Below are 55,084 nucleotides of genomic sequence, written 5' to 3' on the forward strand. Positions count from 1 at the left end.
CTACCCCTTTACGATTATTGTCAAGAACAGAGAATTAGAAAATTCAGTTACACATCAACATCGAGTAAAAATTGACCCAGGCAGTCGCACTACAGGGATGACTCTACTACAAGAAAATACCGCCAGATGTGTATTTGCTTGTGAGATAAGTCATCGTGGGTTTCAAATCAGAGAAGCACTTTTATCAAGAAGGCAATTAAGAAGTTCAAGGCGATCGCGTAAAACACGTTACCGCAAAGCGCGATTTCTCAATAGAACTCGTCCCAATGGTTGGCTACCACCATCATTACAATCTCGAATTGAAAATGTTTTGACTTGGGTAAATAGGCTACGTCGTATTTGTCCAATCACTGCCATTTCTCAAGAGTTGGTTAAATTTGACTTACAAAAACTAGAACAACCAGAAATTCAAGGTGTGGATTATCAACGTGGTGAGCTATTTGGTTTTGAAGTTAAACAATATCTGTTAGTCAAGTGGCAACATCAATGTGTTTATTGTGGTGTCAAAGATGTCCCACTACAAATCGAACATATTGTTGCTAAATCCTGCGGTGGTACTAATCGTGTGAGCAATTTGACATTAGCTTGTCCTAAATGTAATCAAGCTAAAGGTAATCAACCAATTGAATCATTTCTCAGCAAAAAACCTGATTTGTTAAATCGTATCCTGGCTCAAGCTAAAAAACCTTTAGTTGATGCCACTGCGGTTAATGCAACTCGTTGGAAATTATACCGTAGATTACAACAAACTAATTTACCTGTAGAAGTTGGCAGTGGTGGACGAACCAAGTGGAATCGGGTCAACAGAGGAATTGATAAGTCTCACTGGGCTGATTCTTTATGTATAGGAGCGAGTACACCAGAAAAACTAATTATCAAAAATATTAGACCTTTGTTGATTAATGCCAAAGGTCACGGTATTCGTCAACGCTGTCGCCCAGATAAGTTTGGCTTTCCTAAAGCTCATGCACATAGAGCTAAATCCTTTCAAGGTTTTACCACTGGTGATATTGTCAAAGCTCGTATCCCTACTGGTAAATTCGCTGGAAGATATACAGGCAGAATTGCCATTAGATTCCGCCCTAACTTTGTTTTACACACTTTAGATAAAAAGTTTGATGTTCATCCTAAATACCTAAAAATCATACACAAAGCTGACGGTTATGAATACAAACAATGATGTCCATCAGGACAATGTTTATGTTGGCAGAAATTCCCATCCCGCTAAACAAATTCCTTATAGCGGCAGTCCCCTTTCCGCATCTGGGATGGATTAACAACCAAGATTCTTCGCCCCCAATGCGATAGATTTTCACCAATTTGTCAATCAATCGCTTTCCTAATTCGGCATCCCGGACTACCTGCTGGAGTTCCTGATCTAGAAACTCGAAACCTCTACTCCAATCAATTTCAGCATGAGCTTGAGGAAAGAAGAATTGCATGAAGTCTTCAAAATACAACTGCAACATCTGCTTCCACGGAGAATCATATTCAGTTTGGGGTGTTTTATTACTCATAAAAAAAGCCAAAACTTGCTGCTATTTAACAAAATAATTCATCCAAAACATTTCCTTCTCACAAACCAAACAGAGGAATTATGACTAACGATATCTTGAGCGATAACAGAAGAAAACGCCACATTTACATGGATAGTAAATTAGATGATTTACCTCTAACAATTGAAAAATTGAAGACCATTGCATACTCGTCATCAGAAAAAACTATATATTTGCACTGCAATTGCCTTGTAATTGCTATAAATATACCCCATATTTATAGTACAATTGTACTATAAAGCAATTAGCTAGCCTTGACAATTATTACAAACTTCGGAGTGCCACATGACAGAACGATATATGCTTTCGATTACTTTATCAGAAAAAGCTTATGAAGAATATCGCCTCGTGGCTGCATGGAAAAAGATTCGTGTTAGCACATTAATCAGACAGATTTTAGAACGAGAACATGAAAGCCTTGGTTTTGGGGAGTTAGTCAAACGGGCTACAGCCGAATGGCACACAATTAAAGATGAAACTTCTTCTGGGCAGAGTGTTGGGGGGAACTCTTGTGAGGGGTAAAGGTAATAAGTATTCAAGCCCACTCCTATGAAATAGAGGTTAGTTATGCTCCCAGAGATCAATATGATTTTATCAGAAGAAATACTTCAACATTATCGTTCAAATCAAGGATATGTCTACCTGATTCATGCAGAAGGAACAAACCGCTATAAGATTGGGCGGAGCGTGAATCCTGTCACACGTCTTGAACAGCTTAAAGCTCAATCTCCTTATCCATTACGAATAATTGATTCATTTTGGACACCAGACGCAATTAATGATGAAAAATATTTTCACGAACAGTATAAAGAATATCGAAGATTTGGGGAATGGTTTGAATTTTCTGATTCCAGTCTGCCTGACTGGAATCATTCACATTCTGATTCGCAAGAACAATTGCTAGAAAAATACTCTCAAAGTCTTGATTATGTTAAGGATAGCTTTTATTTATTCAGAAAAGAAGCACAAAATATTTCTGACAATATAGCTTTTGAAGTAACTAAAAACTTAATTAATAACAATGAGTTCCAAAGTTTTGTGATTTCAATTCCTCCGAATTTTAATTTCTCTGTAAAACTATTATTGAAAGTAAAGTTTAAAACGATTTTCTATGAAAACATTCTTCAGATTAATACTTTAAAATCTCTCCAATATATTTGCGATTTTGGGATAAAACATTGGGCTAACTGCGTTATGACAACTTTTGAAAAATCCAAGATTTTTCAGAAGGAAATAACATTGGATGAACTTGAGATATCTATTAGAAGCACTATTGCTGGATTTTCTGCGTGCTTAAGTGGAGGTGTAATCGTATGAATCAAGACTTATACACAGGTGTTTTAACAGGACACAGAGTAGTTGATGCCATCGCTCACATTAAATTCGAGGGTGACATTACACCAAAAAGCTGGTACAAACATATTTGTTATCAAACTAAGTCTGGTGAGAAAAAGGCAGATCGGCTAGCAATTGATATTCTGGCAGACATTGTTTACTGGTATCGTCCATACCTACAAAGGGATGAGTTGACAGGTGAAGAAGTCGGCTGGAAGAAAAAGTTCAAGGAAGATGTGTTGCGCCGTAATCCTGATGCCTTCGCTGAATCTCTCAATGCTTCACCACGATGTGTCAGAGAATCAATGCGCCTTTTAGAACGGATGGGTTTAATTAAAGTCATTCTTCAACCCATTGAAACCGCTTATGGTGTTCTCCCCAATGTTATGCACATCGATATCTATCCTGAAGCTCTCGCTGCGATTACTTATCGAACTAATAAGACCCACAACCCTCAAACCCTTGAAAAATCCTTGTTGACGAAATGGGTAACAACCTCTGACGAAACGAGTAACAAGGAATTACGAAATCTGCAACAAGGAGCTACGAAATGCGTAACAAGCAGCGACGAAATCAGTAACTTATCTATATATAGAGATTTCATAGAGACTTCTCAAGAGACTTCTTCTCTCTCCCTAAATCCCTCTCTCACGCCCCAAAATTTAGCAAAAGAGAGAGAAGAAAAAAAAGCGAAACTTGGATTTGAAATTCTAGAATCACCCGACCCTAGACCCTCCGCTTCGTTGTCAAATAATTCCGAAACTTTGCAACTAACGAACCAGACCATCATCAAGGCCAATGTTCCGCCGCCTGACCCATTTTTATCTGGACAACGGAAAAAACCGCAGGAAATTGTTTGGGACTGGCTGCCTGATGGACCTTGGCGAAATGAGGATGGCAAATTAGACAGCGAATTTCAAACCGCGATCGCCAATCGTTGGCTCAAGGAATACGGGGGTGACTTACACGCCAATAAAGCCAAAGTCCTCAAACATTTTCGCAACGACCCCACCAACTTGCCTATTGAATGGGAATGGTATCAGTCCACTTTCATTCATCGCGTTGTTAACATCCAGACGCGGCGACAGCATGGACTCGATACTTTATCTGACGAGCAAGCGGTCAGTAAACAAGCACGCGCCACCTTACCTTTGCCCCAACAAATGCGAGTCACTGAGCTACAAACTCCGACCGAAGTTGTCGAACAAGTTGCTGGTTATGCTCTACCCAACTTACAGCAAAATGTGGTGTCCATTGCATCTGTTCAACACTCCTTTCAGGAGTTACCCCAACCAGAAACATTACCACCACCAAAAGATGAGTTTGGCGCGGTTAATGACCCCAATGTTTACTTAGTTAAATCTGCTAGACCTGAAGAAGTTGAGTTTTGGGCTAATTGCAAACCTAATGTCGTACCCTTAGCTAAAAAATTAGGCTCTCCCAGAGTAGTTATGCTAGAATAGCATGAATAAATCCAGTATAATTCAATAGAATTAGCAGTGATTAGTGGCGATAATCCAAGCTGGGAAGGAGTTATACAAGCAATTAAGACTATAAATAAGCAAGAAAGGTTGAGAATAAAATTAGCATTTTAATAAATATGCCTTCTAATCCCCTACTTCATTTTATTACTAAAGTTATTAATATTGAAGATATTAAGGTTGTGAATTACAATTTTATCACCGATGATGAAATCGTAATTGAAATCCAAAGTCAGTCAAAAGTTGCTCAGTGTCCTCGCTGTGGAAAGACAACTGATAAAACTCATCAAAATCATTGGTATATGGTCAGAGATATACCCATGAGTGGCTATCAAGTAATTTTAAAAGTAAATCGTCGTCAATTGAAATGTACAGAATGTCAGAAAGTATTCAGCGAAAAACTGTCTTTTGTAAAAAGTAGAAGAACTTACACAACAAGACTAGGGATGAAAGTAATCAAGGAAGTATTAGAGACGGATGTGGAGAGTGCAGCTAGAAGAAATAGAATGACACCATCTGAGATAGAAACAATATTAAAAGAGTTAGAAGCAGATTTGCTAAAAGAAAAACCTCGTCAGATAAAAAAGCTAGGAATAGATGAAATCACACAATTAAAAGGGGGAAAGAATTATGCAGCAGTATTAGTAGATTTAGAGACAAGAAGACCCATAGCTTTGTTAGAAAAAAGAAATAAAGCAGTTATAGCAGAATACTTATCCAGTCTAGGTTCAGAGGTACTGAATCAAATAGAAGAAGTCAGCATAGACTTATGGATACCCTATAAAAGTTTAATCCAAGAAATGCTACCGAATGCTCAAGTGGTGGCAGATAGATTCCATGTCATGAAACAAATAAACCAGGAGTTAGACGCAAGAAGAAAACAGGAAAAAAGAGCAGCAGAGAAAATTAAAAATCGCCAAGAAAGAGAAAAGAAATTAGCTGGCTTAACTCACAGTAAATACCCTTTGCTAAAGAAAAAAGAAAGCCTGAGTGATGAAGAAAAGGCGAAGATAGCTTCACTCCAAAAAGTTGCTCCAGAGTTAGGAGAAATGTATCGGAATAAAGAAGCAATTAGAGATATATTTGAAAGTCCGATAACCAGTGATGAAGCCTTAGATAAATTCCTGGAATGGACTCAAGCAGCTTATAAATTATTCCCCAAAAGTTGTCGAACCATCTGTAGATGGATAGATGAAATTCTTGCTTATTTTGATCACCGAACTACTCAAGGTATCGTAGAAGGAATTAATCAGAAGATTAAGCTCATTAAACGCAGAGCTTATGGCTTAACTAACTTTAATAGTTTTAGAAGAAGGGTTTTACTAAATTGGTATTTCTGTTGTTAATTTAACATATCTAGTCTGGGAGAGCCAAAAATTACCCGTCTCTCATGAAGAAATGGCAGTAGCTCATGCTGCTATTGAAGTATTAAAAGCGAAGAAAGCCGAAGAAAACAAAACTAAAAAGCTAACACCCATTACCGAGATAGTTTCGCCACTTATTCAAGATGAAGAAGCCGTATTGCAAGACATGAGAAAATATTTGCACTCTGGTAGTGATGTTCTTCGACAAAAAGCTATTGATTGGGCTTGTGACCCTATCAATCAATGTCAATTAGTGAAGAGAAATGGACAGGTTGTTGATATTAACTGGGTAGATTTTTGAAGTGAGGAGACAGAAGCGATCACACTTATGCTATTAGGACGTGGGCCTTCTGGCGAGAAACCATCAGATTTTCCTGATTTAGTTAGAGACTCCAAAGGAGTAGTAGCCAATTATTTAATCTCATGTTCTGACAGAACCAGTACAACGAGTTCTTCTACAAGACCCACTAACCAAAAACTTATGACTACCACAATTATCAAAGCCATCAGCCTTCACCAACCCTGGGCATCCCTCATCACAATGGGACTAAAAAAGTACGAAACACGCTCTTGGGCTACCAACTACAGAGGCCCATTGTTAATCTGCGCTGCAAAAAAAACTAGCAGAGAACAAAAGCTGTATCATCAATATTTTCTCAACAAGTATCAACAAATACTCACCAACACTGACAACTATATCGAGTGGGAAGACTTACCTTTTGGAAGTGCGATCGCTCAGGTCAACCTAACCGACTGCATACGCATGACCCCAGCATTCATCAGCGAACAGCCCCAAACCGAGCTTGATACCGGCGACTGGCAAGTAGGTAGATTTGCTTGGCGGTTGGACAATATCAGGCGGATTGTACCTGCAATTCCTATTACTGGTAAACAGGGGTTGTTTAATGCTGAAGTCGAGCTAACAAGTTTGACTTTGGAGGCAGTCTCATGATGTACATCCTCTCTCTTTTCTCCGGCATCGACGGACTTTGCCACCACGGTATCTCTGCGGCGGGTTTATTCCACAAGCCCACCGTGGAAAGCCGTCTTGCCTGGGTTACTGACTACGATCTAGTGGGGGTATAGTATGATTTTTACCTCATATTACGCCGGCGAAATCAAAGGAGAACCAGTCTCCATCTCCCTCTATCTCCCCAAAGGCTGGAAAGGCAAGCACCTTCCCCTATTTGCCCCTACTCCCGAACTGTTGCATTGGTGGAAATTCTCCGCAAAAGATACCGCCGCACAACAGGAATACAAACGACAGTTCCGCGAGATTCTGGACTCTCGGCTTTCTCTGATACAGCTTTGGGTAGCCAAGCAGAAGGACAACCCTGTGGATATAACGCTGTGCTGCTTCGAGAAAACTGGGGATTTCTGCCATCGGTATCAGGTTGGAGAAGAAGTAGTACAAAAATACTTACCTGAGCTTTGGGGCGGAGAAATCGGCACTGTTGACCGCAAGAGGCAGGGAGCAAGGGGGACAAGGGAGACAAGAGACAAGAGACAAGGGGAAAACTTCTCCCCTATTCTCCCCACACCCTGCCACAAACCAGTTTTCTCTGCCACTTATCCACAACGAGTTTTGAGTCTCATCGAACAGTGCCACTCGTCCGGTTATCCTGTACAGTGCGATCGCCTAGCTTGCGGGTACTATCGGGTTTCTCTGCATGGCGAAGATTTGGGCGATTGGTCAGAGTTGGGGGTGCTGGGGGTTCTGTCGGGGTTGCAGCATGAGTTTTACCGTGGTCGGTTGTTTCCGTCGTTGGCTATTGCAACTCCTCAAGTTCCAGATGTACCACAGCCTGTTGCCGCACAACCCGAATCCCCCAGCTTGATTACACGGCTGGACAAGCTAGAAGGGGAGGAATTAGCCCAGATTCAAAACTGGTGCAAGTCCATCAAAAAACAGATGTTCCCCTCAGTCTCTCAGTATGCCGATGGTCGTCTGGAGTTGCACCTGCGGCGGTTCGTTAGTTTGGCTAGTGCTAAATCTGGTAAAAAAGCTGAGGTAAAATTGATTGCGTCGGGGCATTATGCTGGTGCAGATGTGATTGAGGCTTTGGGCGAGAAGCTGCTGCCGGACTTTCACCAAGCACTTGTACTGTTTTATCCATCTGGGACGCAAATTAAAGTACATCGGGATTCTCCAGCCTATGCTTCGGGGGCAGCGCAAATCAACATTATGGGTCGGGCGAAGTTCTCAATCTCCGGTTGCCAAGATCCTCGGCGGATGGAATCATATTGGTTGGAAGATGGCGATTGCATTGCTTTTGACAACAAGCAGCCGCATGGGATTGAACGGGTGGTAGGTGACAGGTGGTGTGTGTGTTTCTTCAGGCTCAAGGCGGAGTGTTTGGAGCAGGAGTACGGGAGGCAGTTGAGCTTGGTTTAATGGGAGAGTTGCCACCAAGTTAAGCCTCGGCGGATACCCTAGTTAATTTCCAAGCAGAACACCATCCAGCCTGATAAGCATCATCTGTGACATCATCAATAACTATCAACCCATCTAATCCGATGTAGTAAGGTAAAGGACTACCAGTAATCCAGCCATATGCTATTGCTTCAGAGTCTCGTTCTTCAACGGTAAAAATATCTAAACTTTCTTCTAAAACATGGTATGGCAAATAACAACAAGGATACTCTCTAGTGGTAATTCGTTCTACAGAATATCTTTCCCACTTAAATTCAAATCCCTGTACTTGTCGATAATTATTGTCTAGCCAGTTATAAAGTCTTTTGCCGATTTCAAAAGCTTGAGATTCGCTGACACAGGCAAGCTTTGGAGTAAACATCTCACCATTAAAATGAACTGTAATATCCCAAAGTTCTTCCTCTTCAGTAAAATCTATATCCTCATCAACCTCAATAATCCCAGCTTTATATAATTCAGCAGGCACGACTCTTTTCTCCTATAACGCTATCTTTAGACGCAACAAAAGGCGATCGCAAAATGCTACGCCAGTGTTCCATCAGTACAAACGAAAAATGCTTGACTATCTACCGAGAGTGGATCACATCTGCCAATAACTCAATCCCTTTGCTGTGCAATATAGTTCTTTACAGCTTCAGTTGAAATGTTGCCAGCAGTTCAACCCCTAACCGCTATCTTAATGGAGCAAGAGGACTCCGTGCGACCTAAAATGGTCAATTGAAACTACCACAATCTACGTTACCTGTCTCACCTACACCCAACCCGCAACCAGCTAAATTTAATCTCATGTCTCAACTTCAGCAGACCAATTTAAGAAAGCTTTTTTACTTTTGACCCGTTGGGGAAAATAGGGGGAGGTTACAGCGTTTATTTGATAAGGTGATCGTCTTTTTCCCTAAAAAATTGCAGTTAACAGCCTGAGCGATGGCGTTCCGCCCACCAGAGGTGATCGCCGTTCTAATGTAATAATCAGTAGTCAGATATCTGAGTATCCGCATACTCGCAAAATGGCTGATGCCTAACGTCAAGGCTAATACGCTTGCTTTGTGATGTAACTTAAATCCACCAGGGAGGTACTGCCCCTCCTGTTGCCGCGTTATCAGCACGGTGCTTCACTTTTTAGCCTCTGGTGGAAGGCGGAAGATGGAGGAATCGAACCCCCAGGTGTGACCCTGCTCTAGTTTTCAAGACTAGTTACCCTCCCTTGAGTAGCATCTTCCATATAGAACCCATTTGGGATCTATGAAGTAGCTAATCTTCGGAGCATAAGTCTGACAAAACAGAGATGAATTTTAGTCGTCGCATTCTCCAAAGTTCTTTCAAAATTTTTGACCAAGCTTTTACAGCGTTCCATCCAAGCATTACTTCTTTCAATGACCCATCTGGCTTTAACTGGTACAAAACCAGACTTTCCTTTCTGGACTTTTTCCGACTGGGATGGCTTGGGAGACAATTGAAATTGAATTTTACTCATGATTTGAGGATAAATTTTGACTAACTCTGCTTCGAGAAAGTCAGGATGATAACCGTTGTCTAAAAGGATTGTCGTTTTAGGTAGTTCCACAGGTTTGAATTTGAAGAAGTCGATATGAATTGTCAACATCTCAATCAGCCCTTGGTCATCAGAAATATTCGCCTGAGTACAGTGAGTAAAAAAGGGAAAGCCGAGAATATCTACTGCAAGATGCCTTTTTATACCGTTAGTGGACTTGTAAAAACAAAACCCCTTGGTTTCGATACTAGCGTTACAAGTATTTTTGACTGCTTGGGAATCGATCATGATCAAGGTAGTCCAAAGTGGCTTTCTTCCTTGTTTTTCTCGGACTCTGTGATGTAAAATCTCCATGATATCCTCAATCAATCCATCACTTCGCCACTGCTTGTAATGCCAAAAAACTGTGGAATAGGGCGGCAAATCCTTCGGTAAGTCAGCCCAATTGCAACCATTTTTCAGTTGATAAAAGATGCCATCTAAAATTTGTCTTTTACTCCATGTAGGTGGACGAGTCAGCTTCTTTTTAGGTAATAATGGTTCAATAATTAACCACTCTTCATCTGTTAAACTGCTTAAATACATAAGTGATAAAAAATACTGCTATAATAACAGTATACTAGATCCCAAATGGGTTCTATATTCCGTTGCTAATTGGGATTTCAAGGCTTCTCCACTGAGACTAGACAGAATAGGTGTAGACGATACAGGGAGATTAACAACAGATGATACTTTTGGCAATTGGAACTGAGCTAAAACTGGATCATGGTCACTTAAAGGTTTTGGTTTATTAACATTGACGTGAACGATATCAAATTTTACAGATGTATTATTGGACAAATTCTGGCTGACTAAAATATAGTCAAGCTGTTGAAGACGATTACGGAATTTATAGGTATATCGGTCATTCTCCTCTAGTAAATCAGAAAGATTTTTCAAGCCAGACTTTTGCAGAGCCTTGATAGTTTCTGAATCGTTTAAATCATTTAAATCCCCTGCTACAATTACATTTGCATTGTTATCTTCAGCCAATATTTTCCGAGTAAAGTCACCTACAATATTTGCTTGGTTTAATCTTTGTGTATCATTATCATCTCGTTGGGAAACAAAGTGATTACCAACAACAAAGAGAGAGTTGTTGTTGAATATAAACTCAGCAGCGAGGGGTTTACGACTACGCTTAAATGCCGAATTTGTTGGATCTATTCGAGCTGGATTGAGAGACAATTTAGGTCCATCTAACACGGAAACAGTATCTATAGCTGTTCCAACTGTCCCTGCTGCTAGGCTTACTCGTTGTGGTTGATATAAGTAACCTACTCGAATATTTCCGCCTGGTTCACCGCCATCAGCGTTTCTTTCAGGCGCAATATCAAAGGCAATATATTCGGGGCCACCTACACTTTTAATGGCATTGATTAATTTATTGTAAGTTTCTGTAGCTTCTACGATTTGTGAGTTTTGAGAACCGTCATTGTCTTGAATTTCTGTAAGAACTATGATATCTGGAGCAGCTAAATTCTTAACAATTAATTCACTTAAGGGTACGAAGCGTTCTGTATCTCCTGGATCTAGATTTTCTACATTGAAACCTGCTACTGTCAATAAATCTTCTCCAGATTTTAAAGCTGTATTTTCACGATTGTCTTGAGGTTCAGGTACTAATTCTTCTGGTTGTGGTCTTGTCGGTTGAGAGGAAATCACTCGGCTGATATATTTCTCTACAATCCATCTTTCTTGACCATCTGGTAGTTGAATTTCTACCCAATTCCCATTTTTAGCAGTTGTTACTACTTTAGCAACTGTTCCATCTAAGGCACGTCCGATTAAACTGGATGAGGAGGTTTGATGAAGAGGTACACCAAGATTTGATGTAGCTTTCAACTCTACTTGCTCACCGGATACAACATCTATCGCCCAAGCCGGAGTCGCAATTAGGACTACTGATAGCAGTAAGCCAACCAAAAAACTAATTATTTTTTTCACTGTCATAAATCGAGCCGAATCCACTTGTACAATTTACTTCTTTAAAATTCCCTCTCAACAGTATTGATTCCTGATTTAGTGAGAAAAAGAGAACAGAAGCGTTCAATTACAAGAGAGTGAAAAAGGAATAGATACTTACTGCTGCTGTGCTGTGCTTATTGGAACAACAATCCGAGGAATTGCTGCTCTGGGTATCTTGACAACAACATTGGTGAATGCGATCGCTGTAGTTCACTGCACCAAGTAACGGAATTGCTACAATCGAATCAATTGAAACTGCAAACTATTTTTAGCAGGTATGTCCAGTTTTTGGTTTTGGGAAAAAGATTCGGTTGAATACGAAATTTTCAAGAAATATGAACGGGCATTAGTTAGCATTGGAGTAAACTTTTCCCTTGAGCAAGTCCAAGAAGCATTGGAAGTTTGCACTTATGGGCTAGAAGATGCCTTTAGAAGCACAATCGACTATGTGCTTTGGTTGCAAAAGAATGAAAAACAGGTTTTCCCTAATGCCATTTTGATTAGTGCGCTGCAAGAACAATGGAAGCCAAAGGCATGGAAAGATGACTATCTGGAACTGCCCCTGTTGGAGTCACCGGGACAAAAGTGGTGGAATGCCGCAGCCAAAATGTGGGGGTATGATGTACGTAATCGCCTTGTTGCTAATGTTTTTTATGACAACGGTACAGAGTTCATCAAATTCACCAACGGCAAAGAAATTACTGTAGATACTGCGTGGCGTTGGGAGTGGGAACGGGTGCTGAAATATGCCACTAATCAATAGCTCCGGCTAATCATCCCTGCACCGGAAACCGCCGCATCATCTCTGCCAACTCGACAGCCGCACCATCCGCCGTATACACAACCTCACCCGACATCGCAATCACAATCCTGTTTTTCCTCGCCCATTCAAACCAATCCTTCACAGCAGATTTGACCTGCGCTGACTCCGGTTTCCTGCCTTCCTTACAGGCAGCCACAAACACAGCTTCCGGTGACTTAATCCCTTTCCAAGTCCGTAAGGCTTCTTTGAGATAGGCGATCGCACCCGGTACATTTTCCCAGTACCGCCTGACTGTACGCTGAATTTCTGAATTGAGGCGAAATCTTTTTTTACGTACAAACACTAAACCTTTAGTATAAAAAATAATTTATACTAAATAAGCAGTAAATAAGTATTTAAATTTTCCAACTTAAACAACACTAGAAAGGATTATTCGTAATCGTGAAAAAATAAATGAAGTTTGGAAATAGTTAAATAATTAATAATTACGAGCAAAGTAGTTAAACCTATCTAATAATATCCTACTTATTAATTTTATGGGATGGTACTATGATGGCAGAGGAAACCCTTCGCCCTCTATAAAAGCAAGCCAAAGAGCAGCGCGTCGGGCTGCTCGTGAAGCTGCAAAAGCTCGTCGTAATCTAGAACGATTCCAACGTAAAAGAGAAGCAGAACAACGGCATAAACAACGCCAGTCTGCTCTCCTTATGAGAGAACTGGCAAAGGAATCAAAACTTAGAGCAAAAATGCAAGAATTAGAACTTGCTAAATATGAAGTGCAAGTTTATGAAAACCGTATAGATTGCCTTCTATCAGTACATAAAGAATGCAGTGAAGAATGGGATTGGGTTCTAATTCGCAATTCTCAGCCACCCATTAAACCTGAAAAGCAAAATACGCATGAAATTGCTGCTCAACTTAAATTATCTCAATATAAGCCTACACTTTGTGATAAGTTATTTAGACGTGTTAAAGGTAAGCAAACCATCTTAGCAAATGATGTAGATGAAGGAAGAAAAACAGACATCTTAAATTATAATACTGCAATTTCAGAATATAAAGAAGATTATGAAAATTGGCAAAATCTAGTTGAGTTATCAAAACAGATTATTACAGGCGATATTGAAGCCTATATGGATGTAATTGATATGGAAAAACCCTTCGACGATATTTGTGAGTTAGGCTCTATGATTGAATTTGACATCATTGATAGCTCAACCTTGGGTGTTACAGTTTATGTAAATAGTGAAACTTCTATTCCTTCTGAAATCAAAAGTTTAACGAAAACGGGTAGACTTTCAACAAAAAAAATGCCAAAAGCGAGATTTTATGAAATATACCAGGACTATATTTGTGGTTGTGTATTACGAATAGCTAGAGAAATGTTCGCTTTGTTGCCGATTGAAACAATTTTAATTACAAGCATTGGTGAACTATTTAATTCTCAAACAGGCCATACTCAAAAACAATCAATTCTATCTGTAGCTATTCCTAAAAACATTTTTGTAAAACTTAATTTTGATAGTCTTGATCCATCAGATTCAATGTCTAACTTCTTGCATAGAATGAAATTTCAAAAAACAAAAGGTTTTATGCCGATTGAGGCACTCAGCATATCAGAATTGAAGAGTCAATAATTATTAGCTATTTTAAGCATTGCTACTCATCCCACTTCACCAACACCCCATCCACCGCAACCAATCCCCACTGTGGACACTTCGCCACCAGTTTCTTGATCACAATCCTCAAAGCAGAGTCATCCGCCCAACACTCCATCAAAAACTCATCCCCTGGATTTTCGAGCATTTGTTCCGCCATCTTGAGTTTCTGCATCTGCCCTGGCTACATCTTTGACTTTACTGCGATCGCTCCTCAGTTTTGCTATCACTCCCCCACCGGACACCGCCGCATCATCTCCTGCAAGCTCACCGCCTCCCCCTCTGCCGTATACACAACCTCACCCGACATCGCAATCACAATCCTTTACCGCCTCGCCCACTCAAACCAATCTTTCACAGCAGATTTAACCTGCGCGGATTCAGGTTTCCGTCCCTCCTTACACGCAGCCACAAACACAGCCTCCGGTGACTTGATACCCTTCCAAGTCCGCACTGCCTCCTTCAAATACGCGATTACACCCGGTACATTCGCTTAATACTGCTTGATTGTACGCTGAATCTCTCCGTTTAACCTAAACTGCGGGGTACAGGGCATATCCCGCAACTGCTGCAAAACTTCCTGAACCTCCTGCTGACTCGGCTGTACTGATTTTTCTTGTGGCTCAGGCAGCGATCGCTTTCGGTCTTGCCACCCTGCTTTACTCTCGCTCCCATTGCATCAACTCGTCATCCACAACCACATAACCCCACTGCGGACACTTCTGTACCAATCCCTTAATCACAATTTGCAAAGCAGGGTCATCCGCCCAACACTCCAGCAGAAACTCAAAATCAGGTTTCTCCCTCAGCACCCCCGCCATTTTGAGTTTCTCCATCCGCCAAGAACGCGCTTTTAATCGTGCAGCAATGGACTCGCTTGACCATTTATCAGGCTGTAGCGGTGCAGAACTTTGGTCAACATAATCAGCTTTGTCCTCATCACCTGAAGTTTCATCACTGGAGGCAACAGGCGCGGCGGAACAGAGTCCTTCACGACAATTTCCAGCCTCACCACCCAAATCCTCATTTTCTCCCACCAACGTAGCGGATTGACTCTGTACAGCATCCACAAGCGTCAGCGTTGTGCAGTCCGTTACCGTAGGTAACTCTTCTTCCTTCTCTTCCACGCCTTCCAAGGACTGAGGCGACGCATCCCCCAAGGATGCGTTGCTTGCCGCCGAAGGCATCGCCGCCTCATCATCATGCGAAAATTCGTTTGGCGTGGAAGAACTAACTACCTTACCAACAACCTTAGTTGGTTGTTGGTAGGTAGTTAAAGAGTTGTTAGAAACGTTGTTAGGTTTTTGAAAGCCTTGCAAATCCTGACTTTTTTGACCATTCTTTTGGAATTGTTCCAAATCAGGCTGTAATTGTTCCACGTCGGAATGGTTTTGATTCGCTTCAGCGTGGTTAATTTCCTCCTCAGCTTGGACAGCTTTCTCGCCACAAGAATTGTTTTCCTCAGATGTGGACGATTCCCAATAGAAGCGATTGTAATAACCGTGCAGATTACGTACCCGATAACCAATCAGCCCAGGTCTACCAGATGGCAAACGGCCAAACACTTCCTCATACTGGAACAAACCCTGAGCCGTCAACGCTGCACCCGCTTTCTGGAATGACTTGTAGGTGAGGTTGGTGTCCAACTTGTGAGCCGCCCCACCAAATTGTTCTGCTGCAACTGAATCTAACCACAACTGCTGCACACAAGGGGGTTGCTGCCTCACCCAGTTGATATCCTCAATCGAGATTTTACAGTGGGGTCTAACTGATTTTTCCTCTGAAGACTTGCGATCGCCTTGCTGGTGTCCACCTCTGATTGCCTTTAATGCTGTAGCCATAGTATTCCTCTAATTTTGAGCATGACAATATGGGCGGTACTGCGTTCAGTCCGCGCGTTTTTTGTTTGTTCTAACTAAGCGTTATTAATCGCGTAAAAGCCGTAACTCATCCTTGAAATATCGGTCTGTTTTCTTGGGCTTATCTTGCCAATGCTCCCAAGCCACCCACACCTCATCCCCCAAGTCTTCGATGACTTCACCTTTGGCGTTATACAAAGCACAGTAGGGATCAGCATGGGCAACGATAGATCCAAGCCCGATAGTGGGAGGTTGTGCAGATTTTTCCAACGTAGTGATTAAGTCAACTTCTTGCGGTGTCAATTCCGCCAGATAGTCTGCTTTAATGACCTCATACTCAGTAGCCACTTCCAGATAATCCCACCAGCTACACCCAGGTTTAGCCAGTACACGCCGAATATCATTGACTGCTTGGGGAATGAGTTGCAATTGTTCGGCACGAAATGCGATCGCACTTTGTGTTGGTTCACTGCCCAAAAGCAAAGCCGCAGCTTCCAACGCTTTGGTGTTGTTCATAGCACTGGCCAGATTACCCAAAGCTATACCCATCAACCGTAAGCATTCTTGGGGATTTTCTTTGGGTGGCTCTTGTGCAAGCGATCGCAAATCAATGGTTTTTTCTAGAGCTTGCTTAACTTGCTTGTTCAAAACTTTGGTCGCCTGTTGCGTCATGGTATTCCCCCACTGTTGCGAGGGACGTTCTTGTACAGCGTTCTCTAACTCCTGAATCCGTTGTTGTAGTCGCTGGTTTTCCAGTTCTAGCTGCCTCAGTCCCTCCATCTCATCCAGCCGTTGTTGTAACTGAATATTTTGCTCCTTCTGCTGTTGAAACAGTTTCTGCACAGAGGAAAGTTGTTCTTGTACCTGTTGTTCGGCTTTAGCAGCAGCTTCCGCCTGTAAACCAATCCTCAAGTCTTGCTCCAGCCGTTCCAATTCTTGCTGATGTTGCTGCTTGAGTTGTGCGATCACCTCAGAATATTCTTTGGGGTATGTGCGCTCACTAGTAAATGACACAATTGCGTCATTACTCAAAGGGGTCAAATCAGCATTATTGACCAACAGCTTCTCACCATCAGCAAATGTGACAATCTGCTGAGTCGGGTTAGGCGGGTCTGCCTCAATTACTCCCCCTTCTCCACATCTAGGGTGAGATTGTGATGAAACCTTGACCGAATGACACAATTGCGTTTGATTGTTCTCATTTTCTGTAAGCCGTTTAGCGATTGGTGCAACTTGTTGAACTGCTTTGGCAAAGTCTGCGGCAGTAGGGAAGGGTTTTTCTTTAGCTGCGATCGCAACGGCTTCGTGTAACTTGTCGGGAGTTTTGACCAGTTTTAGTAAGGGTCGAGTTTGGGAGGGTTTGGTAATTTTGTCCTTGAGTTCGTCGGGGAGAGTATCAACAACTTTCTTGGCTGCTAGTAAATCTTTGACCCTGCGGTATCCCCCGTATTTGGTCAATTCTTGGTCACAGTAAGTATCAAAGCTTTTATACCCAGCCTCTTTGTAATAGGAGTTATCGAGCATCAGCCGTAATTCTTCTATGGCTTGCCACTCAAAGCGGTCTATGGCAGCGAAGGTTTCTTTGATGCTGGTGTTGAGAATGCTGTAGCTGGGTACTGATATTTGTTCGCGGTCTAGTGTCAGCATGGTTATTGCCCACTATTGGTAAATGCTGGAAACAGTCAGGAAGGCAATTTCACCAAAGTGAACATTTAGCTGATCTGGCGGGTTACACCCTAAATGTGTCAGCATTATAGTTAGCTCACTTTGTCGTAAACGGATTGAGCAGGCGATCGCATTGCTTGGTCGGCGGGCGATCGCTTCTAGCTATTGTGCTATTTATCTAAAGATAATTTTAGTAGTTACTCCAATTGTTAGTTGCAAAAAATACAGTTACTACATTTGTATACTAATGAGGCAATAACGTTTGCTTTATGCTAACCGCATCATTAGTAGAAAATTTATTCCATCTCTTGCACTAAAGCAGCTTTAACTTCAGCATCAAAATTTACACCAAGGGCATCAGAAAGCTTACGTAAAGTTTCACGCGGTAAAGACTTGGCATCTTCTGTTTCTATACGATAGAGATTCCCAACACTCATACCAGCTTGAGCTGCTACCCAAGTTGGAGATAGTCCCTTAGACTCTCTAATCTCTCTAATCCGAGTGCCTAAACCAGGCAAATCAACCGACAAAGTAACTTGCATTAAGTTCATAACTTCACTTCTCCATTAATGTAAGCAAATCATAGCGTTTATTTCCTCCATTTTCAAGCTTTACTTAATTAGCTTTACTTATTTAGTGAGACTTTACAAGTGCAACTTATTAAGTTACACTATAAAACATAGGGGCAAGGGAAAGCAAACTGCCTACACCCGGACACAACAAAGGGTTTGCACTACAGAACTTTGACAGCACAATCCAAAGTGACCGCTTGATGAGTAACCGAGGCACTGGCGCAACCAGAGAAGGCGATGGGTACACAGATGGGAAATGGATTTGCACTTAATAAATGATTAACAAAAGACGTTAGACGATTAGCTTTTGACGTTGTTAAAGCTGTACACGTCCCCTGATGCTGCCGTCTGCTGTCTTGATAATGCTCTTAGCAACTAGCTTTGATGGCTACGCCAAATCTTTTTGAGAGCGTTGTGCTAAACCACAACGTTGTTTGCACACATAACAAAAGCGATCGCTCGGTCTGGACAACTTCTGCGATCGCCTTTTATCCAAGTGAATGGAGATCAACATTATGACTTACATTGCAAATAGACTGCAAGCAACCGAAGAACAAACCATTGCCCAAGCTGAACTCGACTTGCACATCGTAGACCAAGCCAAAGCTGTAGCACCAGAAAAACTGACCACAGTCGAGATTAACTCCCAACATTACGAAATTTACGCAGGCAAACGACTTATCGCATATATCACCTATGACCAAGGTGAATTTGTCACCCAACGCTGGATAGTTATGGTAAGCGGTGTTGAGGTTTTTCGTTACACCACTCTCACCAGATGCCAACGTTACGTTCAATGGCATCATAAGGACGGTACGCTCAATCTACCAGTCTCAGGCGAAACTCAAGAAGTCCCTACCATTTCCGAAATCTGTTTCTATGATCACGAAGCCTTGGTAAGTGGTGAATTAGTTGCCAGCATTGGCTTTGACTCGGAGAATCACGAAAACTTGTATTGGCGAGTCATGGTCAACAACATCGAGATTTTCCGCGACTCCACAGCCCCCAGATGCCACAGTTACGTCAAGCAGCATTACCAGCAAGGCACATTACCAGTACAACAGCCATTTGCAGAACCCTGCACAACTGGCAATGAAATCATGGCTCAGATTGCCGATGAATGCGAAAAGTACGGGCTGGAATTACTGGACGATGGGGTGTACCGTAATGATACAAAACTGGGTGAAGTAGGTTGCACAGATGAACAATGGTGGTTTATCCGAGCCGGAGAATCCCAGGAGAAAGTACCATGTGACTCGGCGATGGATGCTGTGTATTGGCTATCGATGGTGGATGCTGTTAAAGCTTTGGATTACGAACAATTGCTAGACCTGCCGTTTGAGATGTTGACGGCTCACGACTGGCAGAAGCTTTTTGAGTATCAGGCACATTCCGATTTATTAGCAGCGTAATTCTGACGCATAGCGATCGCGCTCACCCAACAAAGAGTGATCGCTTCCCCTTACACTCTCATCAATCATCAATTCATCATGCAACCCACAATTAGCATACCCAAGGACTGGGACTACCCACGATTCACTCTTGGTCAACTCACAAAGCAAGGACTGATCATCGGTATCCAATACTACCCTGCCGATACTTTCCTGGCTCACGAATATGGTCATTCTTGGCGTTATACGGTACTGCCTGACAAGCATTCTGAAGAAGTCCGCTATTGTTTTGACGACCACATTCAACAGTTTTCTCTGGCAGAACTACAGGAACAGCTACAGGCGAAGATTCAAGAGCATCAGCAGCAAATCACACTACTGCAAGCGCAATTGATGGAGGGATTGGGCGATGCGTAGAAATCACTCGGAAATCACAGCTAGCCAACTTTTGCACTCGCTACGACGCATGGGCGGTTTAGTTCCCTTGCACAGCGTTAGGTCTTCTCAAGCGGTGATCCAGGCATTACTGGATCGGGAATTAGTGCGGGTAACAAATACTGGGTGCGGATTTTTCTTACAGGTCACGGAGGAGAAATAAATGCAAGCAATCGAAATGTTGCAACAGTTTAACGAGTGTTATGTGAAGATTCAGGCGATCGCGCAATCAAAGGAATGGTTGGAACTAGCGAATCGGCAGGACGTTGACCCAGATATGAAGACGCATTTAGGCGATGTGCTGCATTATCTGGGTGAGGCTATGAGTTGTATTGAGCCGTTTGTTGAGGTTAGGGTAACTCAAAACCAAGTATCCTAAGTTACTCCTGAGCTTGCTGCTGTTGCAATTGTTGCACTTCTTCTACTGGTAAGCCAGTCAATCTAGCGATCGCATCAACAGTCATGCCCTCGGCTAACAGGTTGAGAGCGATTTCACGGGCTTTTTTGTTACTTCCTTGTTCTTCAGCTTCATTTTGAATCATCTGGTAAATGACCGACTCACGCATGATGTCTCTCCTAAATAAGCCAGTTAAATATGCAAGCTAGATGTTTTTCAGCTTACTCTCTGCCTTTCTGCGATTCGATCTTCGTTATTCATTCGCAGCAGATAAACTGTAGTACGACCATTTGCCGTCAATCCCACGATGGCTAGTTCCGAAAAAGTGAAGTGTTCAGACCATTGTTGACTACGAGGATTATATAAAAAACTGAAAGCACCTGTTTGGGGATCAAAAGAGCCTAAATCCGTACCTTTGTGACGATTACAACGCCAGCAAGTAAGTGCTAAGTTTTCTGCATCTGTCTTGCCACCATGCTTTTCAGCAATAATATGGTCGATTTCATGTGGGAAGAACGCTACTTTAGTCGGTAGCAAGCAATACTCACATTTGTAATTAGCTCGTTCTTCTACTAAGCGACGCAGCGCAACTGGAATATAACTTAAACTCACGATTGACTGCCTAAATAAGCTAAATTACCCGTTTTAATCATGACCATCAAATGCTCAATCTTCTCGTACTCATCTAGTTCTTTTAATTCAACAGGTGTGAGTTCCCCAGCCTTAGAGCGTGTTACTAAAGTACGTAATCGCTCTTGCATTTGTGGAGTTGGCTGAAATTGTTCAATTTGTTCAGGAGTAGGGTTGCTTGATAGAAAGTCGAGAATATATCGATAAATTTCTGCGGGGATTGCTGGTTGTTGCAAACTTAAAGCCAGTAGCTCCGGTAAGCGATCGCCAACTTGTGCTAGTTGTTGAGATAATTCTTCGGATACTTCTAGGGTAATTTTTGGCATATAGCAGTTGGCTGACAATATGGAGTTAGTTAGTTGAACTAGGGTCTATCAAATTACTCAACAACTTAACATACTCCCACCATACTACTTTTCCACGCTAGGTTATTTACTACACTACTTTCTTAATCTTTCTCAATTCCAGTTGCTCTCCTTTTTTGTTACCGATTCACGCATGGTAATCCTTTGATAGAACAAGAAGTGTATTGCTTATTCGGATTGCTCAACGTCTGTCGTAACCAAGCTTTGCACCTGTTCGATTGTTAATCCAGTGACTTTAGCCACCATTTCGACAGGCATATTTTCTTTTAGGAGGTTAACAGCAACAAGACGAACACCTTCCTCAATACCCTCAGTCTTAATTGATTTATAAATGACTGACTCGCGCATAATGTCCTTCCTGAATAAACGCTCAATCGCTTCTTCTTCCAATACTAACCCAGCAAACCAATTCGCAATGACGCTCGATGACTCGCTACCGCTACGCTAACGCAATGGACTAACGTCCCGCTCCGCTAACGCAATTCGCAGTTATTAAGTAGGAGTAAAAAGCATGAATCAAAATATTAGTATTGCTGATAGAACAAAAGCCTTGGCAATCAGAATAGTTAAAGCTTGTACTTTCTTAAATGAAAAACCTGGAGTTTGCCGAACATTATCAAACCAATTACTACGTAGTGGTACTTCCATTGGTGCTAACGTTAGAGAAGCCCAATCTGCTCAATCCGATAAAGATTTTCTTAACAAATTAGAGATTGCACTTAAAGAAGAAAGAGAAACTGAATATTGGTTAGAAATATTAATAGAAGCAGAATTGGTTGACAAAACTAAGTTTGATTTTCTGCTTCAAGAAACCAGAGAATTTGGAAAAATCTTAGTTACATCTACTAGAAAAATCAAGGATAAAATCAACAAACTAAATTAATTGCGAATTGCGTTAGCGGAGCGGGACGTTAGTCCATTGCGAATTGATTATGGCTGATAACCTTAAGAATTTATCTAGTAAAGAATAGCTGCGCTAAAAATCATTGAGAAATTGGAAATACTTCACATGGAAATCAAAACCATCTCCGTAACCTATCAGCGCAAGTTTAACTTAGGTGATTACGAATCTGTAGAAGTGGGTTGTTCTTTGTGGGGGCAGATAGACCCAGAAGAAGACGCTGAAGGTGCAACACAATTTCTATTTGAACAAGCAAAAGAATCAGTAAAAAAAGCAGCAATGCCACTGCTGAAAGCATCTCAATACCAGATGAATAAATACAAACAATCTGCAAAGCAGATAAATAATGATAATTTGGAGAATTTCTAATGGGTGAAATTAAGTTGGGTTTAGGGAATCCACCATTGCCGATTTATCTGTATGTAGATAAAGAAGTGGCTGATAACTATACTTATGCTTGGCATCATTATGACCCTCAACAAGACAAAAAGACTCTTGTCGCAGACAGAGCATTAACCGGATATATCAGTGAGATAAAACTGACCAGTAAGGATTTCAAGGGGAAAGAAAACTTGAAATTGGATATTGTTGTTCTTGCGGATGAGCTATATGTTATTAGAAGTGGGATTGAGACTATTTTCACTAAGTCCTTTCTACTGGCAGCATCTCTCATAGAGGACTACAACAAGCCACTGACAATCGTTGCAAATCCTGGTGATGAAAAGGTAGTCTTTTGTAGTATCTTTAATCCCCAAATAAGACAAAGAATCCGCTACCAATGGGATGCAAATGCTGATTTTGCTGGCATGATTGAACGCATTCAAATAAGACTATCAACTAATCCAAAGTATGAATTGGAAGAAGAAGTCTCTTCCACAGCATCACCCTCAATCAACCCAAAATCTGCGGAGGTACATCCCCAAGATTTGCGGGTGAAACAAGTCCGCACTCTGATGGATTATCCGATTGATTTAATTCGGGAGTGGCTTCAATTTCAGGATGCAAAATTCCCCAGTCAACTTCCCGCAAGCAAGGTTGATCAACTAGTGAAAACCATTTGCTTGGCTTGGGCGGCGGATAAAGCTGACCCTTACCGTGCTGAAACTTCTTATGAGCAGCAGGTGTTGGGTGCTGTTGCATCTGGAACTGATGAAATACAAGCTATTGAGGGATGGATGAATTATGTTGCAGGCTTGATAACTCCTGTCAGTTCTCGGTAGATATTTAAAATAAGCAGCTTTTAGAGGCTGCTTATTTTTTGAAGGAGGCACATGAAGCTACTAATAATAGACACCGAAACCGCAGATACCGAAAACACTCTGTGCGAAATCGCCGCCACACTGTATGAAGTTGGCGAATATTCGGGAGCGATCGCCAGCATCTCTACTTTGATTCCAGTCGATTCCAACAACGCTCAAGCTATCAACGGAATTGCGCCGCCACTAACCCAAGCTGCACATCCTATATACAAAAGCGCACTAGCTTTTTTGAGAGAGATGGCGGATATCACTGACTATGCGGTGGCTTTTAATGCGGAGTTCGATTTTGGCGTGGTTAATCAATTCCTTCCTGATTTGATTTCAGTCCCCTGGCTGTGTGCAATGAGGGATTTTGATTGGGGATACCACAGTATTAATTCGCACGGTGGTTACAAGCTGACTGACCTCGCCCTTTGGCTGGGGATTGGTATCAGCACTGTCCACCGGGCTGGGGACGATGTGCGGTTGTTGGTCGAGTGTTTGAATCGTCACAAAAACTTACGACAGTTGATTGAGGATGCGATCGCTTTATCTCAATCTCCGATGCTAGAAATCAAAGCCCTGGTCACTTACGAGGATCGCCACAAAGCAAGCAAGGCTAAGTTTGCTTGGGATGGAGATCGCAAAATTTGGTACAAATCAATCCGTGAATGCCTTTTGGATGATTTTGTGAAAACGCTGGATTTTGATGTGAGCGTTGTTTGAGCCGGGTGAAAACAGTAGGTCGTTATTGTGATTTCTGTGGGTAATGATGAAATAAATAAGGAGGTAACAAATGCACTCAGAATTTTTTGGAAAAACAGTGATAGGTATTCCCTATGAGCAATGGCAACGTATGTTGGTGAATCGATTTTATGTGGTGCAGTTGATCAACTTAGAAACCAATAAAAGAGAAGTTCACATTTTATCTAATTCTGCCCTCAAAACTTACTTTCCTCGTCATTGGAAGGAGTTAACAACAAAGTTAGGAGAAAAGTCTACATGGTTTCCTGTTAAAAGGCGTAAAAATTACGTAATCACAACAACAGTATTAGAAAGTTGTGGCTAATTCACTGAACTTATTAACTTATTCCCAAAAGCAGTTTTATACTGTCTTTTTTTTCTTTTTTTAATACCTAAAACTAATGAACAAAATTACCCACCAACTGACCGAAACAGAACATTTAGAACGAATTCAAAAAATTGAAATAATCACCCGTAGGCGACGCACAATGAAGCGAAAAATGCACAGGTCACTGAACCAAACTCTGACAAAGTTTGCGCTTTATTCGATTGTGACCACTGGGTTTTTGGGAGTAGCAGCAATGGGTTGCTGGGGATTAGAGATTATCGCTGCTAATTCCAATTCTACGAGTATTAGTCAATACCAGTGGCAGGCACGAAAGAATGTTTGTTTGGGTGGGATGTTGGTAGGTTTATCGGGGTTTTTGGGTAGTGCGCTGTTGGGTGCTTGTGTGGGTTTTGATGAGAATTAGTTAGGAGGATTACTACCATTGCGCTCGCGGAGGTATTGCAAAATCTGATTTACTTTCCTCTGGTGACGGTTCGATCATGCCGATAATTTTTCACCAATCGCTTGATGAATGATTTGCTGCTTAAGCGAATCTGCGGCTACTACGGCAATAGTTTCCCAATCTTGAGGAGTCAATAAAATTTCTAACGATTCACGTAATACTTCTCGGTTAGAGATGAACTCTTCGCCATAAAGCTCATCTCTTCCTAAAATCATTACAATATGTTGTCTTACTTTTGGTGTAGGCAACCTTAATTTTTCAAGTATTCTCTCTCTTGCAGTTTTAACGGCTATTTTTGTAGCTGTACCTAAATTCCAGTCATTAATTAGCAACCGGACTTCTTTATTCAGAGAGATACGTAATGTTGTTAAACGCCCCAAAAGTTCACCCGTTAGCATGAGGTCGCCAAATGCACTTCCCCAATTTAATCCAGCACCAATATTACCGCCAACAAGCTCTTCAGACTCCACAGCTTGCCGTAACCAAGTTTCATCAAGTAATAAATCCATTGGGTTGTTTTGACCAGGGTGATCATGATTCTTATTAAATTCGTGCTGATTCATTTACCTAACACCTGATTCAGAAGAACGCCAAATCCCATACTCAAAGTAAACTAAATCGTCATAATCTTCATCTTCACCCAAGTCCATCATGCCTTGGCGATCGTAAAATTTTTCTACCCCTGGTAGTGAGTGTAAACCCACTCTACCCTCAAAACCCAGTTCTAGACTACGGGTTCTAGCAAAGTTTAGTAAAGCAGTGCCAACACCTTTATACGTTGGTGGACGTTGGATCATTTCACGATTCCAAGGTGCAGAGGCAATGCCATCAACATAAACTAACCGTTCACCCTCTGCCAAGCGTGAACCGTGCAGTTGAGTTTCGATGATCATCAAACCTTGGGTTTCATTTTCGTACTCGACAGCATAACCTTCCCGATTGGGTTGTCTGCTGATGACAAACTGGAGCTTAAATTCCCAATCCCAAAACTTATCCTCTTGCCCGAATAATCGTAACTTTTCTTCCCACTGTAAGGTGTAATCGTCGGCGTGTTTTTGTGTTAGCTCCACTACATCTGCTTCCACGGTCATGCTATCTCGACCGCGAATTAGCTTTACGGTTGTTGGCATGACAATTAATTTTAATTTTGCAAAATAATTTTAATCGATTTGTTCATTTTCTCCTTCTGGGAACTCAATTTCACCATCCTCCATCAAACAACTCCAATCAATGCCATCAACATCAATGGATTCATCATATCCATCAGCTTTAAGTATTTGTTTGATTAATTCCTCTACGGGAATTTTGAGTATAGCTGCTTCTTGCCGCAAGTCTCTACAGACTTCAGAGAAGTTATCTGCGTTTGATACCCGATCAATTAAAATTGCTTCGGCCATACGAGTCTTAGAAACACCTCTAGTATGTCCCCACAGAGACAAACGAATTTCTTTGACGATAGGAAGATTGACCGGGAATCGGCGATCGCGTTTTCTGACCATGTGGAATTTATATAACAATACTTCCTAATTTTATCGGTTATTGGACACCATTTAGTATCTATTTAGGTTATTTTATGAATCTAAATGGTACAAATAAAGGAACGCCCCGATGAGGTCAGTCATCGGGACTTCTCCCAACACAGAACATACCTGTAGTCAGGAGCAATCGCAATTATGGCAGAAATCACAAGCTTAAATGACTTTTTCATTGAACATCCTATGTATCATCGTTCACTTGCCGAGCTAATGGGAGTCTCTACATCTATTGTTGATAAATGGAGTAATGGTGATCGCCGGGTCAGTCAAAGAACGCTAAAAGAGTTAAATAGGCTGCATATATTTTTAAATACCAATCCACAGATTAGAGACAAATATGTAAAAGTTGCACAATGTGCAGTTTAAAAGTAATAACTGCACATTGTGCAAGTAAATTTATTGCCCACCGAGAGTGGGTATTTTATTATTTAATCAGTTCAACAGTTCGACTCAAATGGAGCAGTTAAGCATAAAAGAGTGCCGGAATCTATTGCGGATTCAGTCGAAAGACACGATAAATAAATATCTAAAAGCTTTGAAGTTATTTGGTAACAAATACCTGAACTGGGAACAGATTAGGCAAGTGTTAGAACTGCAAATTTATTTGGGGTTAAAACACGGAAGGAACAGCAAAGAAAAGTTCTGTCAAATGACTCGCCAGCAGATTGAAGAAACATTTAAAAGTTATGGAGTTGATATTGATGCCAGATTAGAGTCCCTACAAAAAATACATAGAGACTCAGTACACAAAAATCAGAATCACGTTTCAATTCTCTAAAAAAATGCCCTGCCGAATTATTAGAAATTACAGCCTCATACATCTAGAGTGCAAGCATTAATCAGGTTTTTGCCCTTGATGACACACTACATTTATCCTGCTGAATTTACCATAAATCGCCTAAAAAAAAGATTGTCCAAATCATAGAGGCAAGTGTTACAGTAATAATACAAGTCTGAAACCGTTGTTAGAGATGGATTAAGCAAAATGTTAGGAAGCTGAATGTACCTGAAACGATTCTGAAACCCCCGAAAAAGGGTATGTTTTTTCTTGTGGAAGCAGTAAATGTAGTACAAACGGAATAAGTACAGATATCCAAATATACGGGAGTAACGCAATGTGTACAGAAAAGAGAAAAGGACAAAAACATCTCTTGATGGAGAAGTTGAGATAATAGAGAAAGAAGAGAGAAGTTCGTCAGGATTGTTAGAATTTTGTGTAGCGATTCTAACGATTAGCGTCTCAATTCTGACAGTTACTTTAATTTTGCAGAGCTTTAACCATGCCAGTAGTAATAGAGGATTGGATCGGACAATCAATCAACTTGAGAAGAGAATGTGAGAACATTCGTGGAACAAGAATCAGCAATCGCACATGGTATGAATGGGAACGATTGTGTGGTGCTTGTTATGCTCAAGGAAAGAAGGTTTCATCCAGACAATACACACAAGAACAGACAGAATTGCTGTTGTGTTTGGCATGGTTACGCAAGCATTATCCAAAAAGGAGAGTGACTTATAGAAGTTTGAGGGAATTTTCTAAAAGTAATGAATGGAGATACGATGAGGTATTATCCAAGTTCTGTGAACAAATCAATTCTGGTGAAACATTTGTAGCAGATGAAGTCAAGGAAGAACCCCAAAAAATCGCCTTGAGTGAGGTAAAGAAATGCTGCGATAGGATAATGAATCGAGAACTTTCTAGGAATTGTTGGGCGAGTTGGAAACAGTATTTGGGGATTCCAAAATATGAAAGGTTCGTAGATGAAGGAACTGCCTCACTGTTAACATACATGGCGTGTTGGCGACATGATCATCCCACAAAAAAATTCCCTTTGGTACGTCAATTAATAGTAATGATGACAAGTGCATCACGTCGGGCGATGACGATGGAAACAGCATCCAGTGCGAAGATGTGGCATCAATGGCGAATGAGAGGGTGTAAAGGTAAAGACTTACACAGGTATCTAGCCATGTGCGGTTACAAGGTGTCAATACGGACGTTGTATAAGTGGGGAGATTTCAGTCAACGAAGGCATTATTCAGTATCAGAGTTAGCTGAGTGGAAGGTAAAAGCAGCAAATAGGAGGTCTGCATGATCAAAATTCTAGATGGGTTCAATAATGTTTTAGCTTTCACAATTAATTTTGTGTTGTGCGGAGAATATTGCAATTTCAGTTAAGGAGTCAGGAATCAGAAGAGTTCAAGCCTGATTAATTCTGACTTCTGACTCCTGAGTTCTGAGTTCTAATCATTAAGGAGAAGATATGGCAGCGCGTAAAGGTGAATTAACAGTACAGGGCGAAGAAACCACTTCAATACAGCCCCAATCCAAGAGTATGGTCAAGGGCAGGAAACAATCAATCGCACCTGTACCTACTACATTTGCACTGGTAATTGAGCAGTTAGAAAATGCTTTTGATGAAGACTTACGCCTAGCAATTTTTGAGCGATTAATCAGAGAGCAACAACAAATTGCCCAACAGGTGACAGAAGAAGAAAAGCTGACCTTCGCTGTAGAAATCGCTAGATTGGAAGCAATTGAACAGGCCAGAGAAAAGGGGAAACAATCAGCCAGAGCAGAGATAGCACAAAGAAAAAGAGAGAAATTAGCAGTCGTCCAAAAACAATTTATCGAAGTAGACCTCGAAAAACTAATTGATAGTTGTGACCATTTACCTTATGAAACAATGAAACAAACAATTGATGGATTTGCATCTCGTTTAGGTGTGAAATTGGAGTGGAGAGAATTAGAAGATGGACAATTCGAGTGCAACGCCAGTGTCGCCTGAAGAAGCAGCTTCTGGCTACCTACAGGATGAAATTCAGGATTTCATTGGTTCTGTAAATCAAGGTAAAGGATTTAATGTCGTAACTGAAATCATCAGTGAGGAGGTACAACGCCAACTCGAATCACATTTACTGAATTTCCAAAAAGCGATCGCCCAGTCAAACTTAGCAGCAATTGAAGTGATGTCGCAGGAATTGCAGAGAATCAAAGAGGAATCTGCAACGTTAAGCGGGGTGATGGAGAGATTAGCGACAGCCGTTGCTCCAGATTTACCTGCAACAGAGGATGAAGTAGTTTCATTTCAGCAAGCGATTAATAACCTGGAGCAATATGGGGCAATTATTCCCTCGAAAGCAGATATTGTAGCGGCTCAATTCCGACTCAAAAACCAACGGGCTTGGTCATTGGTATGGCAAGCTTTAGCCAAACTGTTGATCAAGAAAGTGGAGAAAGTATTTACCAGCAAAGGAAAGAAGCCTGATCCATTAGAAGAAAAATTCAAACAACTGGAGGAAGAAATTTGAAAACAGCGTATTTTCACAGAGCGTACTGGTGCTATGAGAATAATTTAGGAATTGCCAAAATACATCATGAACCACTGGGGATTTTGGCAATCTTGTTTGAGAATGGCATTCCTATAATCAATGTGAATTTTTTAAAGAAAGATGAGTTTTCGTATTACTGGCAGAAGTACAAAAAACGAGGAATTACTTTACATCTAGGAATGAAAGTGGGAATTGATACTGAATTAACTAGGGTGATTGAGAAAGAGAATCTTTTCAAATTCCCTGAGATTAATTTAGAAATTAAAGTCGGAGATAATTCTCTAGCATTACCTCAGCAATTACACCAAAAAAGCCAGCGACATTTTCGGGCTATAGATGGAGAATGGCAGCAATTTGAAGATGACGTATTTGTAGAATATAAACCCTGTGATTCATTAATAGACGTGAGGTAGTTATGGTCAGAGGATCTAAGCCAGAAACGCCCAAAGATGGAGCAATGAACCTCTCTGATTTAGGTGGAGATGTCAGTAAAGCAATAGTCTTTCCAGATTCCCACTTTGGTCTAGAATCAGCAGTTTGGGAAAATGCCCAACGCATTGCTGATATGTTACCTGTGGATGTGAAAGTATTTGGTGATTTGACAGAAGAAGATATCGCTGATGCCCTAGACAAAGCCAAAGGTGCAGAATTTCAATCCAAAAACTGGACGGAATACTCCACAGCTACTAGTCGCTACCTCAAAGCTCTGTACAAAGTCAGAGAGAAGCAAGCCGAAGTCAGTGAAAATGTAGCTGAGGCTAGAGTGGCTCATGCGGAGTTGGAGAAAAACTTAGGGACTTCATTGGCTAATTTGGAGTCGAAATTCCGGCAAATTGTCGGTGGTTCACGTTCAGCGATTGCAGGAGTGCAAGATGACTTGACTATTAGTTTGGGTAAAATTGCTGATCAGTATTCTGAGTCCAAGGCTAAGAAACAGGAAAAACTGACGACTGAAAAAGCTCAAAAAGAACCAACTCCTTACGAAGAACAAACTTCTAATTTGGTGACTAGATTCCAAGAACTCAGGAATGCTCGATATTCAGGTACACCTGGGATTACGCAAAGGGTTAAAAATGTTGGTTGAAATAGAACTCAGAATTCAGAATTCAGAATTCAGCTTGTGGTAATCCAGAAGCTACGAGCAGTGCAAGAAATAAGATTTCCTACTCCTGAGTTCTGACTCCTGACTCCTGAATTCTTGATTGTTAAAGGAAAAAATGTCAGAAATTTGTAGATTATTGATTTGGATATGCGGGTTTGTAATAGCCAGTGCGATCGCGCAATTGATCAGTTTACTACCGTGGTCAGCACTCGTGATTGCAGTAGCTACAACTATCACTTACTCACAGGGTAAGAGTAGAAACTCAATGCTATTGCAGGTAATTGCGGTAGGTTTAGCGTTTGGGTGGGGTAAATGTTATTTTCTTGGTTAAAAATTAGTGCTACGGGACTGACTGCATTGGGATTATGTTTAACAGTTAATCCCAAAGATATGAAATTATTTGTGTCTGGTAACATCACAGCGATCGCACTCTCCTGTTATGCAGGTGTGGAGTTACGAAGGCTAGAGAAAATTTACCAGGATAAAGAACGACAAGAAGATATGTTGGCGGCTATGAAGGACACGCAAGCGGAGGAGCAATTACAGTTCCTTTCCTCTGCCGCCGAACGTAAGCGTCAGTTTGAAGAAGCGGACAAAGAAACTGAACGGCAATTGAAACTACTACAACAGACAGCACCTTTGTTTAGTGAAGTGTTGTCAGTTACGGGACAAAATGGGGCAGTCAACCGCATGGCCTTGGGGATGCTGCAAAATGGTGTCCCTCTAGGTAATGTCCTGCTGGCTACTTCAGAAGCAGAAATGCAATTGGAGCAAGCAAAACTACAAGCCCAAATTCACCAACGTCAGTTGGAATTACAAGCCCAACAAACACACAAAAGTGCGAATACTGAGGTGGTGACGGTGGCTACTTCCAGTGTTACACCTGTATCAACTGCATCATCTCCATTGCCTAAGATTGAAGGTTTAAAGAAGGCTGCAAAAGTTGTTGGACTCGAAACTGAGTGCCTTCGTGTTGACAAAGCACCCAGCTACGAGAGATTGGTATTCTCGGTAAGAACTGAAGATTTCAACATCCTGCCCAAATTCAAAGCTGCGTCTAAATTAGCTTTGGGTATCAGTGAGAAGGAAGATTTACCCTTCTATATATATGCACCGGAACAGATTGCAGTCGAACTGGCTTTAAAACCAGAAGAACGAACTTACTACGATTTCCCCCAACGGCAATGGCATCAAGGAGAAAGGCTGATTGTCCTGGGTCAATCCCTGGATGGAGAGGTAGTAATTGATTTAGCCAGTGAGGACACCCCACAGTTATTAGTGGTTGGTACTACTGGCTCTGGGAAGTCTAACTTCTTTCGCGCTGCTGGCTACTGTCTGCTGATGCAAGGGGCGCGAGTTGATGTTTGCGGCGGTAAAGTTTCGGACTACGAAGATTTCGCTGATCGTTTCCCAAGCATCACGATGAATGACATGGGTAAAACTTTTGAGTTCGTTGGCGAATATTTTCAGGAGTGCGTGAGTAGAAACTCCATGACCAAAGCTGAATTAGCACAAGAACCAGCATGGGTATTATTCATTGATGAGTACAAAGGTACTGTCCCCCTTGATGATCATCAACGCCGAACCTACGATCAGCAGTTATGTGAGGTTGGTCGTCGGGGTAGAGGACTCAAGATCCATGTTGTTGTGGGGTTACAACGTGCAGCCAAGAGAGGAAAAGAAGACCCCCAAGGTTTACCCCCAGATTTACGAGACAACTTACCTTGTCGAATTGCGTTCCGTTGTGTTGATGCTACCAGTGGGCGAATGATTCTTATGCGTCGGGGCGAAGCTGTGACATCTCTGCAAGGTCGTGGCGATGGGATTGTCCAGTCTGGGTTGTTGGACAGAAGATTTCAGGCTTATAGGTTTGAAGAAATTCCAGCTTAATTTTTGAAGGAGAAACCAAATTATGTCGAATTTAGCAGTTTTTGTGTTTGAGTCTCAAGAAGTCCGGTTTGTTGGTACAGCAGAGAAACCTGAGTGGGTAGCGGCTGATGTCTGTGCAATCCTAGACATTGATACTTCTGTTGCCGTCAATGGACAAATTAGAAAAGCGAAGGATGGCAGTACATATAGAGATGGGGGGCTTGATGAAGATGAAAAGGGTAGTCTCAATGTGAGTACCCCTGGCGGGGAGCAAGAAATGCTTACTGTGACTGAACCTGGACTGTACCGCCTCATCTTCAAATCCCGTAAACCAGTTGCCAAGAGATTTCAGCGATGGGTTTTTCATGAAGTCCTGCCATCGCTTCGTCGTACTGGCAAGTACGAAATACCCCATACTCCACAACAGAATCACAAACCCACCCTGGAGGAACTTCTCAATTTTGGACAAAAGGTTCTGGCTGGTACAAGGCTGAGTGCGGAACTACAAACCATCACTGTTGTCCGAGGTGTACAAGCCCTGTATCCAGAAATTGCGCCGATGGCCAAGGAACTGGTTGGAGCAATTCAGGAAATCGAAGCGACACCCGACCGACATTTATCACCAACTGCAATTGGCGAATTATATGCCCAAAGAAATGGTCTATCCAAGCCTATCAAACCCCATGTAGTGAATCAGGTTTTAGAAGCAGCAGGCTTGCAATATAAGGAAGTCGAAGTTAAGACCAATTCTCACGGTAAACAAAGCCACAAAAATATTTGGCATCTCACTGAAGCTGGCAAACGCTGGGGAACTGTTACGAGAGACAAAGCCAAAGTATTATCAAATACATTGCCTTAACTAATCCTGAAGCAGCAAGAACATTGGGTGAAAAACTCTTGCAGAAAGCTGCTGAGTTAAGCCAATTTCCCTTAAAAGGTCAAAAAGTACCTGAATTTGATGATAGTAACATCCGTCAGATTATTCTTAAGCCTTATCGTATCGTTTACCGAGTTGAAGAAGATAAAAAACAAATTAGTATTGCTCGATTTTGGCATTCAGCACAAGAGAGCTTAGAACTCTAATTTTTCTTAAGCACTATAAACTAAAAGAAGCTTTCAATGGTTATGTGAAAGCTTCTTTTTTTTTAACTATCTAATAGCTGAAACTTCACCCATCGCTCTTATATGTCATCGGTCTTGGCTTGCGCTTCTTCAGAGGCACTGGCGATTTCTTCGGAGCTTGCGGTGGTCGGCATTTCTCGCAGTACAAGGGACGCACACCAAAAAACAATTCGCAATTCGCAATTAAAAAAACTGGTTCTTCAGTCACTAGTATGCTAAAAACTTCTATAAATTAGCTCATATCTCTTGTTGAGAAATCAAGACAGCTTTTAATTTTGACGTTTTAGCTTTTGGAAAAAAATCTAGGTTATAACTGCTTAAAACCCTTGATTTTAAAGGCAAATCGTTAATTTAAATCTAAACTTTAGCATAATACATACGGAAGAGCCAAAAAAACTGCGAATTGCGAATTGCGAATTGTTTTTTGGTGCGCTCGGACTGTATATTCTCGGACATTGATGGTTTTGCTGGGCATTTTTAAAGGGGATTAATTTGTTTTTATATCTTAACTTTTGCAATAGATAATTCAAGTATTTAGATGTAAGTAGCCACACAGTTTTATATCTGTGCGGCTTTTTTAATGCTTCGCAAAGAGCTTGTGAAAAATCTTCGTCCAAATTCAAAATGCAAAACTACGAAATAATCCTCACAAATAACCAAAGTGAGAAGGTATTACAAAACTTAATTACTTTGGGCGATCATACTCACTTTTTAGAGGCTTTAGATGATTGTTACAAAACTCTGTTAGGTCGGGGAGATTACTGGTTTGAAACCGATAAAAATACATATTTCACAGTAATTGAATTAGTAACAGATATTGCTATTACTTGTCAGCTTATTGAAGGATTAATCTTGAATGCAGTTCCTTTGGCATCAGATTTAATCTGGGAGATGCACCCCGCTTTTAATAGTTGATAAAGATTACGAATTAGATATACGGGCATAAGAAGGCTTCGCCAAAAGCTTGTGAAAATCCGCTTCAATCAAGGAAAATCAAATGACTATACAATCGACAATCACCCTCTTAATTGAAATTGTTTTCTGGGCAACTCTACTAGTGCTGATGACTGATTTTGTGAATGGATTTTTTGATTTGTGGTGGAGTCAGAACTTAGCACCAGTTTCAGCAATTACACCTCAATTAGATACTGAAACACAACAAATTACCACTAACAAACCCCAGCAGAAGCTCATTCCTGACCCTTGGGAACTACCCATAGAAACACAAAATAATACTTCCGAAACGCAATCAAATGTGCTTCTCTTCCCTACATTAAGACTGCTACCGCCAGCAAAAGAAGTACAAACAAAACGCAAAAGAACTACCAAGAAATCAACTACAACTAAACCCAAATCTGCCAAAGATAAATCGCCTCAGAAAACCAGCAGATCACGCAAGAAAGCTGCTTAGTTCAGAAATATCAGCAATTGAGCGATCAGTTGATATTTATGATCGCTCAAACTCATCATTAAATAATCAAAAAAATGCAAGCAGCGTACTGTGCATTAGTGGTTGCGCTTAAGTATGCTCCAGTTGACTCAGATTTTGCGATTGCCCGACAGCATCTAGAAACAGCGATCGCACTTTCTGGAGAATATCACCAGTTGTACTGGAGTATTTTCTGGAAAACATCACCAGAGAGACTCAAAAGGCGAATACGTTCTCAGTGCCATGAATTAGCGTTTGATAGTTATTCACACATGGTCGAGTTGGCTGAGTTGGTAAATAAGTATGCAACTGAGCAAACCTCTCGCAATATCCCACAGCCAAAGTCCTGGCAAGAATTTGTGAACAACCTAGAACTTGCGTTTGAGTGGATTGCGCGTGAGCATTCCGCAGAAATCTACGTTAAGCAGTTGAGTTTGATTTGATACTGCTCTGGACATTCCCCAGAGTAGTTACGGCTACGCCAAGTTTTTGTGAAACAATAAATATATATCTATTATGGTTAGCCAAATTGCTACACAAGGTTGTCTGTTCAACTTGACAACCGTTCTGGATTACGGGCAATCACTCCTCAATGTTGCCCAGGAATTAACTAAAACCTTAATTGATCATCGCCCGTTAACCACCAAAACAATCCAGGCGCAGATGAATCGTTGTTTCTCTGGTACTGCGGCTGAGGGGGCATGGCAGTGGAAAGATGCCTACGAAGCTGTGGAAGTTGCGGCAATTCTATATCTGCGGAACAAGGGATTATCTGAAAATCCTTTGGAAGAACTGCAATTGATTGAGTCTCTGTGTCCCACGCACACCCGCCGCAGTGAAGAACAATTGCAACTCCAGCAGTTTTCTACGCCTTTGTCTCTGGCATACTTGGTTTCTCTAGCAGGACAAATCACTAACAACGATTTGGTGTTAGAACCATCTGCTGGCACTGGTATTCTGGCACAGTTTGCAAAGCTCCAAGGGGCAAGCCTGATGCTCAACGAGTTGGCAGAAGATCGGGCGCAGATTCTGCGACGGCTGTTTCCTGGCGTTCCACTATTTCAGGTGAATGCCGAACAAATCAACGACTATCTGGCAGGGAAAACTCAGCCTTCAGTAGTCCTGATGAATCCTCCTTTCTCTACGTCACCCAAAATTAACAGCCGCAACCCTGATGCTACGCCACGGCACATCAACTCAGCATTGCAACGGTTGGCAGATGGCGGACGGTTGGTGACAATCTCTGCAAACTGGTTTTCTCCCAATAATCCCACTTGGCGCGAGACTTTTGTTAAGTTTCAGGAGAAAGCAACGGTTGTGCTTTCGGTTGGTGTCAGTGGGAAAGTGTACTCCAAGCACGGGACGACAATGGAAACCCGAATTACGGTAATCGATAAAGTCCCGACTGACTCTACCGACATCCCGTGTATTCCCGAAACCCTAGACTTACCCGAAATACTGGCATTGATTGAGCAATTGCCTCAGCGTTCGCAGTGGCAGCGTTCAACTATGAAAGCTGTTATTGCGGCGAAGGTAGTCAACCTGCCAAAGCGTATTGCAGTCCCACAACCAGAATCATCCACACAAATCCTAGATGTAGTCGTTCTGGAATATGAGGTGATCGAGTGGTCTGCTAGCGAAGGTCTGAAAGATGCCCTTTACGAAACCTATCGCCCACAAAGGCTGAGATTGAACCTCGCATGACTAGAAGTCACGCGATTCCTGCTTCAACGATCTCTGCCTGAATTGCTCCAGGACTGACGAGTTCTCCACAGGCATTTTGAGCATCCGGCGCACCGACGGCTGCTATTAATCTCAATCCCTCACCTAATATGTTCAAAGCTGCGTTATTGTCTCTCAAGTTGTAACCACTACAGCCAGGACAAGCCCATTCACGTAACTTTAAATCTTTGACCAAAGGGTTGATAAAACCACAGTGATTGCAAGTCTGAGAGGATGGATAAAATGTACCAACTTTCTGCACAATTCTGTCATGCCACAAGGCTTTATATTCAAGCATGGCAACAAACTTAGACCAACTAGCGTCTGAAATACTCAATGCTAATTTATGGTTTTTTACCATATTGACAACTCGCAAATCCTCAATACAGATAATGCTATTTTCTTTGATTAAACGAGTTGACAGCTTATGCAGAAAGTCATCCCGGAGATTGGTAATTCTTTCGTAGCTACGAGCCAGCTTGGTTTTCGCTTTGACTCTATTGTTACTACCTTTTAAGCTACGAGATAGTTTTTTATTTGCTTTACGTAATTTCCTTTTTTGACTTCGGTAATATTTAGGATTGTCTACAACTTCGCCGTCGCTTGTAACAAGGTAAGATTTAATCCCCAAGTCTAAACCAATGTTTTGAGTAACTTGAGGATATTTTTCTACCTCTGTTTCACACAGAATACTAGCAACGTATTTACCTGATGAAGTACGAGTTACAGTAACGTTTACAAGTTTTCCAGTAATTTCCTGAGATTTATGGAACTTTACCCATCCTAGTTTGGGGAGCTTTAAACGATTCTCTATTACCTGGATGTTACCGTTTGTTAGATTCGTCTTGTAAGACTGCTTGCAACTATGCTTCTTTTTGAACTTAGGAAAACCTACTCCTTTTTTGCCTTTGACCTTTTTTAAATCAGCAAAAAAGTTTTTGTATGCTGTCTCTAAATTCTTGAGCGAGTTTTGGAGAGCAAACTTATCTACTTCTTTAAGCCATTCAATTTCTTTTTTTAGTACAGTTAGTTGCTGGCTGCAAGCGTTGTAGCTTAAAGTCTTCTGTTCGGATTGATATAGCTCTTGCTTTAATGCTAGAAAGTGGTTATAAACAAACCTTGCACAACCAATACTCTTATTGATTAAGACTTCTTGATTGTGGTTAGGAATGAGTGTAACTTTAAACGCTTTCTGCATTTTGGTTCTCAATATACTTTTTTACTTGTGCTTCTGTATTTTCGCTAACTGTTGAAACAAAATATGAAGGATTCCAGAGATGACCTCCCCATAGCTTTTTCTTGAGTTGGGGAAACTTTAAAAACAGTTTCCTGGCTGATATTCCCTTTAGCATTTTGACTATATTAGGGATGGTGTGCTGAGGCGTTGCAGACACTAAAACATGAACATGGTCTTCTACGACCTCAAGACTCTCGACTTTGAACTTGTAAAGAATTGCTGTCTCAACTAGAACCTCTTTCAGAAAATCGGCTATTTCATCTTTCAGCACTTTATGTCTATATTTAACACACCATACAATATGGTACTCAATTGCATAAACATATCCTCTGCCGTGTTTTACTTCCATACCTTACCCTACCATGTGCATGACCATGTGTAAAGCAAAATATAGAAATATGGAACGCCTAACTCATGACTAGAAGCTCGCACAAGAGTGCGGCTTGCAGAAATCAAGGACGCAAAACCACATCCGTCGCTCCTTTGTGAAAGTGCAGCCTTGGCACTTGTTTCACCACCAGCACCCACCTACAAACCACATCTCCCACATAATATTGTTACCCAAGGCTTGCTATCTGAAGCACAATTAGAAAGCGTGATCTACGCAGGTCAAGCGCACTCTGAGTTTCTTTCAGGCTCATATGTGGTCAATGATTTTTGGGACAATATTACAGTAGCAGCAAATAGCGAAGAAAATGCCGTTAGATTTCGCCGTGGCTGGTTTCTAGGTGACGGGACTGGTGCAGGTAAAGGACGACAGTGTGCAGGTATTATATTAGACAATTGGTGTCAGGGACGCAAGAAAGCCATCTGGATATCCAAAAGTTCCGCACTAATTGAAGATGCCCGACGTGATTGGTGTGCTTTAGGAGGTAATGAGAAAGACATTATCGACCTGAGTAATATCAAACTAGGCGATCCAATCCCCTTCACCCACGGCATTCTGTTCTGCACCTACTCAACTATGCGCTCGCAAAAGAACGGCAAAAGTCGGCTTAAGCAGATTGTTGAATGGGCAGGCAAGAACTTTGAGGGTGCGATCTCATTCGATGAATGCCACGCGATGGGCAACGCAATGGCGCAAGAGGGGAAACTTGGTATGGTGGCAGCATCCCAGCAAGGTATTGTCGGGCTGCGACTGCAAAACGCACTCCCTTTAGCACGAGTTGTCTATATCTCTGCCACCGGCGCAACCAAAGTATCTAACTTGTCCTATGCTAACCGTTTAGGGCTTTGGCAAACCGGCGACTTCCCGTTTACCTCCCGTGAGGATTTTGTGGAATCCATTGAGGGCGGTGGTATTGCGGCAATGGAAGTGGTGGCGCGGGACTTGAAGGCGTTGGGATTGTATCTGGCGCGATCTCTCTCTTTTGAAGGAGTGGAATATGAGACATTAGAAATCGAGTTAACACTGTCTCAGGAATGTATCTACAACAAATACGCCGATGCCTTTGAAATTATCCACAATAACTTGCACAAAGCATTAGAGGCTTGCAACATTTCCGGTGCAAAAACATACAATCGTATGGCTAAAATGTCTGCATTGTCTCAGTTTGAGTCACATAAGCAAAGATTCTTTAATCATCTGCTCACGGGGATGAAATGTCCCATGCTGATCAAAGCAATTGAGCAAGATTTAGCCCAAGGTAATGCTGTTGTCATTCAAATAGTTTCGACTAATGAGGAATTACTCAAACGCCGACTGAATGAGGTTTCGCTAGAAGAGTGGAAGGATCTCAATCTTGACCTGACTCCACGGGAATACGTCATGGACTACCTGTTAAGTGCGTTTCCTATCCACTTACACGAGATTCATTCGGGTGAAGATGGAGATGAACGCTCCGAACCAGCCTTTGATGCCGATGGTTCTCCGATTGTTTCGGCTGAAGCTGTGGCCTTAAGAGATGCCCTGGTTGACCGACTGGCAAGCCTTGACCCCATCCCTGGTGCTTTAGAACAACTGTTGTGGCACTTTGGTCATAAACAAGTTGCTGAAGTCACAGGTCGTAGCAAACGAGTCCTTAAGGATGATTCCGGGCGATTGTTTGTTGATTCACGGGGTGCTGGTGCGAATATTGCTGAGACCACAGCATTTATGGCTGATGTGAAACAAATACTCATCTTCTCTGATGCTGGTGGTACTGGCAGGAGTTACCATGCTGATTTGAATGCTGTGAATCGTAGAAGGCGATCGCACTATTTGCTCGAAGCCGGTTGGAGGGCTGATAACGCGATTCAAGGGCTTGGGCGATCGCACCGGACTAACCAAGCCTCAGCACCAGTGTTCCGTCCAGTTACTACTAATGTGCGCGGTGAACGTCGATTCATCAGCACGATTGCTAGACGGCTGGACAGCCTGGGCGCACTGACACGGGGGCAACGGCAGACTGGGGGGAATGGAATATTCGACACTAAGGATAATCTTGAATCCCAGTACGCAGAGTACGCACTGTATGAGTTATTCAAGCAAATCTTCCAAGGTCGATTCTATGAAGTTCCACTAGGGACATTCGAGCAGATGACAGGACTATCGCTAACATCTCACGAAGGCGGTATGAAAATAGATTTGCCACCTCTGCGACAGTTCCTCAATCGGCTGCTGGCTTTAAGGATTGGGATGCAAAACGTGATTTTCGAGCGTTTTGAACTTTTGTTAAGTCAACAAATCGAGACTGCGATCGCCAATGGAATCTTTGAGGTGGGTGTAGAAACTCTTCGGGCTGAACAGTTTACCATTGATAGTCAGGAATCGGTTTATACACATCCTCAAACTGGTAGCGTGACCAATTACCTGAAGATTGAGCGAGTTCAACGGAACAACATCAGAACGGCTGAGGAAATGCTGGTGTTTGTTGACAAGTATCAGGGGCAATTTCTGATCAACTCCAAGTCCGGGAATGCTGGTGTATCAATTCCTACTCATAGCATATTTGATAGTGACGGTGGTGTTGTTCCACGGGTTTTGCTTGTCCGACCACAGAAAGAGACTCGCGTACCTGTCGATAAGTTGGAATCATCGACTTGGAAGCAGGTTTCGGCTGAGGCGTTTGTTGCGGCGTGGTCGAAGGAAGTAGACGAACTGCCCAGATTCACTACTGATTACTTGCATTTGGTTACGGGCATACTGCTACCAATCTGGAAAATTCTGCCGCAGAAGAACAGCCGGGTCTTTCGGTTGCAGGCTTCGGATGGACAGAAGATTCTTGGTCGGATGGTTCAAGCAGTAGATATCCAATCTGTGGCTGAACAGCTTGGGATAAAGAACAAACTGTTAAGTCCAGGAGAATTGGTTTCACTGGTGCTGAATGAAGGTTATTCTCAGCAGTTGCCCGGTGGTGTAACTTTGCGTCGTTCTTACATCGCTGGTGAGCCACGCATTGAGTTAGTTGATGCTTTGTCCTTAGTTGATCAGCTTGTGGCTGTTGGATGTTTCACCGAAATAATTCAATGGCGTAAGCGGGTATTTGTACCAACCGGAGAGCGCGCTGCGGCTGTTCTGGCGGCGGTGATTGGGATCCTGGGGTGATCAGGGTAAAGCGATGTGGTTTTTACCCATCGCTTTGTTTTCTGGAAGTCCTTTAAATCTGTAGCCGTTACTCTGGTTGACACTCTCACCTTCAAGGCTTTGCCTGTGAAGGGAGATTCTTGTTTCATCCCCACTTACCTAGACTAGTATTACTACTAGCCCCCGACAGTACGAGTCAACAAGCATTTTCTCATACCGTCTGCCCAACGGCATTTACACCACGATTTCTAATTACCTGCGAAGCAGCAACATCTCGATTTGTTGTATATCCACATTCAGGGCAAAAATGTATTCTTACATCGAGTGTTTTCTTGCCTGTATGTGCATCACAATTGGGACAAGTTTGGCTAGTTCCATCTTTATTTACTTAGCTAAAACTGTGCCGGGAGTCTTCTTGCTCCATTAAAGATAGCTTAGAGCTTTTCTTAGTGCCATTCGCTACTTGTTGAGTAATTCATGCTTCAGATTTCGTCTTACCAGCTTTTTTAGAGACAGCAATTGCACCAACTCCAAACAATAGACCTAGTAGGGAAGTGGGTTCTGGTACTGATGTAGATGAAGAACTCAGGGTAATATTGGTAGCAGAATCTTGATAGATGTATGTTCCTGCCCGTCCCACTTCACCCGTCAAGGTAATTTCAGAGCTTGAAGTTCTTTCTAAGGTATATCTTGGAGCATCAAAAGCAATGCCAAAATCAATTACTAAATTCCAATTCGACCTAGAATCAAGCTCAAAATCAACATCTGGGGTTAAGTTACCGCCATTAGTAGAGCCTCTCTTCAAATTCAGGTCTAGATTGTTGACGGATAGCTCCCAATCACTCAAAGTCCCGTCCTCTGAGTAAACTATGAATCCCGAATATTCGCTCTCTTCTGGCAAAAAGTTCTCTAGAAATGGGGTAGTAGCATCGACTAAGGTAAAATCACCCGAAAATTCTTGTCTAGTTACAATAGCTCCCAGCACGGGAGTAGCATGAAATATGCTTGCAACTACCAAACCAATCAGGGCGACGCTAACCTTGGGGAGTCGAACTTGATTCATGGAAGGGGTATGCTATTTAAAATTTTTCAATAGATGATATCACATCCAACGCAACTTCCGATACATTCGGCATATTCCTGCTATTATTTGCTGGGGGCAGGGTAAGCATTAGCGATACTAATGTTAATCTTTTTAATATTTTTTAATGTCCAAGATGAATATTCCGCAGGTAAAAGCGGAATGTTTGCGGCTGCTGGCAACGTTAAAATTAGATCCAGCACGGATGCAATTGATTTCTGGGTTTGTAGACACCTATTTGCGCCTGGATGCAGCCGAAGAGCAATCTTTTCAAGCGACTATCGATACAATGGGGTTAACACAGCAGGAGGAAATCATGGAAATTGTTACTAATTGGGGAGAGAAATCTGCCTAAAAAACAAGAGAAGAGATTGCAGTGAATCTACTGCGTGAAGGGATGTCTACTGAGACAATTGTGCGAGTCACAGGGTTAACGCCAGAGCAAGTGGAGCAATTACAGGTACAAATACAACAAGAGAATTAATTAAATTTTGTTGATTATTTTACTGTAATAGTATTGTTTTAGAACCAACATTTTTCAGTATTGCTGATTTCTCTAGCTTCATCTTTATTTGGGAAATGAGATGATGCTGTCTTCATAATATTCAAAATTCCAAATCCAAACTTTAAATTCTTTATCTATCTCATCTACGACTTTGTATTGTGCAGCATTTTTCATAGTAAAATCAGTAATCAAGGCATAGTATTTCCCTTCTTGTTTAACTTTTACTTTTATACTATCTCTATTATTTGTCAGTCTAGATGCTGCTGATTTTAAGCTATCTAAATTATCTTCATTTGGTGGACTTGACACTAAAATTTTAAATTGTACTTTCATGATTCTAAATATATAGCTGAACTTTGAAATGCCTCTTCTGGTGTTCCATAAAAAGTACCATTATTAAATACACTAGGCTCGTATTTTTCATTGCTGTATGTGTAAAAAGCTTTTGTCCACTTTTCCTCATTGCCTTTGTAACGCAATCGACAAAGGTGAATCGGAATATTCCTAGCTCTTTCTAAAAATTCTTCACGGGTTACTTTAAATAATGACGGGTCATAATTATCTGAAATAAATGGCTCTTTGTAAGCATCTATATAACAGAAATATCCCTTAAACCTTACATCAATACGTATATATTTTCCTGAATAATGCTGTTCAGCATAAGCTAATATTCGTTGTTTCGTTCTTTGCTTGACGTTATCAGGAATCTTGACTCCTCCCGAATGTGGATCATTGACCCATGATCTCATGACTAACTCCCTATTTATCTAAAATTTATCATGCTCAAATTTTATTTTATTCACCATCTTCATCATCCCACTCTTCATCTTCATCCCAACTGGGATATTGTTCAGGAGCCGTACCGTAACTATTTAAAATTGTTGGTTCTTTGATTTCCACATTATCTGGTTCGATACTCTCTAAATGCAACTTAAATTGCCAGCTATCTCCATAGTCAAACAAGTAATTTATCGTTTGCCCAACTTTCAAATATAATGATAAATCTTCAATTAAATATTCGTTACTAAAAGGTGGTTCACACCCAGAAGGATGGCTTACCCTTCCTGTCCAGCCAAACCGACTTTTGTACGAAAACTCATGCAGATGATCATCATCAAAATTCACAGACTCTAAGATTGTACTGCTCAAATCATAAAGACTATAATCATGAGGAATGGCAATTCGCCGCCAAATTTTACCTAAATTAACCTTGAAGATATAAATTCCTTGTTGTGGATATTGTGCAGTAATCGCAAGATTATTCTGCCATTCGGGAAAGAATATTTGTAATTGAGGCTGCCAAATGCCAAACGGATATTCCTCCTCTTCTAAGTCCTTTTGGTTAATATCTGAGTGTGATTCCTCAACAATAATCTTCTTAATTAATTTGACCAAAGCATTGCCCCACGGAGTTTTGTTTAGTTTCTTAAACTGCCAGCCTTGACCTTTTTTGGGTTTAGTAGTTTCAACTTCTAGCAGCCCAAACATTGAAAACAAAGCAATTTGATAAAGTCCAGGGGAATAGCTATACCATTTTTGCTGTTCCGCTTTTAAAATCAAACTATTACTTGAACCAAACTCACACCAAAACATCAAGCATTTATCAAGTCCATTTCGCCATCCCTTTTCACCTAATATCTCTTCATTTCCCCAAATCCACCAAGTTTCTAAAAGATTAAAATAACGTTCTGTTGGATTTAAGTCATTCCAAGACTCTAGTACATTAGGTTCAAGATAAAGAAAGAATTTTTTTCCTTGAGGTTCAACATAAGATATAGTTGATGCTCTTAATAACAAATACAAACCATGAATATGGGGATAAGCTTTTTGTTGTGGACGATTCAGTTCAACTTGAATTGGATGAGTTAAACGACTATTGAGTTCTGCTAAACAACTCATCGGTAGAAAGTTTTGAGTCTTACTGACCTCAATTCCTTTTGTGCCAATAAAATCCAGCAACATCTGGAAATCTTTGAGTATTGAGCCTGGACTACTCTCAGAAATTTGTTGTTTGTATAGCAATTGTAACTCATCTGGATTAATAGTATTTGCTTCTGAATTGTTGGGGTAGAACATGAGTATGATATGCTTAAATTGTATTCAATAATATCAGCACGTAAATTTATACTAAAAAATTATACTCCTTTATTGTTCATTCAAAAAGATTAGCTCTTTCAATGATGAACCATTCATGGTATAGGATTGCTAAGAAAAATTCTTCACCTTTCAGGCGATCAGCTACGCTGGGCGGTTACGCCATCGCACACTGACATAAATCCCGAAAAAAATGGATCATCTTCATAAGTAGTATCGGATAGAAACAGTGTTACAGAATTCTTATCTGCACTCCATATACAACGTATTATACTGATATTGGGATGATGTGATTTATCCACAGGCAATAATACTGCACACCCTTCAATTTCGATGAATTCTGGCTCTTCATATTCCAAAACAGATTCCCAATCTTCTGGGCCTTCGTGCTAGGGTGTTGACTCTGTAACGTTTAGCCCGTAAGACTTCATGCAAAAAATGTGTCGCCTGCTTTTATCGTAAAATGGCTGTTCCAGAAGCTTTTCCATAAATCAAAAATGACACAAATAATTTTTCGCGAAATCCCCTAAAAACACACAAAATCAACACCCTACCTTCGTGCTTCTCAATAATCCTGTCCCACCTAACTAGCTTGATTTTTTCTAGAGTTTCTGTAGATAAATCTGATAATTTCATAATCAATTTTCTATTTTTTGAACATTAAATCTTTTGTTTCCACTTCACAATAGCGGCTGTTAAACCATCAAGGGTATAAGGGTTAGCCTCAACATCAACCCTATTTAAAATACTTTGGCAAGCCTCTGAGGTAACTGGACTGATAGATGCAATACAAATATTTTCTAAAGCAGATTCAGCATTAATCGATGTAATCAACTGATAGAAGCATCCTACTGTCTTCGGACTGGCAAATGTGATCACATCAATTTTACAGGCTCATGTCCTTCAGATAGAGTTTGGTTTTTATTCATACCTATTATTAATCAGTACGGGATTACAAGCGTGGCTACGCCAAAACTCAATGAAAACTGTTCACTTGAGCGGAGAAAATGAAACTAAAATATCGACTAGCCTCTTTAATATCTACCATTTTCATCCTTGTTCAGAATACAGCTTTTGCAGCAGGAAATCGACGTAGCCTTCCTGGAGGTATTGCTTTGATTGACTGTACTATTTTTCCAGATGGTACAGAAGTTGTATGGTCTGTGAGCGTTGCTGACTTAGATAAACCAATTCGTCAAATAGCATTCACAGTGACAATTGGCGGCAGCGATTTTCAAGAATTCAACGAAATCTTACCACAAGGAGAAACTAGAATTTTAAAAAAAGTATTCTTTTCTAATCGCAGAAATTTGTATGAAGCAGCAACCATAAAAGGTTTCGCTTCCGGGGTTTCCAGCAGAGGTGTTTATGTTTATACGATTGACCCAGAACTAGCAGCTAGTTGTACAGAAGCATATCAGTAGTATCTGAATCAGATATACAGCTTAACAGTAATTAATTGCTATAATTACTGTTAAGCTATTTTTTACTTAGGAATATGTATTTACAAGAACTCTCACCATTATCTTTACTAGAAACTAATTTTGGATTTGTTGAGTTGACGTTTAATGAACAGATTGATTTTGCTATATGGGTATTAATAGAGAGTGGAACTTTAGTTTCTCCCTTCGATTTGCATTCAATCAAAACTTCTCATCAACGCTTTATAATTAATCCTGAGCAATGGTATGAGTGGTTAACAACCCTTATTGCTGTATTCGATCCTCGATGGTTATGCCAAGTTAAAAATCTCAGCAGTGAAATTGAATCCGAACTCGCTCAATACCAATCTTTAGTTAAAAATTATTCTTGGGATAATACATATATCCCCTCATTTGACTGGGTTACTATTCGTGAAAATATAGAACAACGTCTTGCTTGGAAACAACTTCAGTACGCACAAGCTATTCAAGAATATGGACAAAGGTTGGCAGAAAGTTTGTCTCCTGTAACATATTGGAAATATCACAATGAAACAAGGATTTGGTTAGTGCAGATGTGGAATTTGTATCAAAATACCCCTTCTATAAATTCTAATATTAATCAACTGATGCAGCTCAGTGAAAATCTAGCTTATTCCAAGCAGGATACTATAAAAAAAATATATTTAGTTAATTATCCTAGTGTTATTCAATGTCAAGTTTCTTCAACTACAACTATTATAGGTATTCCTCAATCTCAGGAAATTGATATTCAATCTCTCCTCCATCATCTAAATCATTATTTTATTCAAAAATAATGATAAATTCACATAATACTTCAACAACAGGACATATCCGTATTGGGTCATCAAGCTTAATTGATTTTGCGTTCTGGATACTTCTCACTGATGGACTCCAAACGCATCCATTTGATAAGCATAGTGGAGGTAATCAAATCCTAAGCCATCACGGGATGAATGCACAATCATGGTATGACTGGCTCAAATTCATACTCATTCACCATGATAATCGCTTTTTTTGGCACGTACCAAATATTAATAAGGCAGCAGAATCAAACACAAATTCATTTCAAGAAATTTTAGAAACTAACAATCAAATACATAATGTTATCTGCCATGAAGAATGGTTTTTGAACCAGAAGCAATTATACTTTGAACAGCTAACAGAACAAGAGCAATACTATCAACAGGCATTAGCTGATTATCAAGGATTAGATTTAAACTTTATTAAAGAAAATAATCCTCCTCAGTTGTGGACTGGAGAGAAGCAAATTCAGGAAATACTAACTCAGCTTTGGGATGAATATCAAACCATAAAATATTCTAATTCTTTTATCAATGATATTTTACAAAACCCTAGATTATGTTCAATAGAATCAAACCCTCCTACTAATAACTACCGCGAAATCTATCTGGTTGATTACCCTTTTGAAGTAGAGATGTTTGTTGCACCTATATTCTGTATCGCAAGTGTTCCAAATGTTCCAATTAATCAAGTACAGCTAGAATCAAGAACTATTAATATACTTCAAATCTCTGATTCTATTAGCACAGACGAGCCAAATTTAAATTATTGATATTAAAAATATTCTAACAGCAACTCTAATTAATTAGAGTTGCTTTCTTAGTTTATAGCTTCGCTAAAGGTCGCTGAAGTCGCTCGGAGATTCCGACTATGTGCATTTCCAGAAATCAGCAAATTCTCCAACTCATGATTGAACATGAGATAGATTATATAGAAGCAGAAATGATGCTTCTGAATATTGAGGATTTTGAAAATCCAGATCCCCGTTACGATAATCCGGTCATTGATGCTATCATAGACATCAGTAAGTCCTTGTATAAGGATGAAATAGAAAAATATTTCTCTCCAGAAGTCCAATATTTACAGCGTTGTTGGATTAGCAACAAAGAAATACCATTCTAATAAAACTAAAGCTACTTGCTGTTCAAGCAGCTTTAGTTTTTTTTCAAAAATTAACGTTGCCATCCCTGATTTTTGTCTCTAGATTGGGCTTGGTTTTTATCTATTTGAGTATTAGCATCCTCGAAAACCTGCAAAATTTCTGGCGTTACTTTATTGGTCTGTACCTTCCCTGATTGCACGCTCAAAATCACCTCCCCATCTTTTTGAGAGATCGCTAAATCCTTAGTCTGGGGATTGAACGCCAGATCATACATTTTCCCCCGCACACAAGTAAAACCATCCTCCCCAGGTTGCCCCAAAACGTCACCTATTCTCTGAGCAATTTTGGTCAGCCGACTAATCGACTGATATTCTTGTGTATCTTTTCCCATTGCCGTCAATGCTTCGGGTGATAATTGCCTCCCAGATTTAAACTGATTAGCAACTTCCACAATCCTTTGTTTGTAGGCTTCTGGTTTCCCTAATTTATCCACAGCACTGTACCATTCTCTCAAATTCTCAATTGTCACATTTGGAAGTGGTAATTCTTGGTTGGGTGTGGCTTTTTTTTGCGGTTCAGGGAATGGAATTATTTTCCCATCCACATAATCCCCCAGTGGTTTTATCTGAAGCCCCCACACCTCTTGCTTACCAGTGAATAATTCTGGTAAAGCTTTGGCTGAGTGCTTTTCCATGTCAGCCCACTGCTGCTGGTATTGGGGGTCAGCAATCATCTCTGGCGTAATCTGGTATTGTTTCCCTACTCGAAAGGCGACTTGTTTCCCACCTCCAGCAGCGATCGCAATATCACCTTCTTTAAAGCCATACTGCTTGTATGGCTCATACGCTCTGGTAGTGTGAACTCTTCCATACCCCCGCATCGCATCAATGCAGGTGTTCACTGGTAAGGAATTTTGTTCACCGTACATCATCAAAGGATAATTCATCGAAATGGGCTTGCCAGTGATTGACACTCCTTCTGTCTTTGGTTCATTTGTACTGGTAATTTGTAGATTTGGCGGTAACGCTACTGTTTTTAGTTCTTTTGTACTAACGAATAACTGTGGTGGGTTTAATGATTTTGGTCTATCGGGCAGAGATCGCACTTTCTCCTGATACATACCTTCAGACTCAATCACATCCCCAAATTTCTTGGTCATCCCCTGATAAACAGATTCAGGAATGGATGAATTCACCACATTGAAAACCGCAAGCCCTTTTTTAGTTTCCAGTGGGACATCTTCTGCTGGCACTGGAGCTAGAGCAACATTCTTTTCGGTCAACCATTTCGTTACAGTTTCGACTTTATGGTTATCTACAACCAATTGAGTTAGCCCCAGCAATTTGTCTTGTGGGGTAGCATATAAAATTGTGGGTCGCTCTTTGATTTTTTGTAAAATGGGTGCAGCATCCGCAAATTCTTGCTGTTGTTGCTGCTGCTTTGGATTCAATTGTTGACCAAAAACCTGAGTTTCTTTTATCCACTGTTGGGGATATTTAATCGTTTCTGGGTCAACTTTCATCACCGAGATCGTAAAATTGCTTTGCAGCGTCGCCTCTATTGGGGTCAGTCTGCCAAAGTTGAGAACTCCCAATTCTTTGAGTGCTTCCTTGTCCTTCTTAAAGTGCAATACTCCCAACGGTTCACCATTAAGAAATACTGCATCTCTGGTTTTGGATGGTGGTACATCTAACGTCAGCTTTCGGTAATGATCATCATTGAATGTTTCACCTTGATAGTCATAAAAGTTAATCTTATTAATTTTGAGTAAATTGCCGTTGGGTGAAGTAGCAATCGCAAATGCGTTTTCTTTGCTCTCAGATATAGTCGTCAGTTTTAAGCTCAGTTGATTTCCATCTTTAATATAGTTAAATGCTTCTAGCTGTTTGATTGAATCAGTATCTAGTTCACCCAAAACTTTACCGTCTAATTTAATTTTGACTGCATAGTTTGGAACGGGTACTGAGCCAATCTCCAAAGTCACTGGCTCGGACTGGAAAGACTGCCCCGCATAAGAAAACTTGCTGATTTCTCTAATAGTAAACTCTGCTGCTTCTCTCCCTGGTACTGAAACGGTGGCGTTCGCTGTGTAAGTTTCTCCTGGAACAAAGTTGGCCTGTGCTAAAGTACCGATGGGTAACTGCCCTGTTCTCGGTTCTAGCGGAGCATATTCTTTGTACTCACCATCGCTATCCTGCACAAACACTAATCTTGAACCATAACGGTCATGCCCTCGTGGATGATGGGATGCCCTGATTTCGATGGGGTATTTCTCCTCTTTATTCCATATTTTATCCCTGAAATTATTCGCTTCATTACCCAGTGTCCCTAATCTCAACTCAGTAAATTGCAATTGCTCCAGCCGGGAGACAATTTCATCCCCAAATGCTGCAAATACAAAGTTGGGTATTTTCTTCTGTGCTTTTGCTGGTGATTCTTTGTTCTCTAGTTCGTCTTGTCTAGCTGCACCAACACTCCACGCTGCTGCTGCCGCCGATAATCTCTCTTGTTCTGGTATACTTTCTCGAAATGCTTCTGCTGCTGAGTAAGCCTGCCCAAACATTAATTTGGTCTGTCCCTGGCTCAGTTCTGGCTTTAAGTCAACCAAAGTGGCGTTATTAGCAGACATCCCTGGTTTGAGGTTATATTGCTCCACCGACTCCACAGAGACTGTCCCCAACTTCCGGTATGCGGGTTTTCCCTCTTCTAGTTCCCCATTAATCTGAGCGATCGCTAATAGTGTATGTGGACGTTCTTTGGTTTGGTATTTTTCTGGTATCGCTTCTAGTTTCAGGTTTATGCTCTGCGCTTGCCAGATACTGGGGTGTCCATAGCGAGTAAGATTGGTAATCTCGATTTGCGCTCCCTGCTGCGTTTGAATGACAGTACTGGGGCCTCTTTCTATTTCCCGTCGCCTTTCCATTGTCACGGCGGCATTAAATTTCTGGTCAAACTCGTATTTGGCGGAGATCGCACTCAATTTTTGCTGTGGTGTAAATTCCACTCCCTTGAATAAATCCTGAAACTGAATTATGGGGCGTGATTCTAACTGTGATTGCTGAAAATATTTATTCGTTTGATTAACTAATAATTCTACTGGTGAATATCCTGAAGTTGTGATACCGGAATTTAAATAAGCTGTTCTAGATTTTTTATCTTTAATATAGTTAACATCTCTATATAAATAGCGTTTATTTTCCCTGATTAAATCCATTTCGGGCGTTTTAGAACTTTTAAATAAATCCACTGCTATCTGATTTTGATAACACCCTTCTTCAATCATTTGGCGATACATTTTGCGGTTAACATCCATCGCCTGTTGGATAATTTCGGGAGTTCTTGATTCTTGGGCTAGATTGACAAAATCTTGTATATATGGTCTATATTCTGCCCTAATTGGTTTGGGTTTCTGATAATTTTCAGCCTCAAATAAACCTTGGTAATGATTGGCAACTTGGTCTAAGTATTCTGATTTCTGCTCAAGTGTTCCATAAGTTTTTAATATCTCAATTTCTGACTCTAAGGCTTCCAGTGCGGTAACTTGATTATTAATTACCCCGACACTGATACTATCGCTCATGTGGATAGCAATTTCTTCAAATGGTGGTTGTGTGCCATCGGGTAGATAAAATGATTGTTTTTTGAGCTTAACAGTAGGAGCATAAGCATTTTCTCTCTGATTTCTATACTCTGCTTCGGCTGTGAAGTTGGGGTATTTGCTTGCTGGTGCTACACCAATACAGTCGCCATCAAAGTCTCGTCCCTGACGTTCTGATTCGGTTTCGGCTGGTGCTATTTCTTCAGTTTCAAGTCTTGCTAATATGCGCTTGTGGTCTTCATCATTTACTATGATGATTCCTTGTAAATCTGTACCATCAGGTGCTACACAATCATCAACAAGTTTATTAGTAGAGACGCACAAACCATTGGAGTTGAGGAAGGGAGAACGGAAATTCAGTACCTTTTCTCCATCATCCATCCAAGGTACGCAGATTTCACCATTTTTCAGTTCCTTGGAGGGAATAATCATGCCCCTATCAAAAGTGAGAGTTCTACCAATGGCAATATCTCCCCATTCATTTTGAACAAATCTACTCAGTTCTTTTCTCGCTTTCTCGGTCTCTAAAAGCTGATTATGTCCGCTAATCAAATCAGTTTTGATGAGTTTATACATCAATAAATCATCTTTTTGGGATTGGTCATACCCATCGTTTATTTCAAATTCTTCATCAGTTTCATTCCAAGTGAGGAGTTCTAACTGTTTAGTCAGTAAGCCATCAGCAACTTCCAAAGTAATTTGTTGTTCTAAAGATGTTTTTTGTGACTCGGTAAAAGCTTTACGTTTCTCGTACTTCTCACAGTAAAGTTGAGCTACTTTTCTGGGGTCATCTTGATTATCGGCTAATTTTTGAGCCTGCGCCTCTAGTTCCTCAGCGAAGTCCTTAATCCCTTGGGGGAATGATACTAACAGTTGAGATATTGCTGTTTTACCGCGCTCGGACTGAGATTTTTCACCTAGCCAGATTTTTTGTTTGTATAATCCTGGTTTGATTTGGGGTTTATTTGCTCCATTAGGATTATCTTTGTCTGTTCCTTTGAAACTGGATATCGGAATTATTAAATCGATTTTGGGTTCGTTATTGGGATTAGCATATTTTATTTTATCTAATCTATAGGGTCGTAGTGTCCCTTTTCCGAAACGATATTTAGCGTCTTCTCCATCTCCTTCCCTCCACCCAAAACGCTGTTGAATCACACGATAGCTTTTATCTGGTTGTTCTTCCCGCTTAGTTAACTTATCATAAAGTTCAGTTGAGATTTGTCCATAACAATCGCCTACTAACTTGAAAGCATCCTCTTGGTCAATGATTCCTCCATTCTCACCATTAGAATCATCTACAATTAAAATGTTTAATTCTTCATTAAGTGCATTTTTGCAAGAACCTAAAAAAATAGAGCCGTAAGCCCCTCTGTCTTTTCTATCAGGACACAATTTATCAATCACTTCCAAACATTCCGGCTCACCATATAGTAATCGGGTTTTAGAGGATAATAAAAGAGTATGCCCATCTGGATGATTTCTTAAATCTGATGCTTTACTATGTTCATCTATATGTCCGAAAGAAAATTGTTTACCTGGAAAATAAAATTCTAGTAGGGTATTATCTAATTTTTCAGTTAAAATTAATTGTGGGTTCTTATTATCCTCATCCGTATGAATCCATTGATTCAATCTAGTGTCGAAATGTTTGAATTGTAGAGACATATTTTTATTTAAGTATTGAAAATTTTTCAGGAGTTTAATATGTCAGGAACAAGAATTAAACGTTGGCTAAATATGCACGGTAAAGAGTTTAATGCTGATGGAACATTGAAAGATGAAGTAAGACAGCAAAAGTTAGCTAAGGGCGCACATCCAGGAGCAATTGATAGTTATGCCCGTAGATTAAAAGAAGAATATGACGAATGGAAACACCTTGACGAAACTGACCCCGAACCCTGGCCTGTGTATACGGCATACGACTTCTTCACGGCAGAAGAAAAGCAGCAGTTTTATGCTGATGGCACTCTCAGGGCGGAATATATAGAAATTGCACTCTCAAAGGGCATTAGTGAGAATTGGCTTGCAGAAATGGAACGCCGTAAAAAGATTGATGTCGATAACTATAATCGGGTATCGGCAAGAGATGCCGAAAGAGGCATCAACTTTGGCGAACAGGAAATGAATAGATTGCGTGCTTCCAGCCGGACTTATGTGGAACGTCTCAAGCAGATGGAACAGGACTTGCGGAACTTTGAAGAACCGAGTAGTCTGCCTTTTGACAAAGATACGCCTTATTTTTAAAGATGATTTAGGGAAAGCGATATCGCTTTCCCTACAATGTTTTGCCTCAGTTCTTTTTCGGAATCTGAATGGGCGAATGTGGCTTGGTAATCTGAGGCAAAGAACTAGGTGGTGAAGTGAGTAACATCAGTAAACTACCAAAACAAGTAATTACGATCAACAAAGCCAAAAGAGTTTGACTGACTTTATACCACGAAGTCACAGTTAGTTTAAACTGAACTCGTTTCAGGACAATTGGCTCTAACTTTTGCTCAGTTACACGATTTTGAATATATTCCA

At 40.9% G+C, this 55,084-nt stretch carries 68 protein-coding genes, 1 tRNA gene and 3 pseudogenes (2 of these 72 running past the window's edge); 42 read left to right on the plus strand and 30 right to left on the minus strand.

Annotation, left to right across the window (positions count from 1 at the left end):
• On the plus strand, positions 1-1,180 hold the 3' portion of the coding sequence (iscB, locus tag L6494_RS27830) for an RNA-guided endonuclease IscB (protein ID WP_237996469.1). It extends 104 nt beyond the left edge of the window; 1,180 of the gene's 1,284 nt are visible here — the last part of the coding sequence; its start codon lies off the left edge, out of view; it ends in the stop codon at positions 1,178-1,180.
• A gap of 88 nt (positions 1,181-1,268) precedes the next feature.
• Here the strand turns inward: iscB and L6494_RS27835 are convergent.
• Positions 1,269-1,517: pseudogene (locus L6494_RS27835) on the minus strand (hypothetical protein); the annotation flags it as partial.
• A 324-nt stretch (positions 1,518-1,841) separates the two neighbouring features.
• Between L6494_RS27835 and L6494_RS27840 the strand changes: the two are divergent.
• From L6494_RS27840 to L6494_RS27870, 7 genes are all read left to right on the plus strand, one after another.
• On the plus strand, positions 1,842-2,078 hold the full coding sequence (locus L6494_RS27840; RefSeq protein ID WP_237996471.1) for a hypothetical protein: 237 nt from the start codon (positions 1,842-1,844) through the stop codon (positions 2,076-2,078).
• Between the two features lie 63 nt (positions 2,079-2,141).
• Positions 2,142-2,873: a GIY-YIG nuclease family protein gene (locus L6494_RS27845; RefSeq protein ID WP_237996473.1), complete on the plus strand. Its 732-nt coding sequence runs from the start codon at positions 2,142-2,144 to the stop codon at positions 2,871-2,873.
• Complete coding sequence (locus L6494_RS27850; protein WP_237996475.1) at positions 2,870-4,354, plus strand: hypothetical protein; 1,485 nt, start codon at positions 2,870-2,872, stop codon at positions 4,352-4,354. Before L6494_RS27845 ends, L6494_RS27850 begins: the two co-directional genes overlap by 4 nt.
• A 137-nt stretch (positions 4,355-4,491) precedes the next feature.
• Positions 4,492-5,718 carry an ISL3 family transposase gene (locus tag L6494_RS27855; protein WP_237988450.1) on the plus strand — a complete coding sequence of 409 codons (1,227 nt, stop codon included), beginning with the start codon at positions 4,492-4,494 and terminating at the stop codon, positions 5,716-5,718.
• A gap of 52 nt (positions 5,719-5,770) precedes the next feature.
• Entirely contained in the window at positions 5,771-6,037 is a 267-nt protein-coding gene (locus L6494_RS27860; protein ID WP_237996477.1) for a hypothetical protein, read from the plus strand.
• 27 nt (positions 6,038-6,064) lie between these two features.
• The gene (locus tag L6494_RS27865) at positions 6,065-6,688 is read left to right on the plus strand and encodes an ASCH domain-containing protein (protein ID WP_237996478.1); all 624 of its coding nucleotides are present in this window, start codon (positions 6,065-6,067) and stop codon (positions 6,686-6,688) included.
• A gap of 135 nt (positions 6,689-6,823) precedes the next feature.
• Complete coding sequence (locus L6494_RS27870) at positions 6,824-8,131, plus strand: DUF488 domain-containing protein (protein WP_237996481.1); 1,308 nt, start codon at positions 6,824-6,826, stop codon at positions 8,129-8,131.
• A 19-nt stretch (positions 8,132-8,150) separates the two neighbouring features.
• Here the strand turns inward: L6494_RS27870 and L6494_RS27875 are convergent, their stop codons facing one another.
• The 4 genes from L6494_RS27875 to L6494_RS27890 all read right to left on the minus strand — a co-directional run bounded on the left by L6494_RS27875 (position 8,151) and on the right by L6494_RS27890 (position 11,654).
• Positions 8,151-8,636, minus strand: coding sequence for a hypothetical protein (locus tag L6494_RS27875; RefSeq protein WP_237996483.1), 486 nt, complete (start codon positions 8,634-8,636; stop codon positions 8,151-8,153).
• A gap of 671 nt (positions 8,637-9,307) precedes the next feature.
• Positions 9,308-9,390 (minus strand) — tRNA-Ser (locus L6494_RS27880).
• A gap of 20 nt (positions 9,391-9,410) precedes the next feature.
• Positions 9,411-10,247 (minus strand): IS5 family transposase, encoded by an 837-nt coding sequence (locus tag L6494_RS27885; protein WP_237996485.1) that lies wholly within the window; start codon positions 10,245-10,247, stop codon positions 9,411-9,413.
• Between the two features lie 18 nt (positions 10,248-10,265).
• A complete protein-coding gene (locus L6494_RS27890; RefSeq protein ID WP_237996487.1) occupies positions 10,266-11,654 on the minus strand; it encodes an endonuclease/exonuclease/phosphatase family protein in 1,389 nt (462 codons plus the stop codon).
• A gap of 292 nt (positions 11,655-11,946) precedes the next feature.
• Between L6494_RS27890 and L6494_RS27895 the strand changes: the two genes are divergently transcribed.
• Entirely contained in the window at positions 11,947-12,432 is a 486-nt protein-coding gene (locus tag L6494_RS27895) for a hypothetical protein (RefSeq protein ID WP_237996489.1), read from the plus strand.
• A 10-nt stretch (positions 12,433-12,442) separates the two neighbouring features.
• Here the strand turns inward: L6494_RS27895 and L6494_RS27900 are convergent, their stop codons facing one another.
• Positions 12,443-12,775, minus strand: coding sequence for a hypothetical protein (locus L6494_RS27900; RefSeq protein ID WP_237996491.1), 333 nt, complete (start codon positions 12,773-12,775; stop codon positions 12,443-12,445).
• Between the two features lie 193 nt (positions 12,776-12,968).
• Between L6494_RS27900 and L6494_RS27905 the strand changes: the two genes are divergently transcribed.
• On the plus strand, positions 12,969-14,069 hold the full coding sequence (locus L6494_RS27905; protein WP_237996494.1) for a hypothetical protein: 1,101 nt from the start codon (positions 12,969-12,971) through the stop codon (positions 14,067-14,069).
• A gap of 22 nt (positions 14,070-14,091) precedes the next feature.
• On the opposite strand, the gene L6494_RS27910 is transcribed toward L6494_RS27905, so the two are convergent.
• Positions 14,092-14,250 (minus strand): hypothetical protein, encoded by a 159-nt coding sequence (locus tag L6494_RS27910; RefSeq protein WP_237996495.1) that lies wholly within the window; start codon positions 14,248-14,250, stop codon positions 14,092-14,094.
• Between the two features lies 1 nt (position 14,251).
• Between L6494_RS27910 and L6494_RS27915 the strand changes: the two genes are divergently transcribed.
• Positions 14,252-14,587: a hypothetical protein gene (locus L6494_RS27915; RefSeq protein WP_237996498.1), complete on the plus strand. Its 336-nt coding sequence runs from the start codon at positions 14,252-14,254 to the stop codon at positions 14,585-14,587.
• A gap of 162 nt (positions 14,588-14,749) precedes the next feature.
• Here L6494_RS27915 and L6494_RS27920 read toward each other — a convergent pair whose 3' ends face one another.
• From L6494_RS27920 to L6494_RS30925, 4 genes are all read right to left on the minus strand, one after another.
• Positions 14,750-15,931, minus strand: a complete 1,182-nt coding sequence (locus L6494_RS27920; RefSeq protein WP_237996500.1) for a hypothetical protein — start codon at positions 15,929-15,931, stop codon at positions 14,750-14,752.
• Positions 15,932-16,015: 84 nt separating this feature from the next.
• The gene (locus tag L6494_RS27925) at positions 16,016-17,596 is read right to left on the minus strand and encodes a coiled-coil domain-containing protein 85 (protein WP_237996502.1); all 1,581 of its coding nucleotides are present in this window, start codon (positions 17,594-17,596) and stop codon (positions 16,016-16,018) included.
• Between the two features lie 314 nt (positions 17,597-17,910).
• Positions 17,911-18,165, minus strand: coding sequence for a helix-turn-helix domain-containing protein (locus L6494_RS27930; protein WP_012413141.1), 255 nt, complete (start codon positions 18,163-18,165; stop codon positions 17,911-17,913).
• 409 nt (positions 18,166-18,574) lie between these two features.
• Positions 18,575-18,700 carry a hypothetical protein gene (locus L6494_RS30925; RefSeq protein ID WP_269139288.1) on the minus strand — a complete coding sequence of 42 codons (126 nt, stop codon included), beginning with the start codon at positions 18,698-18,700 and terminating at the stop codon, positions 18,575-18,577.
• A 1-nt stretch (position 18,701) separates the two neighbouring features.
• Between L6494_RS30925 and L6494_RS27935 the strand changes: the two genes are divergently transcribed.
• The 4 genes from L6494_RS27935 to L6494_RS27950 all read left to right on the plus strand — a co-directional run bounded on the left by L6494_RS27935 (position 18,702) and on the right by L6494_RS27950 (position 20,391).
• Complete coding sequence (locus tag L6494_RS27935; protein WP_237996503.1) at positions 18,702-19,598, plus strand: hypothetical protein; 897 nt, start codon at positions 18,702-18,704, stop codon at positions 19,596-19,598.
• A gap of 78 nt (positions 19,599-19,676) precedes the next feature.
• The gene (locus tag L6494_RS27940) at positions 19,677-19,994 is read left to right on the plus strand and encodes a hypothetical protein (RefSeq protein ID WP_237996505.1); all 318 of its coding nucleotides are present in this window, start codon (positions 19,677-19,679) and stop codon (positions 19,992-19,994) included.
• Positions 19,987-20,175, plus strand: a complete 189-nt coding sequence (locus L6494_RS27945) for a hypothetical protein (protein ID WP_237996507.1) — start codon at positions 19,987-19,989, stop codon at positions 20,173-20,175. The genes L6494_RS27940 and L6494_RS27945 overlap by 8 nt, the downstream gene beginning before the upstream one ends.
• The gene (locus L6494_RS27950) at positions 20,176-20,391 is read left to right on the plus strand and encodes a hypothetical protein (protein ID WP_237996509.1); all 216 of its coding nucleotides are present in this window, start codon (positions 20,176-20,178) and stop codon (positions 20,389-20,391) included. It begins immediately after the preceding gene.
• A gap of 1 nt (position 20,392) precedes the next feature.
• Here L6494_RS27950 and L6494_RS27955 read toward each other — a convergent pair whose 3' ends face one another.
• The 4 genes from L6494_RS27955 to L6494_RS27970 form a co-directional block, all read right to left on the minus strand.
• Complete coding sequence (locus L6494_RS27955; RefSeq protein ID WP_237996511.1) at positions 20,393-20,578, minus strand: hypothetical protein; 186 nt, start codon at positions 20,576-20,578, stop codon at positions 20,393-20,395.
• Positions 20,579-20,625: 47 nt separating this feature from the next.
• Positions 20,626-21,021 carry an HNH endonuclease gene (locus L6494_RS27960; protein WP_237996520.1) on the minus strand — a complete coding sequence of 132 codons (396 nt, stop codon included), beginning with the start codon at positions 21,019-21,021 and terminating at the stop codon, positions 20,626-20,628.
• A complete protein-coding gene (locus tag L6494_RS27965; RefSeq protein WP_237996522.1) occupies positions 21,018-21,365 on the minus strand; it encodes a hypothetical protein in 348 nt (115 codons plus the stop codon). The genes L6494_RS27960 and L6494_RS27965 overlap by 4 nt, the downstream gene beginning before the upstream one ends.
• A 207-nt stretch (positions 21,366-21,572) precedes the next feature.
• Complete coding sequence (locus L6494_RS27970; protein ID WP_237996524.1) at positions 21,573-21,794, minus strand: hypothetical protein; 222 nt, start codon at positions 21,792-21,794, stop codon at positions 21,573-21,575.
• Positions 21,795-21,915: 121 nt separating this feature from the next.
• Between L6494_RS27970 and L6494_RS27975 the strand changes: the two genes are divergently transcribed.
• The 6 genes from L6494_RS27975 (at position 21,916) to L6494_RS28000 (ending at position 25,039) form a co-directional block, all read left to right on the plus strand.
• Positions 21,916-22,287, plus strand: a complete 372-nt coding sequence (locus tag L6494_RS27975) for a four helix bundle protein (RefSeq protein ID WP_237996526.1) — start codon at positions 21,916-21,918, stop codon at positions 22,285-22,287.
• 126 nt (positions 22,288-22,413) lie between these two features.
• Entirely contained in the window at positions 22,414-22,674 is a 261-nt protein-coding gene (locus tag L6494_RS27980) for a hypothetical protein (protein ID WP_237996528.1), read from the plus strand.
• Positions 22,674-23,525: a hypothetical protein gene (locus L6494_RS27985; protein WP_237996530.1), complete on the plus strand. Its 852-nt coding sequence runs from the start codon at positions 22,674-22,676 to the stop codon at positions 23,523-23,525. Before L6494_RS27980 ends, L6494_RS27985 begins: the two co-directional genes overlap by 1 nt.
• Before the next feature lie 51 nt (positions 23,526-23,576).
• On the plus strand, positions 23,577-24,269 hold the full coding sequence (locus L6494_RS27990; protein WP_237996532.1) for a 3'-5' exonuclease: 693 nt from the start codon (positions 23,577-23,579) through the stop codon (positions 24,267-24,269).
• A gap of 70 nt (positions 24,270-24,339) precedes the next feature.
• On the plus strand, positions 24,340-24,612 hold the full coding sequence (locus L6494_RS27995) for a hypothetical protein (protein ID WP_237996534.1): 273 nt from the start codon (positions 24,340-24,342) through the stop codon (positions 24,610-24,612).
• Positions 24,613-24,688: 76 nt separating this feature from the next.
• Positions 24,689-25,039 carry a hypothetical protein gene (locus L6494_RS28000; RefSeq protein WP_237996536.1) on the plus strand — a complete coding sequence of 117 codons (351 nt, stop codon included), beginning with the start codon at positions 24,689-24,691 and terminating at the stop codon, positions 25,037-25,039.
• Positions 25,040-25,113: 74 nt separating this feature from the next.
• Here the strand turns inward: L6494_RS28000 and L6494_RS28005 are convergent, their stop codons facing one another.
• Genes L6494_RS28005 through L6494_RS28015 form a run of 3 tightly spaced genes read right to left on the minus strand, consistent with a single transcriptional unit; the run spans position 25,114 to position 26,577 of the window.
• Positions 25,114-25,641 (minus strand): hypothetical protein, encoded by a 528-nt coding sequence (locus L6494_RS28005; RefSeq protein WP_237996538.1) that lies wholly within the window; start codon positions 25,639-25,641, stop codon positions 25,114-25,116.
• Complete coding sequence (locus L6494_RS28010; protein WP_237996540.1) at positions 25,642-26,208, minus strand: GNAT family N-acetyltransferase; 567 nt, start codon at positions 26,206-26,208, stop codon at positions 25,642-25,644.
• 30 nt (positions 26,209-26,238) lie between these two features.
• Positions 26,239-26,577 carry a hypothetical protein gene (locus L6494_RS28015; protein ID WP_237996541.1) on the minus strand — a complete coding sequence of 113 codons (339 nt, stop codon included), beginning with the start codon at positions 26,575-26,577 and terminating at the stop codon, positions 26,239-26,241.
• A 174-nt stretch (positions 26,578-26,751) separates the two neighbouring features.
• On the opposite strand from L6494_RS28015, the gene L6494_RS28020 reads away from it, so the two are divergent.
• From L6494_RS28020 to L6494_RS28085, 14 genes are all read left to right on the plus strand, one after another.
• Positions 26,752-26,979, plus strand: coding sequence for a helix-turn-helix transcriptional regulator (locus L6494_RS28020; protein ID WP_237996543.1), 228 nt, complete (start codon positions 26,752-26,754; stop codon positions 26,977-26,979).
• 88 nt (positions 26,980-27,067) lie between these two features.
• Positions 27,068-27,391, plus strand: a complete 324-nt coding sequence (locus L6494_RS28025; RefSeq protein WP_237996546.1) for a hypothetical protein — start codon at positions 27,068-27,070, stop codon at positions 27,389-27,391.
• Between the two features lie 502 nt (positions 27,392-27,893).
• The gene (locus L6494_RS28030; RefSeq protein WP_237996547.1) at positions 27,894-28,709 is read left to right on the plus strand and encodes a hypothetical protein; all 816 of its coding nucleotides are present in this window, start codon (positions 27,894-27,896) and stop codon (positions 28,707-28,709) included.
• 168 nt (positions 28,710-28,877) lie between these two features.
• A complete protein-coding gene (locus L6494_RS28035) occupies positions 28,878-29,402 on the plus strand; it encodes a hypothetical protein (protein ID WP_237996549.1) in 525 nt (174 codons plus the stop codon).
• A complete protein-coding gene (locus L6494_RS28040) occupies positions 29,368-29,925 on the plus strand; it encodes a hypothetical protein (RefSeq protein WP_237996551.1) in 558 nt (185 codons plus the stop codon). The genes L6494_RS28035 and L6494_RS28040 overlap by 35 nt, the downstream gene beginning before the upstream one ends.
• Entirely contained in the window at positions 29,922-30,359 is a 438-nt protein-coding gene (locus L6494_RS28045) for a hypothetical protein (protein ID WP_237996553.1), read from the plus strand. The genes L6494_RS28040 and L6494_RS28045 overlap by 4 nt, the downstream gene beginning before the upstream one ends.
• Before the next feature lie 2 nt (positions 30,360-30,361).
• Positions 30,362-31,030 (plus strand): hypothetical protein, encoded by a 669-nt coding sequence (locus L6494_RS28050; RefSeq protein WP_237996555.1) that lies wholly within the window; start codon positions 30,362-30,364, stop codon positions 31,028-31,030.
• 330 nt (positions 31,031-31,360) lie between these two features.
• The gene (locus tag L6494_RS28055) at positions 31,361-32,938 is read left to right on the plus strand and encodes a hypothetical protein (protein ID WP_237996557.1); all 1,578 of its coding nucleotides are present in this window, start codon (positions 31,361-31,363) and stop codon (positions 32,936-32,938) included.
• A gap of 22 nt (positions 32,939-32,960) precedes the next feature.
• Positions 32,961-33,776 carry a BRO-N domain-containing protein gene (locus L6494_RS28060; RefSeq protein WP_237996559.1) on the plus strand — a complete coding sequence of 272 codons (816 nt, stop codon included), beginning with the start codon at positions 32,961-32,963 and terminating at the stop codon, positions 33,774-33,776.
• Between the two features lie 23 nt (positions 33,777-33,799).
• The gene (locus tag L6494_RS28065; RefSeq protein ID WP_237996561.1) at positions 33,800-34,000 is read left to right on the plus strand and encodes a type II toxin-antitoxin system RelE/ParE family toxin; all 201 of its coding nucleotides are present in this window, start codon (positions 33,800-33,802) and stop codon (positions 33,998-34,000) included.
• A 663-nt stretch (positions 34,001-34,663) separates the two neighbouring features.
• Positions 34,664-34,954: a hypothetical protein gene (locus L6494_RS28070; RefSeq protein ID WP_237996583.1), complete on the plus strand. Its 291-nt coding sequence runs from the start codon at positions 34,664-34,666 to the stop codon at positions 34,952-34,954.
• Positions 34,955-35,036: 82 nt separating this feature from the next.
• Positions 35,037-35,450: a hypothetical protein gene (locus L6494_RS28075; RefSeq protein ID WP_237996585.1), complete on the plus strand. Its 414-nt coding sequence runs from the start codon at positions 35,037-35,039 to the stop codon at positions 35,448-35,450.
• A gap of 74 nt (positions 35,451-35,524) precedes the next feature.
• A complete protein-coding gene (locus tag L6494_RS28080; protein WP_237996587.1) occupies positions 35,525-35,911 on the plus strand; it encodes a hypothetical protein in 387 nt (128 codons plus the stop codon).
• Positions 35,912-35,984: 73 nt separating this feature from the next.
• On the plus strand, positions 35,985-37,172 hold the full coding sequence (locus L6494_RS28085) for a hypothetical protein (protein WP_237996589.1): 1,188 nt from the start codon (positions 35,985-35,987) through the stop codon (positions 37,170-37,172).
• 7 nt (positions 37,173-37,179) lie between these two features.
• On the opposite strand, the gene tnpB is transcribed toward L6494_RS28085, so the two are convergent.
• Positions 37,180-38,388, minus strand: a complete 1,209-nt coding sequence (gene tnpB / locus L6494_RS28090) for an IS200/IS605 family element RNA-guided endonuclease TnpB (protein ID WP_237996599.1) — start codon at positions 38,386-38,388, stop codon at positions 37,180-37,182.
• Complete coding sequence (gene tnpA, locus L6494_RS28095) at positions 38,372-38,776, minus strand: IS200/IS605 family transposase (RefSeq protein WP_237996608.1); 405 nt, start codon at positions 38,774-38,776, stop codon at positions 38,372-38,374. The genes tnpB and tnpA overlap by 17 nt, the downstream gene beginning before the upstream one ends.
• An 87-nt stretch (positions 38,777-38,863) precedes the next feature.
• Between tnpA and L6494_RS28100 the strand changes: the two genes are divergently transcribed.
• Complete coding sequence (locus L6494_RS28100) at positions 38,864-41,953, plus strand: strawberry notch family protein (protein ID WP_330911092.1); 3,090 nt, start codon at positions 38,864-38,866, stop codon at positions 41,951-41,953.
• A gap of 190 nt (positions 41,954-42,143) precedes the next feature.
• Here the strand turns inward: L6494_RS28100 and L6494_RS28105 are convergent.
• Both L6494_RS28105 and L6494_RS28110 read right to left on the minus strand, forming a co-directional pair.
• Positions 42,144-42,320 (minus strand): annotated as a pseudogene (locus tag L6494_RS28105) (zinc ribbon domain-containing protein); the annotation flags it as partial.
• A gap of 87 nt (positions 42,321-42,407) precedes the next feature.
• Positions 42,408-42,995: a PEP-CTERM sorting domain-containing protein gene (locus L6494_RS28110; protein ID WP_237996610.1), complete on the minus strand. Its 588-nt coding sequence runs from the start codon at positions 42,993-42,995 to the stop codon at positions 42,408-42,410.
• A gap of 145 nt (positions 42,996-43,140) precedes the next feature.
• Between L6494_RS28110 and L6494_RS31015 the strand changes: the two genes are divergently transcribed.
• A complete protein-coding gene (locus L6494_RS31015) occupies positions 43,141-43,368 on the plus strand; it encodes a hypothetical protein (RefSeq protein WP_330911093.1) in 228 nt (75 codons plus the stop codon).
• A 213-nt stretch (positions 43,369-43,581) separates the two neighbouring features.
• Here the strand turns inward: L6494_RS31015 and L6494_RS28120 are convergent, their stop codons facing one another.
• From L6494_RS28120 to L6494_RS28145, 6 genes and pseudogenes are all read right to left on the minus strand, one after another.
• Positions 43,582-43,851, minus strand: coding sequence for a hypothetical protein (locus L6494_RS28120; protein WP_237996612.1), 270 nt, complete (start codon positions 43,849-43,851; stop codon positions 43,582-43,584).
• Entirely contained in the window at positions 43,848-44,267 is a 420-nt protein-coding gene (locus L6494_RS28125) for a hypothetical protein (protein WP_237996615.1), read from the minus strand. Before L6494_RS28125 ends, L6494_RS28120 begins: the two co-directional genes overlap by 4 nt.
• Before the next feature lie 46 nt (positions 44,268-44,313).
• Positions 44,314-45,594: a plasmid pRiA4b ORF-3 family protein gene (locus L6494_RS28130; RefSeq protein ID WP_237996617.1), complete on the minus strand. Its 1,281-nt coding sequence runs from the start codon at positions 45,592-45,594 to the stop codon at positions 44,314-44,316.
• Positions 45,595-45,670: 76 nt separating this feature from the next.
• Positions 45,671-46,001 (minus strand): annotated as a pseudogene (locus L6494_RS28135) (hypothetical protein); the annotation flags it as partial.
• Between the two features lie 64 nt (positions 46,002-46,065).
• Positions 46,066-46,248 carry a hypothetical protein gene (locus L6494_RS28140; protein ID WP_237996943.1) on the minus strand — a complete coding sequence of 61 codons (183 nt, stop codon included), beginning with the start codon at positions 46,246-46,248 and terminating at the stop codon, positions 46,066-46,068.
• A gap of 24 nt (positions 46,249-46,272) precedes the next feature.
• Positions 46,273-46,491, minus strand: a complete 219-nt coding sequence (locus L6494_RS28145) for a uroporphyrinogen-III synthase (protein ID WP_237996627.1) — start codon at positions 46,489-46,491, stop codon at positions 46,273-46,275.
• A 128-nt stretch (positions 46,492-46,619) separates the two neighbouring features.
• Here L6494_RS28145 and L6494_RS28150 point away from each other — a divergent pair, with 128 nt between their 5' ends.
• The 4 genes from L6494_RS28150 to L6494_RS28165 all read left to right on the plus strand — a co-directional run bounded on the left by L6494_RS28150 (position 46,620) and on the right by L6494_RS28165 (position 48,980).
• Complete coding sequence (locus L6494_RS28150; RefSeq protein WP_237996630.1) at positions 46,620-47,036, plus strand: hypothetical protein; 417 nt, start codon at positions 46,620-46,622, stop codon at positions 47,034-47,036.
• A gap of 74 nt (positions 47,037-47,110) precedes the next feature.
• Complete coding sequence (locus L6494_RS28155; RefSeq protein WP_237996632.1) at positions 47,111-47,851, plus strand: hypothetical protein; 741 nt, start codon at positions 47,111-47,113, stop codon at positions 47,849-47,851.
• Positions 47,851-48,630 carry a hypothetical protein gene (locus L6494_RS28160; protein ID WP_237996635.1) on the plus strand — a complete coding sequence of 260 codons (780 nt, stop codon included), beginning with the start codon at positions 47,851-47,853 and terminating at the stop codon, positions 48,628-48,630. The genes L6494_RS28155 and L6494_RS28160 overlap by 1 nt, the downstream gene beginning before the upstream one ends.
• Before the next feature lie 98 nt (positions 48,631-48,728).
• Entirely contained in the window at positions 48,729-48,980 is a 252-nt protein-coding gene (locus L6494_RS28165; protein WP_237996637.1) for a hypothetical protein, read from the plus strand.
• Positions 48,981-49,030: 50 nt separating this feature from the next.
• Here the strand turns inward: L6494_RS28165 and L6494_RS28170 are convergent, their stop codons facing one another.
• Positions 49,031-54,226, minus strand: coding sequence for a hypothetical protein (locus L6494_RS28170; protein ID WP_237996639.1), 5,196 nt, complete (start codon positions 54,224-54,226; stop codon positions 49,031-49,033).
• Between the two features lie 39 nt (positions 54,227-54,265).
• On the opposite strand from L6494_RS28170, the gene L6494_RS28175 reads away from it, so the two are divergent.
• Positions 54,266-54,805: a hypothetical protein gene (locus L6494_RS28175; RefSeq protein WP_237996641.1), complete on the plus strand. Its 540-nt coding sequence runs from the start codon at positions 54,266-54,268 to the stop codon at positions 54,803-54,805.
• Between the two features lie 46 nt (positions 54,806-54,851).
• Here L6494_RS28175 and L6494_RS28180 read toward each other — a convergent pair whose 3' ends face one another.
• Positions 54,852-55,084, minus strand: partial view of a hypothetical protein gene (locus tag L6494_RS28180; protein ID WP_237996643.1) — the 3' portion only. The gene runs 175 nt beyond the window's last position; the window shows 233 of its 408 coding nt (coding positions 176-408); the start codon falls outside the window, past its right edge — the gene reads right to left on this strand; it ends in the stop codon at positions 54,852-54,854.

Source organism: Nostoc sp. UHCC 0870 (assembly GCF_022063185.1).
Classification (GTDB): Bacteria; Cyanobacteriota; Cyanobacteriia; order Cyanobacteriales; family Nostocaceae; genus Trichormus.

Excerpts from the sequence above, each read along its gene's own strand:
- L6494_RS28005 (WP_237996538.1), bottom strand. The coding sequence starts at position 25,641 with ATGAATCAGCACGAATTTAATAAGAATCATGATCACCCTGGTCAAAAC.
- L6494_RS28120 (WP_237996612.1), bottom strand. The coding sequence starts at position 43,851 with ATGAAAGTACAATTTAAAATTTTAGTGTCAAGTCCACCAAATGAAGAT.
- L6494_RS30925 (WP_269139288.1), bottom strand. The coding sequence starts at position 18,700 with ATGTTGATCTCCATTCACTTGGATAAAAGGCGATCGCAGAAGTTGTCC.
- L6494_RS27930 (WP_012413141.1), bottom strand. The coding sequence starts at position 18,165 with ATGAACTTAATGCAAGTTACTTTGTCGGTTGATTTGCCTGGTTTAGGC.
- L6494_RS27975 (WP_237996526.1), top strand. The coding sequence starts at position 21,916 with ATGAATCAAAATATTAGTATTGCTGATAGAACAAAAGCCTTGGCAATC.
- L6494_RS27980 (WP_237996528.1), top strand. The coding sequence starts at position 22,414 with ATGGAAATCAAAACCATCTCCGTAACCTATCAGCGCAAGTTTAACTTA.
- L6494_RS27925 (WP_237996502.1), bottom strand. The coding sequence starts at position 17,596 with ATGCTGACACTAGACCGCGAACAAATATCAGTACCCAGCTACAGCATT.
- L6494_RS27950 (WP_237996509.1), top strand. The coding sequence starts at position 20,176 with ATGCAAGCAATCGAAATGTTGCAACAGTTTAACGAGTGTTATGTGAAG.
- L6494_RS27850 (WP_237996475.1), top strand. The coding sequence starts at position 2,870 with ATGAATCAAGACTTATACACAGGTGTTTTAACAGGACACAGAGTAGTT.
- L6494_RS28130 (WP_237996617.1), bottom strand. The coding sequence starts at position 45,594 with ATGTTCTACCCCAACAATTCAGAAGCAAATACTATTAATCCAGATGAG.
- L6494_RS27870 (WP_237996481.1), top strand. The coding sequence starts at position 6,824 with ATGATTTTTACCTCATATTACGCCGGCGAAATCAAAGGAGAACCAGTC.
- L6494_RS28015 (WP_237996541.1), bottom strand. The coding sequence starts at position 26,577 with ATGGTCAGAAAACGCGATCGCCGATTCCCGGTCAATCTTCCTATCGTC.
- L6494_RS28060 (WP_237996559.1), top strand. The coding sequence starts at position 32,961 with ATGTCGAATTTAGCAGTTTTTGTGTTTGAGTCTCAAGAAGTCCGGTTT.
- L6494_RS27945 (WP_237996507.1), top strand. The coding sequence starts at position 19,987 with ATGCGTAGAAATCACTCGGAAATCACAGCTAGCCAACTTTTGCACTCG.
- L6494_RS28125 (WP_237996615.1), bottom strand. The coding sequence starts at position 44,267 with ATGAGATCATGGGTCAATGATCCACATTCGGGAGGAGTCAAGATTCCT.
- L6494_RS28140 (WP_237996943.1), bottom strand. The coding sequence starts at position 46,248 with ATGAAATTATCAGATTTATCTACAGAAACTCTAGAAAAAATCAAGCTA.
- L6494_RS27865 (WP_237996478.1), top strand. The coding sequence starts at position 6,065 with ATGCTATTAGGACGTGGGCCTTCTGGCGAGAAACCATCAGATTTTCCT.
- L6494_RS28085 (WP_237996589.1), top strand. The coding sequence starts at position 35,985 with ATGGTTAGCCAAATTGCTACACAAGGTTGTCTGTTCAACTTGACAACC.
- L6494_RS28170 (WP_237996639.1), bottom strand. The coding sequence starts at position 54,226 with ATGTCTCTACAATTCAAACATTTCGACACTAGATTGAATCAATGGATT.
- L6494_RS28030 (WP_237996547.1), top strand. The coding sequence starts at position 27,894 with ATGCCAGTAGTAATAGAGGATTGGATCGGACAATCAATCAACTTGAGA.
- L6494_RS28165 (WP_237996637.1), top strand. The coding sequence starts at position 48,729 with ATGTGCATTTCCAGAAATCAGCAAATTCTCCAACTCATGATTGAACAT.
- L6494_RS28025 (WP_237996546.1), top strand. The coding sequence starts at position 27,068 with ATGGAGCAGTTAAGCATAAAAGAGTGCCGGAATCTATTGCGGATTCAG.
- L6494_RS27940 (WP_237996505.1), top strand. The coding sequence starts at position 19,677 with ATGCAACCCACAATTAGCATACCCAAGGACTGGGACTACCCACGATTC.
- L6494_RS31015 (WP_330911093.1), top strand. The coding sequence starts at position 43,141 with ATGTCCAAGATGAATATTCCGCAGGTAAAAGCGGAATGTTTGCGGCTG.
- L6494_RS28175 (WP_237996641.1), top strand. The coding sequence starts at position 54,266 with ATGTCAGGAACAAGAATTAAACGTTGGCTAAATATGCACGGTAAAGAG.
- L6494_RS27985 (WP_237996530.1), top strand. The coding sequence starts at position 22,674 with ATGGGTGAAATTAAGTTGGGTTTAGGGAATCCACCATTGCCGATTTAT.
- L6494_RS27840 (WP_237996471.1), top strand. The coding sequence starts at position 1,842 with ATGACAGAACGATATATGCTTTCGATTACTTTATCAGAAAAAGCTTAT.
- L6494_RS27965 (WP_237996522.1), bottom strand. The coding sequence starts at position 21,365 with ATGCCAAAAATTACCCTAGAAGTATCCGAAGAATTATCTCAACAACTA.
- L6494_RS28150 (WP_237996630.1), top strand. The coding sequence starts at position 46,620 with ATGAAACTAAAATATCGACTAGCCTCTTTAATATCTACCATTTTCATC.
- L6494_RS27920 (WP_237996500.1), bottom strand. The coding sequence starts at position 15,931 with ATGGCTACAGCATTAAAGGCAATCAGAGGTGGACACCAGCAAGGCGAT.
- tnpA (WP_237996608.1), bottom strand. The coding sequence starts at position 38,776 with ATGGAAGTAAAACACGGCAGAGGATATGTTTATGCAATTGAGTACCAT.
- tnpB (WP_237996599.1), bottom strand. The coding sequence starts at position 38,388 with ATGCAGAAAGCGTTTAAAGTTACACTCATTCCTAACCACAATCAAGAA.
- L6494_RS27895 (WP_237996489.1), top strand. The coding sequence starts at position 11,947 with ATGTCCAGTTTTTGGTTTTGGGAAAAAGATTCGGTTGAATACGAAATT.
- L6494_RS27910 (WP_237996495.1), bottom strand. The coding sequence starts at position 14,250 with ATGGCGGAACAAATGCTCGAAAATCCAGGGGATGAGTTTTTGATGGAG.
- L6494_RS27890 (WP_237996487.1), bottom strand. The coding sequence starts at position 11,654 with ATGACAGTGAAAAAAATAATTAGTTTTTTGGTTGGCTTACTGCTATCA.
- L6494_RS28040 (WP_237996551.1), top strand. The coding sequence starts at position 29,368 with ATGGACAATTCGAGTGCAACGCCAGTGTCGCCTGAAGAAGCAGCTTCT.
- L6494_RS28010 (WP_237996540.1), bottom strand. The coding sequence starts at position 26,208 with ATGCCAACAACCGTAAAGCTAATTCGCGGTCGAGATAGCATGACCGTG.
- L6494_RS27905 (WP_237996494.1), top strand. The coding sequence starts at position 12,969 with ATGGGATGGTACTATGATGGCAGAGGAAACCCTTCGCCCTCTATAAAA.
- L6494_RS28055 (WP_237996557.1), top strand. The coding sequence starts at position 31,361 with ATGTTATTTTCTTGGTTAAAAATTAGTGCTACGGGACTGACTGCATTG.
- L6494_RS27955 (WP_237996511.1), bottom strand. The coding sequence starts at position 20,578 with ATGCGTGAGTCGGTCATTTACCAGATGATTCAAAATGAAGCTGAAGAA.
- L6494_RS28020 (WP_237996543.1), top strand. The coding sequence starts at position 26,752 with ATGGCAGAAATCACAAGCTTAAATGACTTTTTCATTGAACATCCTATG.
- L6494_RS27935 (WP_237996503.1), top strand. The coding sequence starts at position 18,702 with ATGACTTACATTGCAAATAGACTGCAAGCAACCGAAGAACAAACCATT.
- L6494_RS28075 (WP_237996585.1), top strand. The coding sequence starts at position 35,037 with ATGACTATACAATCGACAATCACCCTCTTAATTGAAATTGTTTTCTGG.
- L6494_RS28035 (WP_237996549.1), top strand. The coding sequence starts at position 28,878 with ATGGCAGCGCGTAAAGGTGAATTAACAGTACAGGGCGAAGAAACCACT.
- L6494_RS28080 (WP_237996587.1), top strand. The coding sequence starts at position 35,525 with ATGCAAGCAGCGTACTGTGCATTAGTGGTTGCGCTTAAGTATGCTCCA.
- L6494_RS27855 (WP_237988450.1), top strand. The coding sequence starts at position 4,492 with ATGCCTTCTAATCCCCTACTTCATTTTATTACTAAAGTTATTAATATT.
- L6494_RS28155 (WP_237996632.1), top strand. The coding sequence starts at position 47,111 with ATGTATTTACAAGAACTCTCACCATTATCTTTACTAGAAACTAATTTT.
- L6494_RS28110 (WP_237996610.1), bottom strand. The coding sequence starts at position 42,995 with ATGAATCAAGTTCGACTCCCCAAGGTTAGCGTCGCCCTGATTGGTTTG.
- L6494_RS28000 (WP_237996536.1), top strand. The coding sequence starts at position 24,689 with ATGAACAAAATTACCCACCAACTGACCGAAACAGAACATTTAGAACGA.
- L6494_RS27995 (WP_237996534.1), top strand. The coding sequence starts at position 24,340 with ATGCACTCAGAATTTTTTGGAAAAACAGTGATAGGTATTCCCTATGAG.
- L6494_RS28160 (WP_237996635.1), top strand. The coding sequence starts at position 47,851 with ATGATAAATTCACATAATACTTCAACAACAGGACATATCCGTATTGGG.
- L6494_RS27845 (WP_237996473.1), top strand. The coding sequence starts at position 2,142 with ATGATTTTATCAGAAGAAATACTTCAACATTATCGTTCAAATCAAGGA.
- L6494_RS28050 (WP_237996555.1), top strand. The coding sequence starts at position 30,362 with ATGGTCAGAGGATCTAAGCCAGAAACGCCCAAAGATGGAGCAATGAAC.
- L6494_RS28070 (WP_237996583.1), top strand. The coding sequence starts at position 34,664 with ATGCAAAACTACGAAATAATCCTCACAAATAACCAAAGTGAGAAGGTA.
- L6494_RS27860 (WP_237996477.1), top strand. The coding sequence starts at position 5,771 with ATGGCAGTAGCTCATGCTGCTATTGAAGTATTAAAAGCGAAGAAAGCC.
- L6494_RS27990 (WP_237996532.1), top strand. The coding sequence starts at position 23,577 with ATGAAGCTACTAATAATAGACACCGAAACCGCAGATACCGAAAACACT.
- L6494_RS27885 (WP_237996485.1), bottom strand. The coding sequence starts at position 10,247 with ATGTATTTAAGCAGTTTAACAGATGAAGAGTGGTTAATTATTGAACCA.